Raw genomic sequence first — 57,671 nt, forward strand, 5'->3', positions numbered from 1 at the left:
TGTGGATCACCAATTCACCCATCGCCGATCTCGCGGTCGTCTGGGCAAAGTCCGCCGCGCATGGAGATGCTATTCGCGGCTTTATCGTCGAACGCGGAACCAAGGGTTTCTCGACCCCGAAAATCGAGGGCAAGCTCAGCCTGCGCGCCTCGATCACCGGCGAAATCGTTCTCGATGATTGCGACGTTCCCGAATCGGCGTTGCTGCCAAACGTGGAAGGGCTCAAAGGGCCGTTTGGCTGCCTCAACCGCGCACGTTACGGAATTGCCTGGGGCGCGATGGGAGCCGCCGAGGCGTGCTACGCCGCCGCCCGGAACTATACCCTCGAGCGCAAGCAATTTGGCGTGCCGCTCGCAAGCAAGCAGATCGTCCAGCTCAAGCTCGCCGACATGGCGACCGAAATCGCGCTCGGCCTCCGCGGCGCGTTGGCTGTCGGCCGCGCAATGGAAGCAGGTATCCTGCAGCCGGATGCGATCTCGCTCATCAAGCGCAACAACTGCGGCAAGGCGCTCCACGTTTCGCGGACCGCGCGCGACATGCTCGGTGGCAATGGCATTTCAGCGGAATTCCAGGTCATTCGGCATTCCCAGAATCTCGAAACAGTGAACACATATGAAGGTACGCACGACATTCACGGCTTGATCCTCGGCCGTGCGATCACCGGCATCCCGGCTTTTTGATCGTGCGCCGCCCGTTGGAAGGAGTTCGCGTCGTCGAACTCGCCCGTATCCTCGCCGGTCCCTGGGCAGGACAGCTGCTCGCGGATCTCGGCGCGGAAGTCATAAAGGTCGAACGTCCCGGTTGCGGCGACGACACGCGTGGCTGGGGGCCGCCCTTCATTACGGACTCCGAGGGTGCCCCGCGGGGAGCGGCCTATTTTCATGCCTGCAATCGCGGCAAGCGTAGCGTAGCGATCGACTTCACGAATGCCGACGGCCAGGCGGAAGTACGCGAACTGGTTCGCAACGCGGATATTGTGATCGAGAATTTCAAGGTCGGCTCGCTCACCCGCTATGGCCTCGATCACGCAAGCCTTCTCGCGGTGAACCCGCGCCTGATCACCTGTTCGGTTACCGGCTTTGGGCAGACCGGCCCCTACGCGCCGCGAGCAGGCTATGACTTCATTATCCAGGCGATGGGCGGAGCGATGTCGCTCACCGGGGAACCGGATGGTGAACCCCAGAAGGCTGGGGTGGCTTATGCCGATATCTTCACGGGCATGTATGCGACCGTTGCCATTCTCGCCGCGCTGCGTGAGCGGGATCTGCGCGGTGTAGGCGCTCACCTCGATCTCGCGCTGCTCGACTGTCAGGTGGCGGTGCTCGCCAACCAGGCACTGAACTATTTTGCGAGCGGCACTGCACCACGCCGGCTCGGCAACGGGCACCCAAACCTGGTCCCATATCAGCTGTTCAAGACATCGGACGGAGAGTTAATCATCGCCGTCGGCAATGATCGGCAATTCGAGCAGCTTTGCCACACGTTAGGCCTCGCCGCGCTATCGCGAGACCCACGATTTTCGACGAATGCCGGGCGTGTGGAACATCGTACGGAGGTCGTTTCGGCCATTGAGGCAGCGACGCGGGGCTGGACGATGCACGATCTCGCAGAAGCGCTTGAGGTCCTTCATATCCCCTGCGGACCGGTCAACGACCTTGCCGACGTCTTCGCAGATCCGCAAGTGATCGCCCGCGGACTTGCGATCGAGCAAGCCGGCGTACCCGGCCTTGCTTCACCGATCGTGGTCGATGGCGAACGCATGATCGCTCAGGCCGGCGCACCCAAACTGCCTTGAGCGCCAGTTAACACCTCGCGCCGCCGACGGTCTCTCGTAGCATAACGGGCGGGAACGGTCCCTCACGACGCCCATAACAATGCCAGCGCGGGCGCCCCCAATGCGTTCGCCGGCGGAGCGGCGGTCCCCCGCAAGCATCAGCCGGCTTTTTTCGTCACCCGCAAGCTGTTCATTCCACGAAGGGCCGGCAATCCGGTATCGACGTCACGACCATCGTCGAGCATCCGCATATCGGGATAGGCTGCCACCAGCGCCGAAATGGCGACGGGCCCCACCATGCGTGCCATCATGTTCCCGACGCACACATGAACGCCACCGCCAAAGGCGATATGGGGATTCGGGCTGCGCCGGATGTTGAACCAGAGAGGATCCGGAAATTTGGCCGGATCGACATTGGCAGCCGCGATGACGGGCACGACGATCTCGCCCGCTGCGATGCGATGGCCCTGCAGGTCGACGTCTTCGACGGCCCGGCGCAGATTTCCGAGAACCACCGATCCGCCAAGTCGCAGAACTTCTTCGAATGCCGGACGCGCTGCAGCAGGGTCAGCAAGATAGTCGGCAAGCTGGTCCGGATTCTCCAACAAAAGCCGTGTTCCGATGACGATGGCCGTCTTCGTCGTGTCGCTTCCGCCGGCAAGCAAGACAGAAGTGGTGACTGTCATCTCGCGCACGGACATCGGCTCTTCAGCGTCGCGCTGGGCAGCAATGAGCTCGCTGATGATGTCAGCGCGCGGGTCGCGGCGCCGCTCCTCGATCAAGGCACCCATATAGTCCAGGAGCGAAGCCGTCGAAACGTCGACTTCGTCGAGCAACTCGTCAGAAGGCGGGACCGGCCCTAGCAGACGAAACTGGTCTGCGAGCCAGCCGGCAAAACGCACATGATCGTCGCGCGGGACGCCAAGCAACTCGCAGATGACGGTGTTCGGAATGGTGAGCGCATAATCCCCGAGAACATCAAAGTCCGTGCGATCACGAAGCGCTTCGACGCGTTCTGCCACAACCTCAGCGAGCAGCGCCTCGCTGCGCTTGAGCACGGGAACGGAAAAGCTCTTCTGGATGCCCGAACGGAGCCGCGTGTGATGGGGCGGATCGATGTTCGAGAGCGTGTCGGCCAGGAACTGCAACGAAGGGCTGCGGTCGAATCGCGGTTCCTGCTGCAACAGTCCCGCCGCGCCGAAACTCCGGGACCGGAGAATCTGGTCACAGGCTGCGTAGCTCGAGACGTAGATGAACCCGGTGTCCTCATCGCGCCATATGGGCGCGGCCTCGCGCAGTGCGTCGTAAGCGAGGTGCGGATCGCGCTTGCCTTCGGCGCTCTGCGCGTACCGTAAGATGTCCTGCGGAGACTGTTGGACTTTGGTCATGATGTTAGCTCTATTTCTATGAGGCACGCTTTTGACGGCTTATCTGTCGTCCAGGATCATTTGCGACGCCTTGTCGCCGAGCATCACAGCCGTGGCATTGGGATTGCCTGAACTCTGGACCGGCACCACCGAGAGGTCGATGACGCGCAGGCCATCGATCCCCCGCACGCGGCAGGCAGGATCAACGACGGCCAGATCGTCCAATCCCATCTTGCAGGTTCCCATCGGATGCTGCGTCGTTTGGGCCGCGCGCCGGTGAAAAGCGTCGATGGCTTCGTCGGTGTCGAGCCGGACGGGCGGCAGGGTGATGTCGCCGACGACAGTCGACAGCGCCGGCTGGCCGAGGAACTCGCGCATCAGGCGATGACCACGCCGCAATTCGGACAGGTCATGCTCGTCCGTGAGCAGATTGTAGAGGATGCGCGGCGGGGCCAGCGGATCGGCCGAATGCAGGGTCACCGAGCCCCGACTGCGCGGATGCGGGACACCATAGAGGGCCATCATATAATGCCCCGCCCCCTTTCGGATAAGCGGAAACCAGACTGAATTCCTGATCGACAGCGCGCTGATCATGAAGCGCATATCGGGGGCGCTGCTACTCTGGCTGGTACGCATGTTGGCAGCCGCGATGACGGGCATCGTCGCGAGTTCGTTCTTAAGACCCAAGCTCCAGCGAACGATCTGCGCGGCAAAGCGATCCGCGCGGAACGTGCGGTGGAAAGCCCGAGGTTCTTTGGTCAGCGCCTCGAATATGCAGGCTGGCTGATCGTGAAGATTGCGCCCAACACCCGGGAGATCGTGAACCACGTCAACGCCATGCGCCCGCAATTCGTCCGCCGGCCCGATCCCCGACAGAAGCAACAAATGGGGTGAGCCGAAAGTGCCGCTCGAGATGATGATCTCGCTCGACGCGCGCGCGATCACAGGCGCGCCATTCTTGATATACTCGACGCCGGTAGCGCGGCCATTCTCCACGATGATGCGCGTGACCTGGGCACCGGTTTCGATGGTGAGTTGCTTCCGCCCTCGGATGGGATCGAGAAACGCACGCGCCGTCGTCATCCGGCGGCCGCGATCATCGACATTGAAGTCGGGGATGTGGAAGCCCTCGGGATCATCAGCGGCGATGTCGTCGGTTACCGAAAAACCCATTTGCCGAGCGGCCTCGAACGCGCGGCCGGTGAAGGGATTTGGAACTTGGGGTTGCCGGACGGCCATCTCACCCTGGCTGCCATGAACGGCATTGTCCCCCTTCCAATGATTTTCGACCCGCCTGAAATAGGGCAGGACGGAATTATAGTCCCAGCCCGGCGATCCGAGCGCCGCCCAGCGATCGAAGTCGCTGGGATTGCCTCGGTTATAGACCGCCCCGTTGATCAGCGAGCTACCGCCCAGGCCCTTGCCCCTCGGGATTTCCAATCGTCGACCATCCAGCGCAGGCTCGGGTTCGGACTCAAAGCGCCACGAGGACTTGGGATGCATGCGCATCGAAAAGCCCGCGAGTGGAACGGTGAAGCGCAAATCGCGATGCCGCCGCCCTGCTTCGAGCAGAAGGACGCGCCCGCCCCCCTTGCCGCTCAATCGGTTGGCGACGACGGCTCCGCTCGAGCCCGATCCAATGACAATATAATCCCAACTCATCGATGGCAAACCTCAGAGAATGTCAGAAACGTGATGGAGGGTCGAGAATGCGGCCCGCGATTCCGGGAGGCCCCGCACCCCAAGTCCGTCGATCACGAAGAGCGCGCCGCACAAGGCGTCGCCCCTTCCGCCCACCACCGCAGGATCGAGCGTGCTGACATAGAGGCGATCGAGACCCTGGCCACCGAACGTGACGCTTGCCGACCATTTGGTCGGCAGCTCCAGCGTCCGATCAACGGATCCATCTGGAGCGAAGCGGACGATGGTCCCTTCGCCGCACATCGCCATCCAGAGATATCCTTCGGCATCGACGGTGGCACCGTCCGGCATGCCCAGATCAGAGGTATCGGCAAAGACGCGCTTGTCGCTGAGCCGACCGTCCGAACCATAGTCGTAGCAGAAGATTTTCCGCTTTATGCTATCGGCCAAATAGAAGAATTTTCCATCGGGGCTCCAGCACGGGCCATTGGAAAGGATAAAGCCCTCGTCGCGCTGTTCTACTGCGCCATCGTAACCCAGCGAATAAATGCCTCCGAGCGGATCCTTCATTCCTCGATCGGCGCTGACGGCAATGAGCCGCCCCGCGCGGTCGACCTTGCCATCGTTCAAGGTGCCACCCGCAGGAACACGAAAGTCGCTCAACGGCAAACACGTCCCACTCTGTTCGTCGAGGCGATAATATCCATCGGCAAGCAGGACGAGAAGCGCGCCGTCAACCGCACGGGTAGCGGCGACGACAGGCTGCGGCACTTTGTAATTCGCAACGATACGATGGGCGCCATCGTAAATGGTGATGCTCTGGCCGACGATATCCACGAGCAGCAGTTCGCCGCGGTCCACATCCCAAAGCGGCCCCTCGCCGACCGTATAGCGTTCCGTTCCGACTCGATTGATCTGCATGCGGCTCTCCTCGCCGCCCTATTGCCTTCCTCCTGACCGCTATGCTTGTTTGGTCGCGCCAGAAACTTGGCATCGCCTCATGATGATGTTTGACGTGAAAGCCTTATCCTGGCTCCATCGAGTAGCATTTCGAGGGCGTTTTCGAAGGCCTGGTCCGGGTCCATTCGCTCGACGATGAACTCCCTGATCTGTTCGTTCTGTTCGTTCAGCACCCAGCCGATCGTGAAGCTGGCAATGGAAAAGCTGACTTCCCTCGCCACCTGCTCCGGGAACCCCGCGCCAAGCATCGGCGCTTCAAGGCGTGGAATGGTTCGACGTCGCATGGTGTCCGTGGGCCACGCCTTGATGAGCAAGAGCGCGCCATCGCGATAGCTTAGCATCGCGTTGCGGTTACGTTTTGCAAAGGACGCATTCCACACTGCCCAATCGAGTCCCGAGGGCATGCTGTCGATGGTCGATTCGATGATGCGATTGGCCATATCACCGAGCAATTGCTCCTTGCTCCGGTAGTGATGGTACAAGGCGGGACCCTGGACCTGAAGCGCATCGGCAAGCCGCCGGGTCGTGAATTTCCCTAGGCCTTCCTCGCGCACAAGCCGCAATCCAGCCTCGATGATGTCGTTACGGTTCACTCAAACCCTCTCTTGATCATGATCCTCAAAGCCGCTACCTTAGCATTGCTAAGTTCGGAAGCGCATATCGAACGACCGGGCAGGTCAGACCCAAGATCCGATCGGAGAGGAGATAGCATGTACTTCGCTGCGAGCGACTTTACGCTGCCCAATCGCCAAAATGCCTGGCGTGATATCGTGCACGCCACGTGCGGGCAATTTACGACTCATTTCGGTTCGAACGCACCGAATGGCACTATCGAGACCGCGCGGATCGGAGCACTGGCGTGCGCGAAGATTTCGCAGAGCGTCGAACGCGTGTGTCGCGCGCGCACTGAAGTCATGGCGGACGAGACCGGTCATTGTTACCTCGTACTGCAGACGGCGGGACGCTCGAAGCTCATCCATGACGACAACTCTGTGGATCTCGCGCCTGGCGACGCCGTGCTGATTGATTCGGCAGCCCCTTTCGAGATGAGCATGGCGGGTCATACTTCGCAGATCTGCGTCCATGTCCCCAAAGACCGGCTGTCTGCCGAGATGTCTGGATGGGAAAAGCGGGTTGGCCGGAAGCTGCCGACGCCTAACGATTTTCTGCTTCAGTCGATCATCACCGCGGCATTCACGCCAGGCGATGGCGTGGACGAGGGTTCGGGCGAGGTCCTTGCCAATGCCGTGATAGGCTTGCTGTCGCAAGGCTGGCGCAATGTCGACGACCCCAAGCCGGCATCTCAGCGCTATGCTTCCCGGCGGTTGCGCCATGTCCGAAACTTCATTCTTAACAATCTGAGCGAAGGGGACCTCTCTCCGAAAATGATCGCCCGCGCGACTGCCATCTCCGAACGTCAGCTTCATCGCCTCTTTTCTTCTGGTCCCTCGCTTTCGCAGTGGATCAGGCAGGCCCGCGTGGAGCGGTGTGCGGCCGATTTCCGCGATCCCTCCTTGTATGACAGGTCGATCACGGAAATCGCCTATGCGCGCGGATTCAACGACTCTGCACATTTCAGCCGCGTATTCCGGGATGCTTTTGGGGTCCCGCCTCGCGAGTACCGCAAGCAAGTCACATACAAGAGCTAACCCCTCCAAGATCAAATCGGAGCTTGGGCGCGGGCGAGCACGCGCCGCGCAAGACCCAGCGTAACGGGATCAATGAATTCTCCGTCGAGCGATGTCGCACCCTGTCCTTCCGCTGCCGCCCGCTCATAGGCCGCGATGAGGCGCTTGAAACGCTCCACTTCCTCGACCGGCGGCGCATAGGCCTGGTGGATCACCGGGACTTGCTGCGCCGCCAGAGCCAGCTTGCCGTCCATCCCCAGCATCATGCCACGCCGTGCTTCATCCTCAAGCGTCGCAAGATCGGGCACAATTGGCCACGGAAAATCCAGCGTCTTTAGGCCGTGCGTCTTCGCCGACAGGACGAGACGCGAGCGATGAAAGTGATACATGTCGCCGGGATATGCATTTCGATCGCGTAGATAGGCGCCCAGCCCCATGCCAAGCGAGATGCTGAGATCTCCGACAGCAAGGCCAAGTGTCGAGACATTGGGCGACGCCGTCGCCAGCTCATCAACCCGGGTCATCGCGCCCGCGCTTTCAATTCCGACGACATAGCCGATCGGCTGAAGAGTCGCGCTCGTTCCACGGGCGCGCTCGATCATGACATCAAGCTCGCGCAGCTCGTCGACGGTCTCCGCCTTCGACAGGAACAGTGAATCGACACCATTGGGAACGTGCCCGATCACATATTCGACATCGAGAGCCGCCGCGGCCTCACTGAGCGGATTGATCCGAAGCGCCCGCCGCGATCGACCCCAGATGTCCTCCGACAGCAGCCCGACAATAGCCTCGCGCGCCGCCTGCTTCTCGCTGGCGACAACCGTGTCTTCCAGATCGAGGCAGATCATGTCGGCGTTCGTGTCGCGAATGGTGGCCCGCGTCTCGTCGAGGCCAAGCGTGCCCGGCAGGAGGAGGACGGACCGTTGAAGCTGTTCCATAAGTAATTCTCCAAGATCGGAATATCAGGGGCGTGAACCATATCCGGCCTGCTCCCCGCGCTTAGCGAGGTTGGGCAGGAATAGGGCAACGCCGGCGCACCAAAGACTGGGCCACAAGAGCAGCTGAAGTATCTCGGACGGGTGGAGATGCGCATTGAGGGCGAGGGTTACGAGCAAGGGACCGAGAACGGCTCCGATGCGACCGATCCCGCTTGCCCAGCCCGTGCCGGTGGACCTCGAGGCATCGGCGTAAAGCTGAGGCGTGACGGACCCGAGCATCAAGGATCCACCATAAGATGTGAAGCCGATGACGAGAATTGCCAGCAACCAGTGATTGCTCCCGCCGAGGCCGATCCATGCGAACGCCGCGGCCGCGACAAAATGTGCGCTCACGAACGCCAACTTCATCAATCCCCTGTCGGCAAGGGCGCCAAGTACAATGCCGCCAGCGATGCCCGCGAGTGCAAGGAGGCCGGCAACCCGCTGGGCCTGGGCGCTTTCCCAGCCCGCACCGATCAGTAGCGTTGGGAGCCAAGCGGTCAGCGCGTAGGTCACGATCAGATTGGCAGGCATGATCAGCCACAGCAGGAGGGACGTACGGCGGTGATCCTGGTCGAAGAGCGCCCTCACCGCCGACAAGGGCGTAGCCGATCGCGATCTTGCCGCGCCGCTGGGTTTGGGCGCAGCAAGAGACAGCCAAAGCATGAGCGCGCACAACGCCGGCATGACCGCGCCCACGAGGAAAATCGATCGCCAGCCCCCCAATCCAATGATCGTCGGGGCCGCCATGCCCGCCAAGAAGGATCCCAGCCCGGTGGAAACCACAACTGCTGTCACGATAAGAGTGCGATGCTTGGGCGCAACATTATTGGAAACGAGGGACACGGAAACCGGTACGGCGCATCCTATTCCGCAACCCACCAGCACACGCGTCGCAGTCAGTGCGGGAATCGATTCAACCACGGCGGTGAGCAGTGAACCCGCGGAGACGAGCAGCATGGACGCGATCAGCATGCGCTGCGGCCCGAGACGGTCGCCGAGTGGCGTCAGGCCCAGTGCGCCGATGATCATGCCAATCACCGTGGCTGTCAACGCCGGGCCATATTGCGCCGGAGCCACGCCATGTTCCTGCGCCATCAGCGGGACCGCAAGCCCCAGGGACTGCAGATCATAGCCGTCGACGAGACAGCATAATGCGGCCAACGCCACGATGAACTTTGAGGACGAGGGTTCCGAGGACATTTCGCCTGAATGCCGAAGCGCGCCGGATGCGTCTTGATAACCCCTGCCAAAAATCGGTGTGGGATTCAGCGCGCCTCGGGGAGCGGCCCCACGGCGGCCATCAACTTACCCGAATTCCCTCCCGTCATGAGCAATTTAAACGCTGCCGGGATGGCTTCAATTCCATCGAGGATATGCGATGGTTTGACCTTCAGCCGGCCTTGTGAATAGAGGCCGCGCAACTCGGCGAAATAGCTTGTCCGATGCGCCTCGAAATCGCTGAGCCAGAACGGAATCAACTGCACGTTCCGCTGAAGAAGGGTGGAGATGTTCTCGAAGCGGTACGATTTCTCTGCCGCGTTGCCGTAGTCCGACAGGGCACCGCAAATTATAACGCGGCTGCGAAACTTCATCTGCGGCAGCACTGTATCGAGCAACGCGCCGCCGACATTATCGAAGAAGGTATCCACGCCCTCCGGTGCGACCGCGGTAAGCTGGGCCGCCACATCCTCCCGGTGATCAACCGCTCCATCCAGACCGTAATAATCTTCGAGAAGAGCGCATTTTTCAGCGCCGCCGGCGATACCAATCACGCGTGCGCCCATCACCTTCGCAAGCTGCGCCGCAACCGAGCCCGTCGCGCCTGCGGCCGCGGAGACCAGCACCGTTTGGCCAAGCTGGACGTTCGCGACGTGTTTGATGCCGCAACTCGCCGCCATGCCGGTGTGCGACAACAGACTGAGGTACAGATCCGGGGTAATGCCGTCTGCGGTGTCCACCTTCTGCACTGACAGGATTCCACCTCTGCCGGCACCGTTTCCGATCCCGTCTTTGTGCACGACGGAATATTCCGACATCTCGGCGCTCACGAGAACGAGGTCACCGGGCTCGATTCCATCGGCTCGTGAATGCATGACCTCGCCGACGACCTGGCCTGTCATCGCGTCGCCGGGTCCGATTGGAATATAGGGCGCCATCATTCGCACCCACATGACATGCGCGGGATCAAGCGACACGTAGATCGCTCGCAAGAGCACCTCATCCAGCCCTACCTCTCGGACAGGCCGTTCCTCGATCGCGAGCGCGCCAACAATGTCATCCAGATCTTTGGCCGCACGCTTAAGGATCACGGAACGCGTGGTTGTGGGGAGGTGCGAGGGAGAGGATTTAGAGGTCATATTGACTGAATGCTCCCACGCCGACGGCGCGTCTTGACCCTTACTGCCAAAAATCCCTGCCTCGCAGAGGCCTTGCCGGACCAGCAAGCGGCTTAAACGCGCCATTCTGGTCATTTCGAAACCGCGCCGGTGGCGCTCTCGCGCAAATGATTGGCTCACACTTTCAATTAGGCGGACCCAACACGCGCTACAGCAGCGCAATGGAGCGCCTTGGCGCGCGTATAACTAATAACGGAGGGAGAGACTGATGCGATTTGCACTTTCGAAGGCCGCACTAACAATCGGCGTGAGTGCCCTGTCCATTGCGACGGCGGCCGCTCAGGAGTCGCAGCCCGCCAGTCAGGAATCTACGGATACGGCAGCTTCGGGAACGACCGAAGGCGACATCATCGTCACCGCCCAACGCCGCAGCCAGCGGCTCCAGGACGTTCCGGTCGCCGTATCGGTAGTCAGCGGCGATGCGCTTAACAACCAGAACCTCAAAACGCTCGAAGATGTCGGAACGCGCCTTCCGAACGTGAAGATCACGACGGGCTCTCTCGTCAACCAGATCAACGTCCGTGGTGTTGGCTCGGGGCAGAATGCCGGTTTCGAGCAGTCGGTGGCCACCTTCGTCGACGGCGTCTATCGCAGCCGTTCGCTCTCGTCGCGCGCCGCGCTGTTCGACATCGAGCAGGTCGAGGTCCTCAAGGGGCCGCAAACAACCTTCTTCGGCGCAAACGCGATCGCCGGCGCGCTCAACATCACGACGCGCAAGCCGAAATTCGAGTTCGGCTATGATGCGAGCGCGTTGTATGCCTTCGAGGACGGGGAATATAATGTCGAGGCGGGCGTAAACATCCCCTTGGCGCCGACCTTCGCGATCCGGGCCGCCGGCCGACTCGCCGGAATGGACGGATATATCGATAATAACTATCTCAACGAAAAGGGTCCGCGCGATCGGACTCAGCAGGCTCGAATCTCGGCCGCGTGGGAACCGTCCGATGCGTTTCGCTCCGATCTGCGCTTCGACTATTTCCGGTCGCGCACCAAGAACATCTATTCCGCCGTTCTCGAAACCTGCCCCGCTCCTGCGCCGATCGTAGAAGGTCCCGGGGGCAGTTGTTCGCAATATCTGGCTGCCGGCGGCACGCCACGCCGATCGCTAGGCTATGACAGCGTGTCGCCCGACACCTTCGCGAATGTCAATTTCAAGGAAGTCGCCTGGACGAACTCGCTGGACGTCGGTGCGGGATCGATCACGGCAATTACGGCCTATATCGACCAGACCGTCAACGCCAAGACGCAACCGATCCCGGTCCCCTTGGCAAGTGCCGTCGGCGGCGTCGAAGGTCTGCCCATCTGGCTCGGCGAACGCTACCATCAGTTCAGCCAGGAACTGCGCTACCAGTCGGACACGGACGGGCCCGTCGACTATATGTTCGGTGGCTATTATTCGGGTGGTCGCCTCGAAAATTACAACTATGTCGGCTTCCTCTTCCTGCCGTTCGGCGCGTTCAATCCGCTCGGCACGACGAATGCGACAACGCCCGTCACCGGCCGACCGAACCTGACGCAGGAAGACCGGACCTTGTCGGCTTTCGCGTCGTTGACCTGGCGGCCCGTCGAGCATCTGCGCATCAACCTGGGTGCCCGTTACTCCAACATCCGTAAAACGGCTGTCCGCGATGTCCAATTTGGTGCGTCGCCCGGCGCGAACCCGGCGACTTACGTGCCGTTCGATGCGGCAACCCAGAATGTCTACGCCGCCATTCTCGGCGCGGATCTGGGACAATTCGCAAAGCCGCGTCGTGTCGATGACAAGTTCATGCCATCGGTCGGCATCCAATATGATGTGGCGCCCGACGTCATGGTCTATGCGACCTACAGCAAGGGGTTCAAGGCAGGCGGATATAGCGCGGCCTCGCTTGCAAACGCCTTCGAGCCTGAGACGGTCGATGCCTATGAAGTCGGCCTCAAGGGGCAGTTCCTCGATCGACGGCTGACCTTCAACACCGCCCTTTTCCGCAGCGACTATAAGAATCTGCAGGAATCGACGATCGTTATCAGCACCGCGGGTACGATCATCTCGCTCGTTCAGAATGCGGCCAGCTCGCGCTCGCAGGGCATCGAAATGAGCGGCCAGTACCGCGCCAATGATTGGCTCACCCTGAATGCCGACGTCGCCTATCTCGATGCGAAATATCGCAGCTATCCGGCGGGCGCCTGTACGGTCCTTGGCAATTTCCAGTCGACGACTTGCACGCAGAATCTGTCGGGCAAGCGCCGTCCCTATGCCCCTGAATGGAGCGGTAACGTCGGCGTCACCGCAGCCGTGCCGATCGGCGACTATCAGCTCAGGATCGCGCCGTCGCTCTACTTCAGCTCGAAATTCTTCGAGTCCGCGACCGCCGACCCGCTGCTTCAGCAGGACGGCTTTGCCAAGGTCGATCTGCAGATCGCTTTCGGCCCGCAGGACGAGCGTTGGCAGATCGCCCTCATCGGCAAGAATTTGACCGACAAGGCGACCGCTGGCTTCCGTCAGCAGATGACCAACTCGTCGGCCGTTTATGCCTTTCCGGACCGTCCGCGGTCGATCGCGGTCCAGTTCCGCATCAAGGGTTGAGTGGGGGGTGGAGGCGTTTCGTCAGGAACGCCTCCAATTCCCGTGCAGGTTCGGATTGTGGTCGTATGGCCGATTTATACAGAGCGACGCGCCTGACCGCAGACGGCCCCTCAACTGGGCGTGCAATGACACCAAGCTTGCTGCCAAGTGGTTCGACATATTTGGGCGAAAAGGTCACGCCCAGACCCGCCGCGGCCATGCCCAGCGCCGTCACGAGGCTTTCGACGACCTCGACTTCCGGCATCTCTTCATCGCCAAAGACCATACTGATCTGGGGCTTGATGCTGTCTTCATGGTCGCGGCCTGCCGCAAAGACACGCCGCCCCGACAAATCCCCCCAACCGAGTTGCGGCATCCCGATAAGCGGATCGTCAGGCGCAAGCCAAAGCACCCATTCGCTTTCGAACAGCAGGACATGTTCGACATCGGAATGGCTGTGCCGGACCGGACCGATCGCGAGATCGGCTTCCCCGATTGATACACGATCACCCAGCCATTCGACCGCCGCGTCAACGATGCGAACCGATGTACGAGGCTGCACAGCGCAATATTCGGCGAGGAGTGGCGGAAGGAGCGTCGCCGCGATCGCCATCGGAGCCGCGACCCTGACAATGTCGGTCGCGTGGTTGCGAATTTCGATCGCCGCGGCCTGTGCCCGCGAAATTTGGCGCTGCACGGCCAGCGCCGCAGGCAAGAACTCGCGACCTGCCGCCGTCAAGACAACCTTTCGCGTTGTGCGCTCGAAAAGCGCGAAGCCCAAGGAAAGCTCGAGATCCGTGATGAGGTTGCTGATCGCCGAGGGCGAAAGATGCAGCCGTTTTGCCGCCTGGCTGAAGCTGTTGAGCTCAGCCGCAGCGATGCAAGCGTCGAGTTGGCGCGGGGTAAATCGGGGCAATGCCATAGGTGATTATTATACACAGAATGTGAAAAGTCTTCCAGAACTATTCACTTAATCTGACCACCGAATTCCCATAAGAGCCAACGAAAGGAGCAATTCATGGGCCATCATCTGACCGTCAGCGGCGTCGCTGTCGACACGCGACATTATATTGACGGCGAGCGTGTATCCGGGCGCGAGACATTCGGCATTTTTTCGCCGATCGATCAGCGCGATCTGGGCGAAATATCGCAGGGCGATGCCGCCGATTGCGATCGCGCCGTGACCGCGGCCACGCGCGCATTTCCGAGCTGGGCGGCTCTCGGCGCCGAGGGCCGTCTTCCCTATCTTCGTCGTTTCGCCGAAGAAATCGGCAAGCGTGCAGACGACTTTTGCCTAGCCGAATCCAACGATGCGGGCGTTCTCCTGTCCCGCATGCAGCACGGCGTTGTGCCGCGGGCGATGCAGAACATTCTTTTCTTCGCCGAAGCGGCGCTGACGCTGCAAGATAAGACCATCAATACCAAGCAGGCCGTCCACTACGTTCGCCACGATCCAGCCGGGGTCGCGGTGATCATCACGCCGTGGAATGCCCCGCTGATGCTTTCGACGTGGAAGATCGGACCGGCTCTTGCCGCCGGCAACACGGTGATCGTCAAGCCGCCAGAATGGGCTCCGCTCACCTGTTCGCTTCTCGCCGACGCCGCCGAGGCTGCTGGGTTGCCGCCGGGCGTCTTCAATCTGGTCCAGGGTAGCGGTGCTGTTACCGGTGCCTCCTTGGTGTCTGATCCCCGCGTTCGCCGAATTTCCTTCACGGGCTCCGTTCCGACCGCGAAGATCATCGCCGAAGTTGCCGCGCGCAATCTCGTGCCGTGCAGCCTCGAGCTGGGGGGCAAATCCCCGTTCATCGTGCTCGAGGATGCCGATCTCGATGCCGCAGCCGCCACCGGGGCGCTGATGTATCGGAATGCAACGCAGGTTTGCCTAGCAGGCACGCGATTCCTTGTTCACGAACGGGTTCGCGACGCCTTCATCGAGAAGATGCGCGCAATCGTCGGCGAACTTTCGATCGGCGATCCTCGCGAGGCGGCCACGGAAGTGGGACCGATTATCCATCCCCGGCAGCTGGAACGCGTCAAGGGCTATGTCGACCGGGCCGTAGCGGCCGGTGCCACGGTCCTGTGGGGCGGGCAAGCAGCTCCCCAGGGTGGATTGTTCTTCCTGCCGACGATGCTCACCGATGTCGGCGAGGATGCCGAGATCGTCCGCGAAGAAGTGTTCGGTCCGGTACTGGTTCTCCAGACCTTCTCGGACGACGAAGATGCGATCCGGATGGCGAATGACTCGGTTTATGGGCTGGGGGGCGTCTGCTTCGGCGAAACGGAACATGCGAAGTCGGTTGCTGAACATGTTCGCACCGGTTTCATCTGGGTGAACAGCTTCGGCATTCGCGATCTTGAAGCGCCGTTCGGCGGCTGTCGCAACTCGGGCATCGGCCGCGAAGGCGGCGACTGGAGCTTCGAGTTTTTCAGCGACATCAAGGACGTCATTCTACCGACGGCGCCCTTCAAACCCAGCTTCAGTCACCGATAAGGAAGGACGCAAATATGGGCGAAATCGTCGGGGCGGCACTTGTCTCCCATCACCCGGGTCTGATGCAGACCGAAGACTTCCGCAAGAAAGTCGGCGCCGGATCGGACTCCGACCTTATTGCGGGGTATGAGAGGCTGAAAGCCCACATCGATGCCGTGAAGCCGGATGTGCTCGTCATATTCGACACGCACTGGTTCACGACGGGCTTTCATCTCGTCGATGCCGGCGCCCACTACGCCGGCGACTATATTTCCGACGAGATGCCCTGGTATCTTCATGGGCAGAAATATGACTATCGCGGCGCCCCCGAACTGGCGAAGCTTGTCCAGGTGGTCGCCGAAGAGTCCAAGGTTCCGGCCCTCGCGATCGACGCGCCTGATCTGCCGCGCCACTATGCTACGATCAATGTGGTCAATCTGCTCAAGGCGAAAGAGCGGATCGTGACCGTGAGCAATTGCCAGAATTGCAGCTCCGATGACTTCCTCGAAATGGGGAAGGTTGTGGGCGAAGCGATCCGCCGCTCGAACAGCCGCGTCGTCCTCCTCGCAAGCGGCGCACTGAGCCACAAGTTCACCGATATCTCGTTCGAGCAGAAGCATGAGCGGATTTTCCACCCTGATAATCTGTCCAGCGAAGCCAATCACAAGAGCGATCTCGAAGCGATCGCGCTTCTGGAGCAGGGGCGTCACGACGAGATCATCGCTCGCTTCCCGAACGAATACCGCAAGATTCCGTGGGAAGGACTCGGCGGGCACTATTTGCAGATGATCGGCGCGCTGGGCGGAGCCGCCTGCCAATCGAAGGGTGAAACCCTGTCGGAATATGAGAACGCCCGGGGCACGGGCAACATCCACATCTGGTTCGACGTCGAACCCCAGCATCAAGCGGAGGCAGCAGAATGAGTGTATTGGACGGACCACGCATCGAGCGCCGCCGTGTCATCGTCGAAGGCACCGCCTATTGGGGGACGATGGAGGATGCCACGACGCTTCTCCTCGACGATGGCCGACGGGTCGACCCGACGGAGCTGGTGCATCTGCCGCCGTGCGCCATTCCCCCCTCCAAGATCATCGCGGTGCACATCAGCTATTCGTCGCGTAGCATCGAGACCCGCAATAAGCCCGCGCCGACCGAAACGCCGACCTACTTCACCAAGCCGTTCACATCGCTGAACGGGCACAACGGCCAGCTGATCAAGCCCGAAGGCATCAAATATCTCAACTATGAAGGCGAGTATGCGGCCGTCATCGGCAAGGTGACGCGCAACATCCTTCCCGAAGAGGCTTGGGATTGCATCGCCGGCTTCGTCCCCCTCCTCGACATGGGCGCCCAGGATTTTCGCGATACCGATCAGGGCTCCATGTTGCGCGTCAAGGGCATGGACGGCTTCTGTCCGATCGGCCCCGGGATCGTAACGGGTGTTGATCCGCGCAAGGAGACCTTGCGGACCTATCGCAACGGGCTGCTGGTCCAGGAAGCGGATATCGGCGAAGAGACCATCTGGGGCGTCGACTATCTGATCGCAGACCTCGCCCGCTACATCACCCTGCTTCCGGGCGACATCATCAGCACGGGAACGCCGGCACATTCGCGATCGATCGATCCTGGCGACACCATCGAGGTCGAAATCTCCAATATCGGCAGGCTTAAGAGCACGGTTTCCGCAGGGCCTGCGCCGCGCGCGATCGGAATTGGCCATCCGCCGATGGACACCCCCGAAGTTCGCCGCGTCGCTCTTGGGTTCGACGAACGCGTTCGCGAGGATCTGAAGGCCAATTACAGGGCCGCAGCCAAGGGTTGACCGATGGACGCGCTGACCGAACTATCCTCAAGCTTTGCCGGACGGATTCTCACGGATCCGTCCGACATGGAGCCGTTCCTGCGGGATTGGCGCGGGCAATGGACCGGCGCTGCGCGGGCCGTCCTGCAACCGGAGAATGTCGAAGACGTGGCCGCCGCGGTGCGCTGGTGTTCGGCTAATGGGGTGTCGATCGTGCCCCAAGGCGGGAACACCGGCCTTTCCGGCGGTGCGACGCCCGACGCCAGCGGCAACTCCATCGTGCTGTCCTTGGCGCGCATGAAACGCGTGCGCTCGGTTGATCTTGCCAACGATACCATCACCGTCGACGCCGGCTGCATCCTTGCCGAGATCCAGACCGCGGCCTCGGAAGCCGGCCGCTTCTTTCCGCTGAGCCTCGCGGCCGAAGGAAGCTGCACAATCGGTGGGAATCTCGCGACGAATGCCGGTGGCACGGCCGTCCTGCGCTACGGGAATATCCGAGAACTGTGCCTCGGACTGGAGGTCGTGACCGCCCAGGGCGAAATCTGGGACGGTCTGCGCGGGCTGCGCAAGGACAATAGCGGCTATGATCTGCGAGATCTCTTCATCGCCTCCGAAGGAACGCTGGGGATCATTACCGGCGCGGTGCTTCGACTTTTTCCCCAGCCTTCGGCTCGCGTCGCAGCTTTTGCCGCGTTGGGTAGCCCGGCCGACGCCGTTGCACTGCTCAAAGACGCCCGCAACGCTCTAGGGAGCATGCTTACCGCGTTTGAGCTGGTATCGTCGACATCGCTCGACATGGTCGTGGAGCATCTACCCGGTCGCCGTTCGCCCTTCGAGGGCGAAAGTCCCTGGTACGTGCTGCTCGAAATCAGCGACCTCGGCCCGGAGGAACGCGCCCGTGAGTTGCTTGAAACCATTCTAGCAAATGCATTTGAAAAATCGTGGGTCAGCGATGCCGTCGTTGCGTCCAGCGTCGCGCAAAGCCGCGCGCTCTGGGAACTTCGCGAAGCAATTTCCGAAGCCCAGGCGGCCGCTGGCAAGGCGATAAAGCATGACGTTGCTTTGCCTATTTCCGCGATCCCGTCCTTTCTCGACGCTGCCGACAAAGCGGTGCACGCCCTCGACCCAACCGCTCGCCTCGTGACCTTCGGTCATCTTGGTGACGGCAACCTTCATTATAATCTTTCGCCGCCTCATGGCGATGATGGAACCGCACTGGCCGGCTTGCTCAGCGCCATGAACCAAGCCGTTCACGACATTGTCGTGGACCTCGGCGGAACTTTCTCGGCCGAACATGGGCTGGGTCAGCTGCGCGCCGGCGAGGCCGCCCGCTACAAATCTCCCGTCGAACTTGACCTGATGCGGCGCATCAAAAGCGCGCTCGACCCCGAAAATCTGATGAATCCTGGAAAGGTCTTTGTATGAGACGCCACGCCAACCTGATCGGCGGCTCCTGGGCTTCCGGTGAGCCGGTCCCCAATGTCAACCCGTCCGACATTAGCGACGTCATCGGCGAATTCGACCGCGCGTCGCGTGCCCAGGCGGAAGAAGCCGTCGCTGCCGCTCGCGCCGCTCAACCTGCTTGGGCAGAGACGCCTGTCCAGACGCGCGCGGACATTCTGCAGCGCGCGTCGATCGAAATTCTCGCTCGTGCCGACGAACTCGCCGAGCTTCTCGCCCGCGAGGAAGGTAAGACGCTTCGCGAAGCGCGGGGCGAAGTCACCCGCGCTGGGCATATCTTCAATTTCTTTGCCGGCGAATGCGTCCGTATTCGGGGCGATGCGTTGCCATCGGTGCGCGATAAGGTCGATGTCATGGTCACGCGCGACCCGGTTGGCGTGGTATCCCTTATCACGCCTTGGAATTTCCCGATCGCGATTCCCGCGTGGAAGACGGCTCCTGCGCTGGCGTTCGGCAACAGCGTCATCCTCAAGCCGGCGGAGTTGACCTGCGCGAGTGCGTGGCATCTTGCCGATATTCTCGTCCGCGCCGGGGTGCCTGCAGGCGTCTTCAATCTCGTAAACGGCAGAGGATCCGAACTCGGTGACGTGCTCATCGGCGATGGGGTCGATGCCATCAGCTTCACCGGCTCCACGGGCGTCGGACGCAATATCGCCCGGCAAGCGATCGACAGGAACGCCAAAATCCAGATGGAAATGGGGGGCAAGAACGCCCTGGTCGTCCTGGATGACGCCGATCTCGACGTCGCGATCCAATGCGCGCTCGATGGGGCGTTTTTCGCCACCGGACAGCGTTGTACGGCATCGTCGCGGTTGATCGTTACCGACGCGATCCACGATCGCTTCGTCGCTGGCCTTGTCGCGGCCATGGAGCGGCAGGTCGTTGGCGACGCGCGTGCGCCGGATACGACGATCGGCCCCGTCGTGGATGCAAAGCAGCTGGCGACGGACACCGACTATATCGACATAGCAAGCAAAGAAGGCGCGACGCTTCGCGCCGGCGGTCGCACGGTGACGCGCGACCGAGAGGGCTTCTATCTGGAGCCGACCCTTTTCACGGACACCAATTCCGCGATGAGGATCAATCAGGAAGAGGTGTTCGGGCCGGTCGCATCGGTCATCCGCGTTCGCGACTATGGTGAGGCCTTGGCCGTCGCGAATGATGTTCCGTTCGGCCTGACCGCGGGCATCTGCACAACTTCGCTGAAACACGCGAGCGATTTCCGCCGCAAGGCTCAGGCCGGGATGGTGATGGTCAATCTGCCGACGGCGGGGGTCGACTACCATGTGCCCTTCGGTGGCCGGAAGGCTTCATCTTACGGCCCGCGCGAGCAGGGCTTCGCCGCCATCGAGTTCTACACCAGCATGAAGACCGCTTATGTCAACGCAGGATAATACCGCACTCCGTTCGATCGACGACGCGAAAGCGGCGCAGCTTGCCTCGCGGCTTGACGAGTCCGAACGCTCTCGCGTCCAGATCGGCCACTTCAGCGCTGAGCATCCCGATATGACCATCGAGGATGCCTATGCGATCCAAAAAGCCTGGGTCGACATGAAACTGGCGCGTGGTCGGAAGATCATCGGGCACAAGATCGGGCTCACCAGCCGCGCGATGCAGCGGGCAGCAAACATCACCGAACCCGATTATGGAACGCTGCTCGACGACATGCAGCTTGCCGAAGGTTCGGACCTGCCGTTCGGCCGGCTGATCGAGCCCAAGGTGGAAGTCGAACTTGCGTTCATTCTCAAGCATCGACTTGAAGGCAATGTGTCGCTCGGCGACGTGCTCGCCGCCGTCGATTATGTGACCCCCGCGCTCGAGATTATCGATGCGCGGATCAAGCGAACCGACGAAACCGGCAGAACCCGCAAGGTCTTCGACACGATTTCCGATAATGCCGCAAATGCGGCCATCATCCTCGGTGGCAGGCCTGTAAAGGTCGATGCAATCGATCTGCGCTGGGTCTCTGCACTGCTCTATCGAAACGCGTTGATCGAGGATTCGGGTGTCGCCGCCGCCGTGCTCAATCACCCGGCCATGGGTGTCGTCTGGCTCGCCCAGAAGCTCGCGCGGTTCGGCGTTGCTCTCGAGCCCGGCGAAATCATCCTCAGCGGCTCGTTCACGTCGCCCATTCCTATCGCCGCCGGCGACACCTTTCACGCGGACTATGGTCCCCTCGGCTCGATCGCGGCGCGGTTCACATGACAGCGCTCGTTCCAAATCGTTTCAAGGCGGCTCTCGCCGGCCCCAATGTGCAACTCGGCCTCTGGCAAGCACTCGCTTCGCCCGTGACGGCCGAAATCTGCGCGACGGCGGGCTTCGACTGGCTTCTCTTCGATGGCGAGCACGGCCTCAACACCATGCCCGGGTTGCAGGCGCAACTCCAGGCAGTGGCCCCCTATCCTGCTCACGCCGTGGCGCGTGTTCCCGTCGGTGAAGCTTGGGTTATCAAGCAATATCTCGACGTCGGCTTTCAGACGCTCTTGATCCCCTTTGTCGAAAGTGCGGAACAAGCAAAAGCCCTGGTTCGCGCGATAAAATATGGCCCCGAGGGCATTCGCGGCGTCGCCGCTGGCCTCACACGCGCCGGCCGATGGGGGACGATCCCGGACTATCTCGCCAATGGCGAGAAGGAACTCTGTCTGATCGTCCAGATCGAAAGCGTAGCCGGGCTTGAGGCGCTCAACGAAATTCTGACCGTCGATGGCATTGACGCCGTCTTCATTGGCCCTGCGGATCTGTCCGCCGCTTATGGCCATCTGGGCAATACCGATCACCCGGAAATGGCTGCTCGCATCCGCGATGGACTGACGCGCATTGCCGAATCCGGGAAAGCGGCCGGCACGCTCGCGCTTACCAGCCTGGCTTTCGACGCCGCTGTGGAATGCGGTGCGCGCTTCATTGCCGTGGGCACCGATGTCGGACTGCTTGCGCGCGGTTCGGCCGATTTACGTGACCGATTCGGTGGGTCCGTGCCGCAAGTCGGCGCAGCGAAGCCCGCAGGCTATTGAGAGGAATATTGATGCGTATCGGGATCATCGGCGCGGGCGCCATAGGAGGCTGGCTGGGCGTGAGACTTGCCGCAGCAGGGCATGAGGTGTCCGTTTTGGCCCGTGGCGAAACGCTCAGCGCGCTGTCGCAGTCACCGTGGCGCCTTAAGGACAGCAGCGGCACCCTCGATGCCAAAGTTGAAGCGAGCGACGACCCAGTCAAGCTCGGGCGTCAGGATCTCTTGATTCTGGCCGTCAAAGGCCCCGCACTCGCCGCGGTGCTGCCTGCTATCCGAGCCATGTGCGATTCCGACACAATCGTCCTTCCCGCGATGAATGGCGTGCCTTGGTGGTTTCTTCTCGACAGCGCCGAGCCTGCGCTCGCAAGGCCCCTAGAGTCGATCGACCCATTCGGCGCGTTGCAACAAGCCATTCCATTGAATCAGGTCCTGGGTGCGGTCGTCTACACCTCTGCGGTGATCGACGCACCGGGCAGCGTGCGTATCGTGACCGGGAACAAACTGATCCTGGGCGAACCTGGTGGCGTCATGACGGAGCGCGTGACGGCGTTAGCGAAGCTGCTGCAAGATGCGGGCATCGACGCCGTTCCAAGCGAACGCATCCGATATGAGCTTTGGTACAAGCTCTGGGGTAATATGACCGTCAACCCGATCTCGGCGATCACCGGATCAACCTCCGACCGCATCATCAACGATGAGCTGGCGAACCGCTTCATTCTCTCGGTGATGAGCGAGGCGCAGCGGATCGGAGAGCGCATCGGGCTGGTCATTGAAGAGCGCGGTGAGGACCGGAATGTCGTGACCCGAAGCTGGGGCGCTTTCAAGACCTCCATGCTCCAGGACGCCGAAGCTGGGCGCCCGATGGAGATCGATGCGCTCATCGGGGCTCCGCGCGAAATCGCGCAGCGTCTCGGCCTTGAGACGCCCGCGCTCGATGCCCTCTTAGGGCTGACCCGATTATTCGCCCGCCAAAAGGGCCTTTATCCCGACGCGCCGCTCGCAGCGGCTGATGCAGCATGACGATTTAGACGGAGGACCGACATGACTTTACCTTCCGCAGACACGATCCGCCGGGCCCAAACCGCGGGTGCCCAAATGGCCAGCTTCGAAACACCTTTCGTATTCAACTGCTGGTATGTGGCGGCCTTGGCATCCGAGCTGAAGAACGAACTACTGGAGCGGATGATCCTTGGCCGACGGCTGGTGCTTTACCGCACCTCCGATGGCGTTCCCGTCGCGCTCGATGACCGCTGCGCGCACCGCTCCTTCCCTTTGTCGAAGAGCAAGCTCGTCGATGATACGATCGTCTGCGGCTATCACGGTTTTCGTTACGATCGCACCGGCGATTGTGTCGAAGTTCCCTCCCTCACGAAGTGCCCGGCGACCATAGGCGTTCGCGCTTATCCGATGGTTGAGCGCGGACCGGTGGTGTGGATTTGGATGGGTGCGGCGGAGGAAGCCGATCCCTCCACGATTCCTCCCTTGTCCTGGATGGAATCCTCTGAATGGACGCTCAACATCGGATATCTCGACCTTCCGGCGAGCTACATTGGACTTCACGAGAATCTGCTCGATCTCACGCACATCGAGTTTCTCCATGCCGACACACTCGGCGCAGGCGCACCGGGCTACTCCATGGCCCCCTATAACACGGAAATCGGCGAGGGCGTGTTCGCGCTGTCGCGCACGGTCGAGCCGGCGAGTATTCCCGGTCCCTTTGCCGGGCCGATGGCCTTCGGAGATATCACGACGGGCGGCAGATCGATCCGATCGGAATTCGTGACCCCTGCCCTGCACCAGCTCGTCGCGCGCTATTACGACACGGCCGAACCGGCCGAGCAGCGGCGCATATGCTTCATCAGTACGGCCCATCTCCCAACACCGCGCGATCATGTCTCGACGCACTATTTTATCGTCAACGGCCGAAACTTCGCGCTTGGCGACGCCGAGGTCACCGAGGATCTTCACCGGGGGATGTTCGAAGCTTTTGCGGAGGATGTCTGGGGCTTGGGCAACGTCCAGAGCGTGCTTTCGGCAACGCCGGCGGAGGAACTCTATGAGATCTCGGTGAAGAGCGACACGGCGGCCGTAGCGATGCGACGGCACATCCGTAATCTCGCCCTGGCTGAAGCCGCAGAACGCGCAGCCTGAAGATCAGCGCGCACGGCCGAGGATGCGGGTTAGCGGCTCGCGGCCTTGTTGAATGAAGCAATGCGCGGGCGACGCGTGGCCCTCAAGGACTGCATTTTCGAACTCGCGCTTCAGAAGAAATTGGGGAGAATAGGATGGTACAGATCGTTGTTGTGGACCGCGCTGGAGGCGAACGGTCGATAGAAGCCGAGGCAGGCCTGTCGCTCATGGAAGCGATCCGCGACAATGGCTTCGATGAACTGCTCGCGCTTTGCGGAGGTTGCTGCTCCTGTGCAACCTGCCACGTTTATGTCGACTCCACGGCCGGAATGGCCTTGCCGCCAATCAGCGGTGATGAAGATGACCTTCTCGACAGCAGCAGCAGTCGGTCATCGAATTCGCGCTTGTCATGCCAGATACCGCTTGGCCCCGAGCTCAATGGCCTGAGGATCGTCATCGCTCCGGAAGACTGATCCCGCACACCGTCGGATGCCGCCAACACCCTCGGTTTTGTGCCGGTTCCAAGAAAAGGAAGGCTGCGACGTGACGGGGCGCGAACAGGAGAATTTCGAAATAGTCCCGCGTGCCCGCACCGGCGACGAGACGCACCATGTTGTGATCGTCGGCGCCGGATTTGCGGGCGTCGAGACCGCCCGGCGCCTAGCTCATGCGCGGGTTCGGGTTACGCTGCTTGACAGACGGAACTATCATTTGTTCCAGCCGCTCCTCTATCAGGTTGCCGAGACGGCCCTTGCCCCTTCCAACATAGCCTGGCCAACACGATCGCTTATCCGTGGCGCAGAAAATGTTACGACACTCTTGGGCGAGGTGGTGCTCGTCCACAGCCGCCATAAGTGGGTCCTCACCAGCTATGGGGCGACGATCCACTACGACACACTCGTGATCGCAACCGGCGCGCGGCACGCTTATTTCGGACACGATGATTGGGAGCCTTTCGCTCCCGGTCTCAAGACGATCGAAGACGCGACTCACATCCGCCGCAATATCCTTTATGCCTTCGAGGAAGCCGAGCGAATGGCGCAGCCGGATGAGCGGCGGAAATATCTGACCTTCGCGATTGTCGGTGGTGGACCGACAGGCGTCGAGCTAGCCGGAACCATTGCGGAACTCGCGCACGACACGCTGCGCGGCGAGTTCCGTAATTTCAGCATGCAGGATGTCCGCGTCGTGCTGATCGAGGCGGGGCCGCGCATTCTCCCAACCTTCAAGGAGCATCTCTCGGAGTATGCCAGGCAGGCGCTTGAGAGGTTGAACGTCGAGGTGTGGCTGGGTCGGCCGGTGTCATCATGCGATGAGCACGGCATCGCTGTTGGAGATGAGCGTCTCGCCACAAAAACAGTGGTGTGGGCGGCGGGCGTACAGGCCTCACCTGCCGCCGAGTGGCTTCAGGTGCCCTCGGATCGCGTCGGTCGTGTGCTGGTCGAACCTGATCTGACCGCGCCGGGCTTACCCGATGTGTTCGTCATTGGCGACACGGCGCATGTCGAGCAAGACGGTCGCATGGTGCCGGGTGTCGCGCCAGCCGCAAAGCAGGAAGGGCGCTATGTGGCGGACGTGATCCGCGCGCGGCTCGAAGGTAAAACCGCGCCAGCCCCATTCCTCTACAATGACGCCGGCAGTCTTGCGACGATCGGCAAGCGTGCCGCCGTTGTCGACTTCGGCTGGGTGAGGCTGCGGGGGCGCTTAGCGTGGTGGCTATGGGGTGTCGTGCACATCTTCTTCCTCATTGGCGTGCGGAACCGCCTGATGGTCGCGTTGAGCTGGATCTGGATCGCTTGGACCGGCCAACGGAGCGCGCGTCTCATCACTCGATCCGGCTCCGAGGAGCATGAGAGCCCGGATTGACGGTGGAATGGTGGCACTCCAAGGCGTACAGATGCGAGGTCGAACAACATCGCCTTCGCCACGGCTGGGCGCGATCCGCAAAATCAAATCGGCGCCGCCGACAGACCTTTGAGAGCGCCGAGCAGGAGCCCCGACACATCGTCCTCGGACAATGCCACCGCCGCGACAAACTGATGGATCCGTGCCTCTGGATCAAAGTCTGATGATCATGATCACGAGGCGACTTGGAACGAAGTGCACATGACTGAGAAAAATCCGCGTTACAAGAACTACGACCATCCCGCCGGTGGATGGGGCGCAGCCGCTGCAACGGCAAAAGTTCTGTTGGAACAGAGCGTCGTCACCAAGGGGTCGCGCGCGCTGCTCGCGATGAATCAGCCTGGCGGCTTCAAATGCCCGAGTTGCGCGTTTCCAGACGCTGACTGCAAGAAGACGCTCGAATTTTGCGAGAATGGCGCGAAAGCACTGGCGCACGAGGCGACAAAGTTTCGGGTGACCCGCGACTTCTTCGCGCAGCACACCGTCGCTGAGCTCATGGAAAAATCGGACTATTGGCTTGAGATGCAGGGCCGGTTGACCGAGCCGATGCGCTACGACGCTGCAACCGACAAATATGTCCCGTGCTCCTGGGATGACGCTTTCGCTCTGATCGGTCGGCACTTGCGCGCCCTCGACAACCCGAATGAGGCAGAATTCTATACCTCGGGGCGGACCCCTAACGAGGCAGCGTTCCTCTATTCCATCTTCGTGCGCCAGTTCGGCACCAACAATTTTCCCGACTGTTCCAACATGTGCCACGAACCGACGAGCCGCGGCCTCCCGCCAGCGATCGGCATCGGCAAAGGCACGGTCGTCCTGGAGGATTTCGAGCACACCGAAGCGATCTTCGTTATCGGGCAGAACCCCGGGACCAATGCCCCGCGCATGATGACCCATCTGGTCGAGGCGCGAAAGCGCGGGGTGCCGATCGTCGCCGTCAATCCGATGCCGGAGCGAGCCTTGATCCGCTTCACCGAGCCGCAGGACGTCGTTCAGATGGCGACGTTCGGTTCGACGGTGATCGCCAGCGAGTTCGTCCACATCAAGATCGGCGGCGACCTTGCGCTCCTGAAGGGGATGATGAAGGTCATCTTCGAGCGGGAAGCCGTCGGCGAGACCATCCTCGACCACGAATTCATCGCGACGCATACCGTCGGCATGGAGCAGGTGCGCGACGAGGTCATGTCCCTTCAATGGGCCGACCTGACCGAGCATTCGGGGCTGGAAGAAGCGCAGATCCGCCGCTGCGCCGAGATCTACATCCGATCGCGCGCGACGATCATCTGCTATGGCATGGGCCTGACGCAACACCAGCTTGGGTCGCAATTGGTCCAGCAGGTCGCGAACATCCTGTTGCTCAAAGGGAATTATGGGAAACCGGGGGCCGGCATCTCGCCGATCCGCGGACATTCCAATGTCCAGGGCGACCGCACCGTCGGCATCGACGAGAAGCCGTCTCAATCCTATCTCGACCGCGTCCGCGACGTGTTCGGCTTCGAACCGCCGCGCGAACATGGACATCATACGGTCGAGTCCGTGGAAGCCATGGAAAACGGCACGGCCAAGGTGTTCATCGGTATGGGTGGTAACTTTGTCCGCGCCATTCCCGATACCGATCGTTCCTACGTGGCGATGCGCAAGCTGGAGCTGACTGTCGGGATCGCCACGAAACTCAACCGCGGCCATCTCGTTCACGGCAAGGACGCGCTTATCCTCCCCGTCATAGCGCGTTCGGAGCGGATCGAAACCTCGGCGGGCGAACAGTTCGTGACGATTGAGGATTCGATGTCGAACGTCACCGCCTCGCGCGGCGTGATCGAGCCGGCGAGCGCTGATCTCAGAACCGAGGTGGAGATCGTGTGTCGGATGGCGATGGCAGCGCTTCCCGACAGCAAGATCCCCTGGGAAAGCTATATCCACAAATACGGATTGATCCGGGACAAAATCGCCGAGGTTTATCCTGAGATCTACGCGGATTTCTCCGAGAAAATTAAGGAGCCTATGGGTTTCCACTTGGACATTCCGCCGCGCCGCCGGGTCTGGTGTACCCCGAACGGGAAAGCCAATTTCCTGCTCCTACCTGGCCTGGAAGTGAATTCGCCAGTAGATGACCCGACGATGCTGCGGCTGGCGACGGTGCGCTCCCACGATCAGTTCAACACGACGATCTACAGCTACAACGACCGTTATCGCGGCGTGTATAATGACCGGATGATCCTCTTCATGAACAAGGAGGATCGCATCGCGCGCGGAATCGAGGAGCGCGCACACGTCAGCCTGGAGACGATCAGCAATGACGGGCTGAAACGGCGGGTCGATGCGCTCACGGTTATCGATTATCCGATGCCGCGCGGCGCTATCGCGGGCTATTATCCGGAACTCAATCCGTTGCTGCCGCTCGATTATTATGACCGGGTCAGCGGCACTCCTGCCGCCAAGTCCATCCCGGTTCGCGTCGTCGCCCCATGACGCATCGCGGTTGGGACGTTTTGAATCGCGTGAGGAGGCGTCAGGCTTTTTCAGTCCCGGCTATCCATGCATCACGGTAATCACTTGGCGATTGTCCAAATTGCTCTCGAAACGCTCGGCTAAAATGGGCGAGCTCATTGAACCCCACACCGAATGCGACATCGGTAATGGATCGATCGGCCCCCAGGCTTCTCAGTTGCGCGGCGGCTCCATCAAGCCTCTGCCGCTTGATCGTTCGTGACACGCTCGTGTCACTGCCTTTGAATGCTCGATGAACCTGCCGCTCAGATATACCGATAGCTTCCGCAATGCTTGCGGGAGACAGGTCCGGATTCGAGAGATTGGCGACGATAAATTCGCGAATGGAAGGCAAAATCTCCCGCTTACGTGTTACCTGTGGGCGGGCCTCGTCATCCACAAGCGGCATTTATGAGCGCCAGGACGGAATGAACTGATGCCGTGGATGCCCCCTTTGGGGACGTCGTAAGATGCCGACCAGCGCCATGTGGGCGCCGTGGAAGGAGATGGCATATGGCAGACGTTCATATCCTGGCGATCGACCTGGCGAAGCGGAGCTTCCAGGTGTGCGCGACAGATCCGGGCGGGACGGTTCTATTCAACCGAACGGTATCACGATCGAAGCTCGAGCAGATGCTCGGTGCGCAGCAACCATGCATCGTTGCCATGGAGGCCTGCGCCACGAGCCATTTTTGGGGAAGGTTTGCCCAGAGTCTTGGGCACGACGTGAGGCTGATCCCGCCGATCTACGTGAAGCCGTTCGTCAAACGGCAAAAGAATGACGCGGCCGACGCTGCAGCGATCGCCGAGGCGGCTCTGCGCCCGAACATTCACCACGTAGCCGTGAAGAGCGCCGAGCATCAGGCAAGGGCCGTGTCGTTCCGGACCCATCAATGTTTCGTCCGGCAGCGCACGCAGCTGATCAACGCATTGCGTGGCCATCTGGCGGAGTTCGGCCTAGTCTTCCCGCAAGGCCCGGCACACCTGAAGGCTGTTACCGGGACGCTCGTCGAGGCGGGCGACGCAGTGCCGGCCAGCGTGACGGACATCGCCCGGCTCTACCTTGACCAGATCGAGCTGCTCACCGAGAAGATCGATCAACTGACACGTGCGCTTCACGACACGTCGCGGGTCAGCGAGGAGATGCGTCGCCTCTGTGGCGTGCCAGGTGTTGGCCCGGTCACCGCAGGCGCGATCATGGCATTTGTCCCCGACCTCCGAACGTTCAGCAGCGGGCGAAATTTCGCCGCGTGGCTAGGGCTGGTGCCTCGGCAGCGGTCCACCGGCGGCAAGACCCGCCTCGGCGCGGTTTGCAAGATGGGTCAAAGCGACGTCCGTAAGCTGCTCATCGTCGGGGCCATGAGCCGGATACGGTGGATCGTGCGCAAGGGCGTATTCCCCGACACCTGGCTGGGGCGGGTTGTCGGGCGCAAACCTCGCATGGTAGCGGCGGTCGCGCTGGCGAACAAAATGGCCCGGATCATCTGGGCCATGATGACGAAGGAGCAGAACTACCGGATGGCGTGACCTGCGGCTTGCTCTGGCAAGGCACGGAAAACGCCTGAGGGCGACAAGCCCTCGCGAGGAGATCGACCGACGAGATATGCGGCAAGGACTTCAATGTTCGGAATGGGGTAAACCAGTCCCGGGGCTCGAGCCAACCAAGCTCTCTGAACCGATGTGGCCTCCATTCTTCGAACTGCATACCGGCCCCGTGGTGTTCAGACCGCGATCAGAGGCCTGACACACGACCGATTGAAGCGCCACACCGTTACATCGTCTGAAAATCCCCTTGCAAAACCGGGGGCATCCACACACGTCCCGCCCGGATCTGTCGCGCACACCTGGAAGCTCCGCTTCGCCAGGTCGATCGCCAGGATATGAACGTCTGCCATATGCCATCTCCTTCCACGGCGCCCACATGGCGCTGGTCGGCATCTTACGACGTCCCCAAAGGGGGCATCCACGGCATCAGTTCACTTCGCACAAACTCGGCGCGCCAAACTATCTGGCAGGTGGGCGCAAGAACCTTGCTGGTTGCGCGGATATGCTGGCGCAGACCGATAATCGGAGATCCCAGACAACGGCGATAGCGCTTGCGAAAGCCGCGCCGCCGTCTTTGGATCAACCACCGAACTGGAGGACTCGAAGATGGAATATGTCAAGCTCGGGCGCAGCGGCCTCAGCGTGTCTCGTCTTTGCCTCGGCTGCATGAGCTATGGTGAGCCTGGGCGCGGTTTCCAGCCTTGGTCTTTGGGCGAGGAGGAAAGCCGCCCTTTTTTTGCTCAAGCGCTCGATGCCGGGATCAATTTCTTTGACACGGCGAACGTCTATTCAGGCGGCAGCTCTGAAGAGATCACGGGCCGAGCCCTGCGAGCGATGGCGCGCAGAGACGAAATCGTCGTCGCCACCAAGGCCTTCTTTCCCTGGCGCAATGCGCCCAATACCGGCTTCCTTTCGCGCAAAGCGCTCATGCAATCGATCGACGACTCCCTGATGCGGCTGGGCATGGACTATGTCGATCTCTATCAGATTCATCGCCTCGACCATAATACGCCCCCTGAGGAGGTGATGGAAGCGCTGCACGATATCGTTAAAGCCGGAAAGGCGCGGTATATTGGCGCTTCTTCGATGGAGGCATGGCGTTTCGCCAAGCTGCAGCACATCGCGGACCTCAACGGCTGGACCCGGTTCATCTCGATGCAACCGCAATATAACCTCCTCTACCGTGAGGAAGAGCGCGAGATGTTGCCGCAATGCCTGGACCAGGGTGTCGGCGTCATCCCCTGGAGTCCCCTTGCACGCGGGCGACTGACGCGGGACTGGAACGAGCAAACCAACCGCTCGCAAAATGACGCCTTCGCGCAACAGATGTATCTGGACGCGGAACAGCAAGACCGGGCGATCGTCGATGCGGTTGCTCAAGTGGCGGAGAGGCATGGCGTTCCCCGTGGTCAAGTCGCAATCGCCTGGCTCCTGTCGAAGCCCGTGATCACGGCGCCGATTATCGGAGCAACCAAGGCGGCCCATTTGGCAGAGGCTATCGCCTCGCTTAAGGTCCGTCTCAGCGTTGAGGATATCGCGATGTTGGAAGCGCCATATTTGCCTCATGCTGTGAACGGCGTCGAACCGCCTCCCCACAGCGCGCCGGTCAAACTAACCCGCGTCGATATCGCCGAAGCCCAGTAGCGAAGGGTTGGGCCGCGACGGCCTTTACGATCGGTCGACGGGATTGCTGCGAACTTTCGATGCAGCTGAAGGCAGATCGATGCCGTGGGCGGCGGCGAACAGATGATCGCATGGCGCGACACAATCAGCTTCCGCCGTCTAGCGCAATGAACACCCCGTAAAAATATCTGGCACGCGCGCACAAGAATCACGTCGGCCGTGGCGGTATCCAAGGGTCAAACAATTATCGGAGAGCCCAGGTGACCTACAACGGTTCCTTCAAGATTGCCGATGCCAATCGAGCATTCCTACAGCGCGCGCATGGTCACTTTATCGAAGGGGAACTAACCCCGGGCGAAGGGACTCGGAGCGGGTGCGTGCGCGATCCGTCGACCGAAGACGTGATTGCAGAGGTTCCCTTGGCTAGCCGAGCGGATGTGGAGCTTGCGGTGCGTTCCGCGCGCCAGGCGTTCGACGACGGACGCTGGCGTTATATGGCACCAACGTCGCGGGAGCGCATCTTGCTGAAGTTCGCGGACTTGATCGAGCGGGATGCGGACAACCTGGCAGAGCTTGAAACGCTGGAGCAGGGCAAGTCCCTCGCCATCGCCCGCTACGTAGAGGTAGCTGGTGGGGTCGATTTCGCGCGCTACGCGGCAGGTCTTGCGACGAAGATTACGGGAATGACCTTCGACGTCTCGATACCGACACCCCCGGGTCTTCGTTCCACCGCCTATACCCGCCGCGAGCCGGTGGGCGTCGTCGCCGGCATCGTGCCCTGGAACTTCCCCTTTGCCATCGCGATCTGGAAGATCTTTCCAGCGCTAGCCGCAGGTTGCAGTGTTGTTCTGAAACCTACGGAATTGACCCCGCTTACCGCAATCCGATTGGCCGAGCTTGCGTTCGAGGCTGGCGTTCCAGCCGGCATCCTCAATGTTATCATCGGCGATGGTGAGGCGGGGAGCGCGCTGGTTGCGTCAAATGATGTAGCCAAGATCAGCTTCACCGGCTCCACCGCAACGGGTAAGGCGATCGCCAAAGTCGCGGCTGACCGAATGGCTCGCGTGTCGCTTGAACTCGGCGGCAAGAATCCGGCGGTCGTTCTTGACGATGCCGACCTTGAGCAGACGGTGGGCGGTCTGATGCTCGGCGCATTCCTCAATCAGGGACAGGTATGCTGCTCGGCGTCGCGTGTTTACGTTACAGCGGGTCTGTTCGATCGGGTTGTCACCGGACTCGAAGGCGCGGTGAAGACTTTGACGCTGGGCGCCGGGTTGGATCCCAACGCGCAGGTCAACCCGCTCGTGTCGGCCCAGCACCGCGACCGCGTGCTGCAGTTCCTTTCGGAGGCTGATGGTAAAGCGGAACTGCTGCATGGGGCTCAGGTGCCTGACCGCGGATATTTCGTCGCTCCGACGGTCGTCGTAAACGCTGAAGCCTCGCTCCGCTTGACGCATGAAGAGGTGTTCGGCCCGGTGCTGACGGTAACGCGCGTCGCAGACGCCGAAGAAGCAATCCGCCGCGCCAATGATAATAGCTACGGCTTGGCGGCAAGCCTGTGGACACGTGATCTCAAGGCGTGCCTTGACATTGTGCCGCAGCTTCACGCCGGGACTGTGTGGGTCAACACGCACATCCCGCTCGATCCCGCATTGCCGTTTGGCGGGTTCAAGCAGTCCGGGAACGCGAGGGAATTCGGCCCCCGCTGGGCGGAAGCGTATACCGAAGAGAAGTCGGTATGCATCGTTCATTGAGATTTTCGAGCGTCGGCCCTGTTTCGGCGGATCCAACAAAGCCCAGCGATTTGGCCCAGCCATGGGCTCAATCTCGCTCAAACTAGGTCGATCGCCTGGAAGGACAAACCCTCATGCAACCAGACGAAAAAAGAGTCAGCAACCCGACGTTGAACTATGTGGCTAACGCTTGGTTCGTTGCCGCGTGGAGCCACGATCTGGAGAAAGAAAAGCCGTTCGGGACCACGATCCTTAACGAGCCAGTGGTGATATGGCGCACGGCGGCAGGTACGCTGCATGCACTTCAAGATCGCTGCGTCCATCGTTTCGCACCGTTATCCCTTGGCCGCTGCGAAGGGGAGCGGCTGCGGTGCATGTATCATGGCCTGCTGTTCGATCATGAAGGCTCAGTCGTCGAGATACCTGGCCAGGAATTGATTCCGTCCAGCGCCAAAGTGCGGTCCTTCCCCGTGATCGAAAGACATAGCTGGATATGGGTCTGGATGGGTGATCCTGCTCTGGCCGATGCACAGCTGATACCCCCGGCAGTCGGTCTGGATGACCCGGATTACATTCTCGGCCATGGCCAGCTCGACTATGCTGCTGCAGCGAGACTGATCAACGACAATCTGCTCGATTTCAGCCACCTATCTTTCGTCCATGCCGAAAGCTTCGGATCGGGGCCTCAATTTGCAACCTCGCAGGCAAACATCACGCCGCTCGAGCGCGGCATCCGATATCAGCGCTGGATCGAGGGTTCGAGCGGAACAGCCGCCCGCAAGAACGACGAGCCGGTGGACAGCTACATGTCCTACGACTTCCTAATTCCTGGGGTGCTGCTGATGGTAGGGGGCAATTTCCCGCTCGGCACTGCCAAGCAGTGTGAGGGTGGCGTCCCTGATCTCGCACTAGCGATAAATGGGGTCACTTTCACCAGCCAGGCCGTGACACCTCTCACCGGAAATACGGCTCGGTACTTCTTTTCTTGGGGTCCGCATCGCGAGCATGGCGACGAGGCGCAACGCGACATGCTGATGGGCATTGCGGCGAAAGCGTTCCACGAAGACAAGGTGATGATCGAAGCCCAACAGCGCGTTATCGACATTACCCCCGTGCCTCAGGTGATGCCGACCGCGCACGACCGCGGCGTGACCCTTTTCAATCGCTTGGTCGACAAAATGGTTCGGGCGGAACGCAAGGCGCCGGAAGCCGAGCCTGCCGCCGAGTCCACCAATGTCTAGCGCCGCGCTCATGGCTAGCCGACATCACCTGAGATTGCCGAATTCTACCGGATGAGCGGGGAACCGGATTACGCCGCCAGCCGCTCCACTGCTTCGGGGGGATGGGCCGAGTCCGGTTGAGGCGACAAGAATCGCGCCAACGCGGCCTTTCGGGAACCGCGATCCAGTGCATAGTGGCTGTGCGACAGCACCGCACCATCCAGAAGCGCCTGGATGTATCCCGATACCGTGTCGGCCGCCATGACGAGCGCGGCATCGAGCGTATGCACATAGCGGCTTGTGATCGAACCCGACGCGTGGCCGAGCAGCGCCGCGATCGTGATCTCGGTGAAGCCAAGATCGTTGGCGATGCTGGCGAAGCTGTGACGCAGCACATGGGCGGTGAGGTCGGCCAGCTCGGTCTCGGCGAAGATCTTCTCCCAATGCCTGGGGAAGCTGCCAAACGGCCCGTCCGGGTTTCTTTCGCCGGGGAACACATAGGGGCTGTCGCCGTCCATGTCCCGTTCGTCGAAATACTCGGCGATGGGTAGGCCCATCGGACGAACGGACTGGCCTTCCTTCGTGTCCTCGAATCGAAAGGCGCTTTCGATCGTGTCGATTTCGGCCTTTCGCACCTCGATGATCTCACCGCGGCGGCAGCCCGACATGGCGAGTAGCCGGATGATGTCGACAGTGCGCGCATAACGCTCGTCCTCGGCCGCCTTGGCAAGGATGCGGCCGAGCGTCCGATACTCCTCCTCGTTCAGCCGACGCTTCCGGACGGCATCCTTGGGCTTGCGAACCCCATGCGCGGGATTGATTTCGATGATGCCCAGTTCGTCGCGCGCATAGCTGAAGATGCCACCGAGCAGCCCGACCGTGCGGCTTGCTGCGCCGAGACCGCCGCGGACGATCGATTTTCCACGCAGCTTTTTCGTCTTCTCGTTGGTGCGCGTCTTGCCGGCCATGATGTCCTTCATCATCGCCGTCACATCCGCCTTGGTGACGTGGGTGGCGCGTTTCCTGCCGAGCAACGGGATGATGTGACGGTTGATCCGGCCAAGATCGGTGATCTTGGTGCTGGCCTTCTTGGGCCGGCCGCCCTTGCCGAGAATCCGGCCGGCTTCGAGTTCGGCGATATACAGTTCGCAAAGCTCTTTCACCGAGATCGCTTTGCGAACGCTGTTCCGAGCTTCGAGCGGATCATTGCCCTTGGTGACTTCCGCCAGCGCCTGGATCGCCAGCGTGCGCGCCTGCTCGGCGGTGATGGTCCCATATCGGCCCAGCTTCATTCGGCGCCGGACATTGTTTGCGTTGCGATAGTCGACGAAATAGGTTCGCGTGCCGGTAGGCAGCACGAACACGCCGAACCCCTTCAAATCGCTGCACCAGACGGTATACTGCCGGTCTCGCGGCTCGGCCTTGTCGACAATGATCTTCGTTAGTTTTGGCATATGCACCTCGCTAGAGCGGGCTCAAAAAACTCACCAAAATCTCACCAAAAAATCGAAAACTTTAAGGTGGTTGCGCGTAGTCCAGAAAGCCCGTATCGTCAACAAAATACTGTTAAAACAGTAAGTTAGAGTGCTATAGCGTTGAACGAAAAAGCCTGGAAAAGCCTAGCGTAGCGTTGTAGTTCTTGCTCCGAAGGCAAAGGCCAGAGGTTCGAATCCTCTTGGGTGCGCCAAATTCCGCATCGCGGTTTCTTCAGACTTGAGAGCGCTGTTTGGATCGTCTGCCTTCACGCGGGTGCAGGACTTCCGAATTTATGCTGCGCCGATGACATCGGGTCTTCGTTTCCTATATAAGCGGGATGTCCGACCTGATCATATGGCATGATGGCGACTGCCCCTTGTGCCGCAAGGAAATTGCCCTCATGCGCCGCCTTGATCGCCGCGGGGCGATTATGTTTGTCGATGCGACGAGCGCGGATAGTGCGGCATGCCCGATTGATCGCGCAGACCTGCTGGAGCGTTTTCATGCCATGGAAAATGGCACGCTGCTGTCCGGCGCGGCGGCTTTCGCAGCCATGTGGCGGGCAATTCCCCTGTTACGACCATTGGGGCTGGCCGCGCGAAATCAGGCGGTTCTGGCCGTGCTGGAACGTTGCTATCGTGTCTTTCTGAGGATCCGCCCTCGCCTACAAAGGCTGGCGGGCGCAAGGCGGCAGTGCGCATGAGGCCCTGGCGCGACCCTGTGCAGCCGGGGCAGCAAAGCGTCTGGGACTTTCCGCGTCCCGCAATCGCCCTCCCTTCGACTGCGCATATCGGTATCGACCATGCCGGCACCATCGTCGCGGATAGCCGCCGGTCCATCCGCACGCTCGAAACCAGCCATCCGCCCAGCTACTATATCCCCCCCGATGACATCGCGCCGGGCATCCTGCGTCGCGCGGGCGGCGGCTCTTTTTGCGAGTGGAAAGGCGCGGCTATCTATTGGGACGTGGTGATCGGCGACGTCGTGCTTCCCCGCGTTGGCTGGAGCTATCCCGATCCCAGCCGCGCCTTCGCCATGCTGCGTGATCATGTCGCCTTCTACGCGAGGCCATTCGACCGCTGTGCCGTCGATGGCGAAACAGTTACGCCACAGCCAGGCGATTTCTATGGTGGCTGGATCACCAGTCATGTCGCCGGGCCGTTCAAGGGCATTCCAGGCAGCCAGGGATGGTGATCGCATGAGCGATGACAAGGGCAAGGGTTCCGGCCGGTCCGTGCCCAGCGGCAGGCTGCAACGCCTGGGACAATTCGGGCAGCTGGCGGGTGGCCTTGCCGGCGGGATCATCGGCGAAGGCGCACGGCGGCTGGCCGATGGCGAACGTCCGCGCCTGCGCGACATGTTGCTGACGCCGGCCAATGTCGGAAAGGTGGCTGACCGGCTGGCGCATCTGCGCGGCGCGGCCATGAAGCTGGGCCAGATGATATCCATGGACGCGGGCGACTTCTTGCCGCCCGAGCTTGCCGATATCATGGCGCGCCTGCGCGACAATGCCCAGCATATGCCTCCGCCGCAGCTGCAACGGGTGCTGGCGCGCGAATGGGGCGCCGATTGGCGCACCCGGTTCCGTCAATTCGAACCACGGCCGATCGCCGCCGCTTCAATCGGACAAGTGCACCGCGCGGTTACGCAGGACGGGCGCGAATTGGCGATCAAGGTGCAATATCCCGGTGTTCGCGAGAGCATTGACGCTGATGTGGACAATGTCGCCACGCTCTTGCGCCTGTCAGGCTTGCTTCCGCGCGCACTCGACATCACCCCTCTGCTTGCCGAAGCCAAGCGCCAATTGGCCGAGGAAGCAGACTATGAACGCGAAGCGCGGCAGATGACCCGGTTCGGGGAATTGCTTGCGGACGTGGATGACGTGGTCGCGCCGCACGTCGATCCAGAGTTCAGCACCGACAGGGTGCTGGCCATGACATTTCTGGCCGGCACGCCGATCGAAACATTGCAGTCCGCGCCGCAGGCCACGCGCGACAAGGTCATGACCATATTGATCACGCTGGTCTTGCGCGAGCTGTTCGAATTTGGCGTCATGCAGACTGATCCGAACTTCGCCAATTATCGCTATCAGCCCGAAAGCGGACGCTTGATCCTGCTCGACTTCGGCGCCGCGCGGCCGGTCGCACCCGAAACCATGCTTGCCTACCGGACCTTGCTGAAAGCTGGCCTGGCCGGCGATCGTGCCGCCGCCCGCGATGCGCTGGTCAAAGCAGGCTTCATCGGCGCTGGCGTCGTCACCCGTCATCGCGCCCGGCTGGATGCGATGATCAACGTCATCATTGGGGAAATGGGCAAGGCGGGACCGTTCGATTTTGGCGACCGCGCGTTCGTCAGCCTTCTGCGCGAACAGGGCGTCGAGATTGCGGCCGATCGGTCCACCTGGCATGTGCCGCCGGCTGACACATTATTCGTCCAGCGCAAGATAAGCGGCACTGCTTTGCTGGCGGCCAGGCTGAACGCGCGGGTGGACGTCCGTGCGATGGTCCTGCCGTGGCTGGACCTTTCTTAACGGCGATAGCAATCCGCCCGTCGGAACATGCCGCCCTTTCAATCGAACAGCGTGAGCGGCACCGCCTCACCCATGGCACGATAGCCAGCGGGCGATGGATGCAGGGCATCGCCATCATCATAGGCCGGCCGCAACCGATCCGGCCTGGCGGGGTCCCGCATGACCCGGTCAAAGTCGACCACCGCATCGAAATGGCCCGGCGTCCTGATCCAGGCATTGACCCCCTGCCTGTCGGCTTCATTGTCGCGGTCAGCATGATAATAGCCATTGCCGACGAACGGCATGATGGTTCCACCGATCACCTTTATGCCCTTCGCATGGGCGCGCGCGATGATCTGGCGGTAAGCACCGATGATCCGGGCGACATGCGCGGCATGGTCCGCCTTGCTGACGGGCGCCTCGCGCGTCAGCGTTCCTAAATCGTTGATTCCTTCCAGCACGATCAGATGCGTGACCCCCGGTTGCGACAGCACATCACGGTCCAGCCGTGCCAGCGCATTGGGGCCAAGCCCGTCATTGAGCAGTCGATTGCCGCCAATCCCTTCATTGACGATGGCGATGCCGCGCCGCTGCGGGTCGGCCTGTAGCCGCCCCGCCAACACATCGGTCCAGCGATCGTTACCGTTGGTCGTCGACCCCTTGCCGTCGGTGATGGAATCCCCAAGCGCCACGACCAATCGCGCCGGCGCGCAGCGTTCGACCTCCAGCGCGGCCAGGTTGAACCAGTGATCGAAATGCGCAGCGCCTTCCATCCTTTCGTCGCGCAAATGATCGCCCGCCATATGCCAGGATGTCGCGCGCGAACCGGGATGCGATGTCTGCTCGGGCTCTCCGTCATAACGGAGCGAGACGGCGACCGTCTCCAGCGCCTTGGCAGGCATCTCCACCGGGTCGGACAGATAGTCCGAACCGGCGGGGATGATTACGGCCGCCTGACCATCAAACAGCAGCGGCGTCGATGTCGCCGCGTCAATGGTCGGCGATTGCGACGACTGCACCCGCGCGATGCTCGCACCGGCAATGCGCAAGGACTGCGTCCCGGCCACATTGGAAAATCGCACCCGCATCCGATCGCCAGCGACGGAAGGTCGTACGATCTGACGCAAAGTCTGGTCGCGCAAGGTGCCTGCCGGCAATTCCGCGTCACCAGTCGGACGGAATTGCGACGACGCCCAAGCAGATACCCAGTTTGGCGAACAATCCCTGGCATGCGCCATCGACGTCGCCGACAGTGCAATTGGCAGCAGCAGGGCGGACCAGCGTTTCATCATCGACCTTTCAGCATCATCATCAGGTGGCGAAGGCGGGCGACATGCACCTCATCCGGCAAATCTGGCCAAGGCGGCGCGCGCGCCATGGGTTTCGAGGACGCTCAACCATTGGGTCAACGTCTCTTTCCACGCATCATGCTGTGCCAGCGGCGACGGAACGATCGCGCCAAGCCCCAGAATGGCATCGACCCGTGCACGGCTATCATGTGCATCGGACAACGCCTCGGCGATAGGATGGGCCAATGGATCATCCACTTCATGCCCCAAACCCCGATCATCCACGCCGGCCTGCCAACGTATCCACGCCGCGACCGCGAGTGACAGGGCATCCACCCCCTGCCCCGCCTCCAAACGGTGCGCTATCGTCGCGAGCAGCCGTTGCGGCAGTTTCTGGCTGCCATCCATCGCGATCTGTCGGGTTCGATGGCGCAGCGTCGGATTGTCAAACCGCGCCATCAGCGCGCGGCGATAGGCCGCCACATCCAGTTCCGGCGGCTGCGTCAGTGTCGTTTCCGCCTCATCCCACAGGGCTTCGACAAAAAAGCGGGCTTCGGGCAGCGCCAGCACGTCATGGACATATTCGATGCCCGCCAATCCACCCAGGTAGGCGATACCGCTATGCGCCCCGTTCAACAGGCGCAGCTTGGCCTCTTCCCACGGCGCAACCGCAGCCGTTACCTGAACGCCCGCCCCGAAGGCTGGACGCGGACCGCAAAACCAGTCCTGGATCACCCATTGCAGAAACGGCTCCGTCTTGACCATCGCCTGATCCTCGACACCCAGACGTTCGGCTAACCCGGCGATATCGTCGGCGGTCGTGGCGGGCACAATCCTGTCCACCATCGTTTCGGGAAAAGCGCCCTGCGCCTCGATCCATTCCGCTAGCGCGGGGTCATGCCGTCGCGCCAGCGCAAGGACCGCACCGCGCAGGCGCTGCCCATTATGCGGCAAATTGTCGCAGCTGATCGCGGTGAAGGGCGCGAGCCCGGCCTCCTTGCGTAATGCCAGGGCCGCGACGAGATAGCCCGGCGCGGTCTGTGGCGCGTGCAAGGAAAGCAGGTCGGCGGCGACCTGCGGGTCATCTTCCATCAGGGCGCCAGTGGCCGGGTCGAGCTTGTACCCCTTCTCGGTTACGGTCAGCGTGACGATATGCGTATCGGGCGAGGCCAGCGCCGCCAACAGCGCCTGAGGCTCCTCCGGTGCGACGATCACCTGACGGACCGCGCCGATCACCTGTGCACGATCCGCCCGGCCATCCCGCACCAGCATGGTGTAAAGGCCATCCTGCGGCTGCATCTGGTCGCGCACGCCGGGCGACCGCAAGGATGCGGCGATGACACCCCACCGCAAGTCGCCGGCATTGAGTGCATCTTCGAATATGGCAGCCTGATGCGCGCGATGGAATGCGCCGATGCCCAGATGGACCACGCCCGCCCGAACCGCCGCCCGGTCATAGGCCGGCCGTTGCACATCGTCGGGCAGCGATGCCAGACTGTCAGACGACAGCCGCATCATAATTTGTACGCCTTTTTCGCCAGATCATAGGCCAGGGCGTGCGCAACCTCGAAGGCTTCATCCTCCTCCAGACGATGTTCGGCGACCAATTGCGCCAGCCAGCCGCAATCCATCCGCCGGGCAACGTCGTGGCGCGCCGGGATCGACAAAAAGGCGCGTGTGTCGTCGTTGAAGCCAACGCTATTGTAAAATCCCGCTGTTTCAGTCATCCGTTCGCGAAAGCGGCGCATGCCTTCGGGACTGTCATGGAACCACCATGGCGGCCCCAGACGCAGCGCGGGATAATGCCCAGCCAAGGGAGCCAACTCGCGCGAGTAGACGTCCTCGTCGAGTGTGAAGAGGATGAGCGTCAAGCGCGGATCATTGCCATATAGGTCCAGCAGCGGTTTGAGAGCGGCGACAAATTCACCGGCGGTGGGAATGTCCGCCCCCTTGTCCCGGCCAAATCGCGCGCGCACGGCGTCGTTATGATTGCGATGCACGCCGGGATGCAATTGCATCACCATGCCATCCTCAATCGACATGCGCGCCATCTGGACCAGCATATGCCCGCGAAACAGTTCCGCCTCCCGCGCGCTCACGGGCCCGCCGGTCACCTTGGCGAACAGGGCTTCGGCATCTTGCGCAGACAGGTGCACGGTGAAGGCGCTGGGATGACCATGGTCGGTCGATGTCGCGCCCGCCGCGCGGAAATCGGCGCGGCGTTTTTCATGCGCGCGCAGGTAGCCGGCATAGCTGACATCCTCGCCCGTCATCGCGCAAAAGCGGCGCACATTGTCGTTGAACTTCGGATCATCGGGATCGAGAACGGGATCGGGGCGGTAGGCGGTCACGACCTTGCCGCGCCAACCGGACTCACGGATGGCGCGATGATGGTCGAGCGGATCGAGCGGCCCCTCGGTCGTCGCGATCACTTCAATATTATAGCGTTCAAACAACGCGCGCGGCCGGAAGGCATCGGTCGCAAGCGCGGCGTCGATCACGTCATAATAATGATCCGCCGTCGCCGCCTCCAGCCGCACGTCAATGCCGAATGCCTCGGCGAACACCCAGTCGAGCCACAAGCGCGACGGGGTCCCGCGAAACAGGGGGTAGCGCTCGGCAAAGCGACGCCAGATCGCGCGTGGATCACTCGCAGTCGGACTACCATCAATCGTTGGTACGCCTAGGTCCTCCAGCGGCACCCCCTGGCTGTAGAGCATACGAAATACATAATGGTCAGGTATGATCAGCAATTCAGCCGGATTGGCGAAGGGCTGATCATAAGCGAACCAGCGCGGATCGGTGTGGCCGTGCGGGCTGATGATCGGCAGGTCCTTGACCGACGCATAAAGCCGCCGCGCAATGTCCCGCATGGCAGGATCGGACGGGAACAGGCGATCGGGATGTAGACGCAGGGTTTTGGTCAAGATGAAGCTCCTTGGCCAGGCGTGATACCGGCGACAATGACCTGATAGCGCGGGATGATGAGGTGAATGGTCAGCAGGGCGACCAAATAGGCGCAGGAGGCAACCAGGAAGATCGGGCCGTAACTGCCAACCGTCTCCAAAATGACGCCGGCGAATTTCGCCATCAGCATGCCGCCGATCGCACCGGACAATCCGCCAAGGCCCACCACGGACCCCGCCATCCACCGCGGAAAGACATCTCCTGGAAGAGCATAGAGATTGGCCGAAAAGCCCTGATGCCCGGCACAGGCGAGGCCGATCAACCCGACCGCCACCCACATGCTGGGCGCGTGCGCGGCGAAGGCGATCGGCACGGCGCACAGCGCGGCGAGGAACATGGCCGTCTTGCGCGACCGATTGACGCTCCAGCCCCGGCCCATGAATCGTGATGAGGCCCAGCCGCCCGCGACCGATCCCACATCCGCCAGCAGGTAGACGGCGATCAAGGGCGGGCCGAAGTCCAGCATCTTGACGCCATATTGCTTGTTGAAGAAGTCCGGCAGCCAGAACAGGAACGTCCACCAGACTGGGTCGATGAGGAAGCGGCCTGCCATATAGGCCCAGGTCTGACGGTGCCGGAACAGGGTCGCCCATTTGACCGGGCGCTGTTCCTCGACCGGATCGGTTTCGATCCAGGCCAGCTCTTGTGCGCTCAGGCCCTTCTTCTCGCGCGGCCGACGGTAAAATCCGAGCCACGCCGCCAACCAGATGACCGTCAGTAATCCTGTCAGGATAAAGGCCCAGCGCCACCCCAAGGTCACGGCAATGACCGGCACCACCAGAGGGGTCAGGATCGCGCCGACATTGGACCCGGCGTTGAAGATGCCGATCGCGAGCGCGCGCTCCCTCTTGGGGAACCATTCATTGGTCGCGGCGATCGCGGCGGGAAAGGTGCCCGCCTCACCGATCGCCAACGGAATACGCGCCAGCAACATGCCAGCAGTCGACGTGAAAAAGACATGCGCGACATGGCCGATGGTCCAGAGCGAAACGGCCAGCGCATAGCCGGCGCGCGCGCCGATGCGATCGATCAATCGCCCGAACGCGACATAGGCGATGCCATAGCCCGCCTGAAACCAGATGGCCAAGTCGGCATAGCCACTTTCGCTCCAGCCATAGCGCGCCTGTAAATCGGGCTTGAGCGTCGGCAGCACCAGCCGATCGATATAGCTGAGCACCACCGCTGCAAAAAGCAGCGCGCAGACGATCCAGCGGACTTTCCCCGATGGCTTGGGAATGGTGGCCATCTCATTCTCCTAGAGTGACGCGATCATGACAGGAGCGATGGACGCGGGCGGCGTGCAGGCCGCCCGCATCGGCGCCGCCTTGGCGCATCACCAATTAAACATGGTTCCGTCTTCCAGCCGGTTTACCGGCAGAAACGCGCGCTTATATTCATATCCGGCCGCCAGTTCCTCGTCGATGTCGACGCCCAGACCCGGCTGATCGCCCGGATGCATCATGCCGTCCGCGAACGTATATGCGTGGGGGAAGACCGCGTCGGTTTCCGGGGTATGGCGCATATATTCCTGGATGCCGAAGTTCGGCACGCTGAGGTCAAAATGCAGCGCTGCGGCCATGCACACCGGCGACAGGTCCGTCGCGCCATGGCAACCGGTGCGGATTTGGTACAGGTCCGCCAATGCCGCGATGCGCCGCAGATGCGTGATGCCGCCGGCATGGACCACGGTGGCGCGGATATAGTCGATCAACTGGTTCTGGATCAGGTCCTTGGCGTCCCAGATCGAATTGAAGATTTCCCCGACTGCCAGCGGCGCGGTCGTATGCTGGCGAATCAGGCGGAACGCTTCCTGATTTTCGGCCGGGGTCGCGTCCTCCAGCCAGAAGGGACGGTAAGGCTCCAGGTCCCTGCCCAGCCGCCCGGCTTCGATCGGGGTCAGGCGGTGGTGGATGTCGTGCAGCAAATGCACGTCCCAGCCCAGCGCGTCGCGCGCCGCCTTGAACAGTTCCGGCACGACCCGCATATATTTGCTGGTGTTCCACACATTTTCGGTCGGCAGGTCGGCGTCGGCCGGCTCATAGAAATATTTGTCCTTCGACACGCCATAGGTCGACGCCATGCCCGGCACGCCGCATTGCAGACGGATCGCCTTATAGCCTTGCGCCTGATATTCCAGCGCGACCTTGACGGTATCCTCGACCGTCGTGCCGTTGGCATGGCCATAGACCATCACGCCTTCGCGGCTCGCGCCGCCCAGCAATTGATAGACCGGCAAGCCCGCAATCTTGCCCTTGATATCCCACAAGGCCATGTCGACCGCCGCGATCGCCGTCATGGTTACGGGGCCGCGCCGCCAATAGGCGCCCTTGTACAGATATTGCCATATATCCTCGATCCTGTGGGCATCGCGCCCGATCAGGCAGGGAATGACATGATCGGTCAGATAGCTGGCAACCGCCAGTTCACGGCCGTTGAGAGTCGCGTCGCCAAGGCCGTAGATGCCTTCATCCGTGATGATCTTGAGCGTGACGAAGTTGCGACCAGGGCAGGTAATGATAACCTTGGCATCGATAATCTTGGGCATGCGGGCAATCCTGTTCAGATGATTTCGAGCGTGACGGATTGAAGGGTTTCGCTGTCAGGTCCGACCATGATGTCGAAAAGGCCGGGTTCGACCACTTCCTCCATGTCGAGATTCCAAAGCGCGAAGGCGTCGGGGCCTAGGGGGATACGCACCGTCCTGCTTTCGCCCGGCGCGAGCGTGACGCGCTCAAATCCCTTCAATTCCTTGATCGGGCGCGTCACGCTGGCGGTCTGGTCATGGACATAGACCTGGACGACCTCGTCGCCCTTTCGATCGCCGACATTCTGCACATCGACCTCGACCACCACGCTTCCCCCCGTGCCGATCCGCTCCGACGAAAGCCTGGGCTTTCCAATGGTGAAGCGGGTATAGCTCAGTCCGAAACCGAAGGGGAAAAGCGGTGAGATATCTTCGAACACATAGCCGCGCCGGGCACTTGGCTTGCGGTTGTAGAAAATGGGCACCTGTCCCGCATCGCGCGCCACTGTCACGGGCAGCTTCGCGCCGGGATTGACGTCCCCGAACAGGATGTCCGCCATCGCGGTGCCGCCCTCCTGTCCCGGATACCAGCATTCCAGCAAGGCATTGCAGCCATCCACGACTGCCGGGTAGCTTGGCGGGCGGCCATTGATCGCGCAGACGATCACGGGTTTGCCGGTGGCCTTCATGGCGGCGAACAGGTCATTCTGCTCGCCCACCAGGTCCAGGCTGGTGCGATCACCCAGATGGTTCTTCGCAAACCCTTCGCGGCTGGTCTGTTCGGTGTCGCCGATCGCCAGGATGATGACATCCGAGCTCTTGGCGACCTCGACCGCCTCGGTAATCAGATCGCGGTTTTTCTGCGGATCCGCCAGCAGCACCTCGTCCACGGACCGGTCCTCGCTTTGCGTGATGAAAACGCCCTGGGCGTGGACCACCTCTGCCCTGCCAGAGAGCTTGGCTCTCACGCCATCCAGCAGCGACACCGTTTGCCGCGGGATGGAGGAATAGCCGCCCAGACGGGCAATGGCCGCATTCGGCCCGATGACGGCAACCCGCCGATGCGCTCCGGCGGTCAGCGGCAATGTCCTGTCATTCTTGAGCAGCGCAATGGACCGATGTGCGGCCTTCAGCGCCAGCGCGCGCGCTTCTGCGTTGCCGGTCAATGCGTCCCAGTCCCGCCGCGGCCAGGGATTTTCGAACAGGCCTGCGCGCACCTTGAGCGTCAACATGCGCCGCGCGGCAAGATCGACGGCCTCAAGCGGCACTTTACCGCTGCGAACCTGCTCGACCAGTGTGCGAAAACCGATGCCGTCGGGCAATTCGCAATCGACGCCTGCGCGCAGCGCAGCCCGCGCCGCTGCTTCCAGATCAGGCTGGACATGATGGATGGTGTCGAGTTCCGGCACGGCGCCATAGTCGCTCACCACGGCCCCGTCGAAATGCCATTCGCCGCGTAATATGTCGCCTAGCAACCACCTGTTCTGGTGCGAGGGCACACCGTCTATCTCGTTATAGCTGGGCATCACCGCGGCAATGCCGGTGCGCTTCACGACCGCGCGGAAAGGTGGGAAGAAATTTTCTCGCAACTCGCGCTGGCTGATCGGCGCCGGCGCGATATTCTCGCCACTTTGCGGCTGGCCATGGCCTGTCATATGCTTGAGCGTGGCCATCACCTTGTCGGGCCCGATCTGCTTGCTTTCGCCTTGCAGGCCCAGCACCGCGGCCACGCCCATCTCGCCGCACAGATAGGGGTCCTCGCCAAATGTCTCCTCGATCCGCCCCCAACGCGGATCACGCGCAATGTCCACCACTGGCGACAGCGCCAGATGGACACCGCGCGCCCGCACTTCGCGCGCAATCACGGATTGGACGTCCCGCATCAGCTCGCGGTCAAAGCTGCCCGCCATGCCAATGGCCATGGGGAACATGGTGGCGTCGGTCGCCATATAGCCATGCAGCGATTCTTCGTGAAACAGCACCGGGATGCCCAGCCGGGTTTCCCTAATCGCCCAGGTCTGGACCGCTTCGATGAAATCGACCGTATCCTTCGGCGTGCGCCAGCGCGCGCCGACGCCCCCGGCCTGCGTCGATCCGTTGGGCGCGCCGCGCCGGTCGGACGGTCGCGTGATCTGGCCAAAGCTTGCGGGATAGGCGGCACTTGCTTTCGCCGGTGAGAAGGTCAGATCATCCATGATCTCGGCCTTCGTCGCCCAGAGCGCGATGATCTGGCCGACCTTCTCCTCCAGCGTCATCCGGCTCAAAAGATCATTCACGCGCAGGTCGACCGGTGCGCTTGCGTCCTTGTACAGCGGCCCGGACTTTTTGTCCGCCGCCGGGACCGCCGCTGCCAGCGATGTCGACGCCATCAGCCCCAGCGCCTGTCGGCGCGCAAAACCGACGCTCATGGCGTCACCGTCAGCATCGTCGACTGCAACGCGACCGAACTGTTGCCAGTCATGATTTCAAACTCGCCCGGTTCGACGACGCGGTGCATCTTGTCATTCCACATTTGCAGGCTTTCGGGCGTGATGGTGAACTGGACCGCACGGGTTTCGCCGGGCTTGAGCGACACGCGCTCAAACCCTTTCAATTCCTTGATCGGCCGAGTGACTGAACTCACCTTGTCATGAATATAGAGCTGAACGACCTCGTCGCCTTCGCGTGCGCCATCGTTGCGGACATTGACGGTCACGCTGGTCGTGCCGCCCGGCCCGATCCTGGCCTGCGCCAGACGCGGCGGGGACAAGGTGAATTTTGTATAGCTCAGGCCATAACCAAAGGGATAGAGCGGCGCATTCGTATCGAACAGATAGCCGCGATGCGCGCTGGGCTTCACATTGTAGAAGGCCGGCAATTGCCCGACCGATCGCGGCACGGTGACTGGCAACTTGCCGCCCGGGTTGACGTCGCCAAACAGCACGTCGGCAACGGCATGGCCGCCTTGCTCGCCCAGATACCAGCCCTCCAGCAAGGCATTGGCCTCTTCGCTCACCTTGACGGTCGAGGCGGGCCGGCCATTGATGAGGACGACGGTGATCGGCTTGCCCAGCGCCTTGAGGGCGTCGAAAAGCTCCTGTTGTTCGCCGACCAGGTCCAAGCTTGGCCGGTCGCCCAGATGGTTGGCCGCCCAGCCCTCCCGGCTCGATTGTTCGGTATCGCCCAACGTCAGCACGATGCGATCCACGTTCCGGGCCGCCTCCACCGCCTGCGCAATCAAGCGGCGATTTTCCGCCGGATCAGCCTTGTCGACCTTGTCCGCCCACCAGTCGTCATCTTCCGTGATCTTCACGCCCTGCGCAAAGACGATTCGTGCGCGGTCGCCGACCTTGGCCTTGATACCATCCAGAATGGAAACGACGTGCGGCGGCTGGCCATAATAGCCGCCGAGACGCGCCACCGCCGCACTTGGCCCGATGACCGCGATCGATCCTTCGGGCTTCAACGGCAGCATGCCGTCATTTTTCAGCAGCGTGATCGACCGCTGCGCCGCCCGTCGCGCGAGCGCGCGCGCCTCCGCATCATTGGTCAGCGCCGCCGCCTGCGCGGCATCGGCATAGGGATGTTCGAAAAGCCCAGCGCGAAATTTCAGGGCCAGCATGCGTCGCACCGCCTGATCGACCTCGGCCTCGCTCACCTTGCCCGCGCGTACTTGTTCCCCCAAAGTGGCATAGGACAGGCCATCGGGCAGATCCGCGTCCACGCCTGCGTCCAAAGCCCGCCGCGCGGCCTCATCCAGGCTGCCGGCGACATGATGAATGCTCATAAGCTGATCCACGCCGGAATAGTCGGACACGACCGCACCGCGAAATCCCCACTCCCCGCGCAACACGTCACCCAGCAGCCAGCTGTTCATATGGCTGGGCACGCCGTCAATTTCGTTATAGCTGGCCATGACCGCGTTTATGCCAGTACGCTTCACGACCTGCTCGAACGGCGGAAAGAAATTCTCGCGCAGTTCGCGCTCCGAAATCGGCGCAGGCCCGACATTGGTGCCGCTTTCGGGCTGGCCGTGGCCGGTAAGATGCTTGAGCGTCGCAAACACTTTGCCGGGGCGCAGGTCATGCGATCGCCCCTCGCCCTGCAAGCCTTCCACTGCGGCGACGCCCATTTCGCTCACCAGATAGGGGTCCTCCCCATAGGTTTCCTCGATCCGCCCCCAGCGCGGGTCGCGGGCGATATCGACCACAGGGGAAAGGACCATCGGCACACCGCGCGCGCGTATCTCGCGTGCGATCACGCTGTTCACCTGCCTGACGAGGTCAAGGTCCCAGGAAGATGCCAGCGCGATCGACTGCGGAAAGCTCGTGGCGCCGACCGCCGCGTAACCATGCAGGCCCTCTTCATGAAACAGGATCGGAATGCCAAGGCGCGTCTGCGTCATCGCCCATTTCTGCAAGGCATTGACCAGCGCGACGGTCTGGCGAGGGTCGCGCCCGCGAGCGAGGCGAGGGCTGACCGCGCCTTTGGCGTCGGACGGACGCGTAAAATGGCCCAGACCATGTGGGTAGCGCGCCGCTAACTTCGCCGGGTCGAGCTCAAGCCGATCATCAAAAATCTGGATCTTGCCTTCCCAAACGGTCGTGATCTGAGCGATCTTTTCATCCAGCGTCATCCGACCGATCAAATCGTCGACCCGCGCCTCAATCGGTTGGGAAGCATCCTTGTATATTGGACGCTGATCCTGCGCCGCGCGCGCGATAGCCATCGGCGTGAGCGGTGATACTATCGGGATTGCCAACAAGGATGCTGCGCCCAAAATCTTGCAGCTACGGATCACCCTGGCCCCTCCCCTTTTTCCCGCCCGGAGCGGTTTTCGCTTGCAGCAAGTTATTTGATAACGCTACCATCGCGGGAGAAGACGGGCTTGTCAATGCAGTACCTGCCAATGGCATGCCAACGATCATAGGAAGAGGATAAACTGATGGCGCGCCTGTTCTGCTATCTGACGGCCATGGCCCTGACGATACTGGCCCTGCCCGTTCGGGCGGAAGACGGCTATGATCTTTGGCTGCGCTATGCGCCAGCAGGCCAGGCCCGTGGGACGGACATCAGCGCGCACGCCCGCGCCATTTCCGCACAAGGCGACAGCGCGACGATGGCATCCGCAAAGCAGGAATTGCAGCGTGCGGTGACGAGCATGACGGGCCACGCGCCAGCCCTCACCACCGAACCGACCGCAGGATCGCTCTGGCTCGCAACGCCCGGATCCGCGCCCGCTATCCCCGTATCGCTAAAGGGACTTGGCGCGGAGGGCTATGCGATCCGCTCCATCGACCACGCGGGGCAGCCAATCACGCTGATCGCTGCCAACAGCGACATCGGTATCCTGCACGGTATCTTCCATTGGCTTCGCCTTGCGCAAACCGGCGCGTCGCTTGACGGGCTCGACATTCGCAGCGCGCCGCGCATCGGCCTGCGCCTGCTCAACCATTGGGACAATCTGGATGGCACCGTCGAGCGGGGCTATGCAGGCCAGTCGATCTGGGACTGGTGGCGACTGCCCGATTATAAAGGCCCGCGCTATACCGACTATGCGCGCGCCAACGCCTCCATCGGCATCAATGGCACGGTGCTCAACAATGTGAATGCGAAGGCGGAGAGCCTGAGCGCCCCCTACATCGCCAAGGCGGCGGCACTGGCTGACATATTCCGGCCCTATGGGATCAAGGTCTATCTGTCGGTCAAATGGACGGCGCCGATGGAACTGGACGGTCTCAAGACGGCTGATCCCCTGGATCCAAAGGTCGCCGCCTGGTGGAAGGCCAAGACCGACGAAATATATCGCGCTATACCCGATTTCGGCGGCTTCCTCGTCAAGGCAAACAGCGAAGGCCAGCCTGGCCCGCAGGATTATCAACGCACCCATGCAGACGGGGCCAATATGCTGGCGGCCGCCGTGAAGCTCCACGGCGGTATCGTGATGTGGCGCGCCTTCGTCTACGCGCATGACAATCCGGACGATCGCGCCAAACAAGCCTATGATGATTTCAAGCCGCTCGACGGCAAGTTCGCCGACAATGTGATGGTGCAGGTCAAGAATGGCGCGATCGACTTTCAGCCGCGCGAGCCATTCCACCCGCTGTTCGGCGCCATGACCAAGACCCCGCTGATGATGGAATTTCAGATCACCAAGGAATATCTGGGCCAATCGACGCATCTTACCTATCTCGGCCCCCTTTTTAAAGAAACGCTCGACGCTGACACCTATGCCAAGGGGAAAGGATCGACCATCGCCAAAATAATCGATGGCTCGCTGGATGGGCACAGGCTGACCGGCATCGCCGGCGTCGCCAATATCGGGATCGATCGCGACTGGAGCGGGTCGATCTTCAATCAGGCGGACTGGTATGCCTTTGGCCGCCTAGCATGGAACCCGGACCTGTCGGCAGAAGCCATCGCTCGCGAATGGACGGCCATGACATTCAGTCCCGATCCCCGCCTAATCGATCCCGTCGTCGCCATGATGATGGGTTCGCGCGAGGCCGCGGTCGACTATATGACGCCGCTCGGCCTGGCCCACCTTATGGCGACCGGCCATCATTATGGCCCGGCGCCCTGGGTTTCGGAATTGGCCCGACCTGAGTGGAACCCCGTCTATTACCACAAGGCGGACGCGGACGGAATCGGCTTTGACCGGACCAAAAGCGGCAGCAATGCGATTTCTCAATATGCGCCCGCCATCGCGCGACGGCTCGCGGACCCAGCTACTACGCCGGAAAGCGAATTGCTCTGGTTTCACCATTTGCCCTGGGACTATCGCCTGAAATCCGGCGAGACGCTTTGGGACGGGCTGGTCCATCGCTATGATCGTGGCGTCGCCTATGTCGCGGGCATGCAGCGGACCTGGGAAAGCCTTCGCCCGCTTGTCGATCCGGAACGCTTTGCCCAGACCGAAGCCTTCCTGGCGATCCAGCATCGCGAAGCCCAGTGGTGGCGTGACGCGAGCATCGCCTATTTCCAGTCGATCAATCATCTGCCACTGCCGGAGGGTGCCCAGGCCCCCGCGCATGACCTGAACTGGTACAAGGCACGCAGTTTCCCCTACGCGCCGGGCCACAACTGAATTTTCGATTCTACAAAGGGAGCGGTTGTCGCTACCTAGGCTCACCATAGCGTTTCACGAAAGCCGCCGCCGTTGACCGACACCCGTTCCTCCCGCCGCCAGCGCAATGCCCCTACGATCAATGATGTCGCGCGCCAGGCGGGCGTTTCCCCCATGACGGTATCGCGCGTCATCAACAGCGAGCAGGTGGTTCGGCCCGAAACGCGCGCAAAGGTGGAAGCGGCCATCGCCGCGCTGAATTATGCCCCGAGCGCTGCGGCAAGGACGTTGGCGGGGGGAGACGAAACCCGGGTCGGACTGCTCTATTCCAACCCGTCATCATCCTATCTGAGCGAATTTCTGGTCGGCAGCCTCGACCAGGCGAGCCGCAGCGGCGTCGACCTGGTGGTGGAGAAATGGGACGAGGAAACGACCATTGCTTCGGTCGTCGCCCATCTGGAGCGCGGCCGCATCGACGGCGTCGTCCTGCCGCCTCCCTTGTGCGATCATGAAGAATTGGTGCAGGCGCTGGGTCGTGCCGGCATTCCGGCGATCGCGGTCGCCACGGGTCGACCGCCCTCGGACCTTGCGGCTGTCAGCATCGATGATCGTCAGGCCGCTTATGAAATGACCTGCCATCTCATTGCCCTAGGTCATGCGCGGATCGGGTTTGTCAAAGGCAATCCCAATCAAAGCGCCAGCGCACGTCGTTTCGAAGGCTATGTCCAGGCGCTGGAAGAAGCCGGCCTGCCGATCGAGGACGAATTGATCGCGCAGGGCTATTTCACCTACCGGTCCGGCCTCGATGCAGCCGAACATATCCTGTCGCTGGCCGAGCCGCCGACCGCCATTTTTGCCAGCAACGACGATATGGCTGCCGCGACGGTGGCGATCGCGCATCGATCAGGCCTAGACGTGCCCGGCGATCTGACTGTCTGCGGGTTCGACGATACGTCGCTTGCGACCACCATCTGGCCAGAATTGACGACGATCCGCCAGCCGATCAGCGCCATGGCGCGGGCGGCGGTGGAAGTGCTGGTCAAGCAGCTTAAAACCAGGCGGAGCCAGCAGGTGGAGAAGGCCACGCATCTGGTATGCGATCATGCGCTGATCCGCCGCCAGTCGGACGCCGCGCCCCGTTCACGTCCGCGTCAACGCTTGGCCCCCTGAAGCGGCGCGGCAGCTGACGCGTCACCACAGGGGCTGGTAGATTGAAGCAGCCTCAGAGCGTTGCTTCGATCGCGCGCGCGGCAAGATCGGGATCGTCGGCAAGGCTAATCGGACGACCGACGACCAGGATCGACGCGCCATTGTCCAACGCCTGGCGCGGGGTCACGGCGCGCTTCTGGTCGCCCATCGCGCCGCCAGCAGGTCGCACGCCCGGCACGACAAAGAAGCCATCCGTCCAGCCCTTCTTCGCCATCGCCACTTCCTCGCCCGAACAGACGATGCCGTCCAGCCCGGCGTCCTGCGCCAGATCAGCCAATCGCCGAACCTGATCGGACGCTTTGGCAGCCACGCCGATATCAGTCAGGTCGCCATCATCCAGGCTGGTCAGCACGGTCACGGCAACGACCTTGGTATGAATGCCTGCCGCCGCCTTGGCATCTTCCAGCATGGCACGGCCGCCTGCGGCATGGACAGTCAGGATCGCCGGCTCCAGCAGGTGCAGCGCCTGAACCGCCTTGGCGACGGTATTGGGAATGTCATGCAACTTAAGGTCGAGGAAGATCGGCAGGCCGAACTTCGTCATTTCGTGAACGCCATGGTGGCCGTTGGCACAGAAAAATTCGAGGCCGAGCTTCAATCCGCCCACATGGTGCCGCACCTGCCCCGCCAGATGCTGCGCCTTGGCAAGATCGGGCGTGTCGATGGCAACGTAAATGGGACTGGTCATGCAGGGCCTGTCGAATTGGAGGTGGAGGGCAAGGGATCGGCTTGCGCTGCCGTCGGCGCAGGCGCATCGGGTTCGAGAGAAACTGGAGCCATGCCGGGCGCTGGCGTGATGCTCGGCGGAGCGGAAGGCGCGGTCGCCGCGGCCAGTGCCCGTTCGGTATTATCAAGGCGCCGTTTCAACCGCCAGCGGGTCGCCCGCGCCATCACCCAGAAGGGCAAGGCGCCAAGCAGAAACGCGCCGATCAGCAGCACCGGCAGCTTGGTTTCCATCACCAGATCGCCCCATAGCCGCACAGTGACCGGGACATAATTCGCCATGCAGAAGAAGGCGAGCGCCACGGCGATGACGACCCAGAAAGCGGTCCGCAAAAATTGCATTGGCGTTTACCCTCACTGCCCGTTTGGGGCAGCTTAGGCGATCCTGCCCGATTTCGGAAGCGCCTGATCGCGTCTGTCGATCGCGATGGTCATATGCAGCCTAGCTGTCTCGCCCGGTTGCAGCACCGCCATCCCGCCGCGATTGATCGCGTCGGGCATGTGGCTCACAGGCTCCAGGCAAAAATAGGCTTCACCCGGCGGCCGATAGACATGCAGCCATTGGGCACCGGCAGCGGTGACGGTCAACCACACGCCATCCCCACGCTCGACGGTCGCGGCGCCATCCCATCCGCCATAGACATTGTCGATCAGGCTGTCGCCAACCACCGGGCTTGGCCTGGACCAATCGCCAAGACTGTCTGCCGCCACCTCTTGCTGTGGCAGCATGTCCGGAGACGAAAGCCACAGCGTCTGCGTAGCAAAGCTGAGCCTCGTCTGTTCGTCGGCCACAAAATAGGGATGAAAGCCAAGGCCGGCAGGCATCGGGCGGTCGCTCGCGTTGAAGAGCGATAGCGAAAGCGACAGTTGCGCGGGGGTGAGCCGCACATCCTGTTGCGCCCGATAACGCCAGGGCCAGCCGGCGTCTCCGCCATGCTCATGCTCCAACAGGATATGGTCGACAGCTGTCGTCTTCACTGTCCAATTGGTCTGCCAGCCCAAGCCATGGATGCTGTGCGGATGGTCGCCAAAGTTCAGGGGAAGCCGATGCTCCTCCCCGTCAAAGGTGAAGCGTCCCTCCGCAATCCGGTTCGCATAGGGCACGAGCGGGAAGCACGCCATCGCCAGCGGGTCTGTGGCCCCTTCCGGCGCCCGGCGCAGCAGGTCGACGCCATCCAGCGTCAGGCCCGTCAGCGATCCGCCGATCGCGGGCGACAGCGCTGCCTCCAGCGCCCCCGCCCGCAACGTGATAATCTGCGCGCTCAGCCGACCATGTCCTCTAGCTCACGGCCCTTGGTTTCGTTGACCATCGCCCGCACGAAGAAGAAGGAGATGAGCGCGAAGAAGGCATAGCCGACATAGGCCACGGCCAGACCCGGCCATACGACCAGCGAGGGGAAGCTGACCGACACCAGCGCATTGGCGATCCACTGCGCGAAGCCGGCGACCGCCAGTCCAGACCCGCGGATCTGGTTCGGGAACATCTCGCCCAGCATGACCCACATGATCGGACCCCAGCTCATATTGAAGAAGATCACGTAGAGATTGGCCGCGACCAGCGCCAGGACGCCATTATTGCCGGGCAGCGACACTGCGCCATCCGCGCCGGTGACGGCCGTCGAAAAGGCATAGGCGACCGTCGCGAGCGTGACCGCCATCCCGGCCGATCCGATCAGCAGCAATGGCTTGCGGCCGATGCGGTCAACCATGGCGATGGTGGCAAGGCAGGCGCCGATCGACAGCACGCCCGACAGGATGTTGGTCTGAAGCGCGTAATCTTCGGAAAAGCCGACAGCTTCCCAAAGGGTCGCGCCATAATAGAACACGACATTGATACCGACCAGCTGCTGAAAGACGGCAAGGCCGATACCGGTCCAAACGATCGGACGCACCTTGCCGCTGGTCTGGTCGATGAGGTCGCTGAGCTTGGGCCGATGATGGTCCGCGGCAAGACTGGCGCGGATGTCTGCAACCTTGCGCGTGGCTTCGGCTTCCCCGAATAGGCGGGTCAGCACGGCATGCGCGCGCTCATCCTGTCCGCGCGCGACCAGGTAGCGGGGGCTTTCGGGAATGATGAGCAGAGCCAGGAAGTAGATGGCGGCGGGAATCGCCTGCAACCAGAACATCCAGCGCCAGGCGGGAAAGCCCATCCACAGTTCGGCCGTCGATCCGCCGGCATAACGGGCGAGCACGAAATTGGCGACGAACGCGCCGGTCAGACCGGAAATGATCATGACCTGCTGGACCGAGGACAAACGACCGCGAATGGCCGCCGGCGTGACTTCGGAAATATAGACTGGCGAAATGACGCTGGCTGCGCCCACGCCCAGGCCGCCGATGATCCGCGCGATGATGAACACCGCCGAGGAGCCAGCTGCGCCGGCCAGCAGCGCGCTCGCCAGGAACAGAATGGCCGAGAGCATCATGACGCCGCGCCGACCGATGATGTCAGCCATGCGCCCAGCGCCAAAAGCACCGATCGACGACCCAACCAGGATCGCGCCGACGTTGACGCCGATGCCCAGGCTGCCCAAGTCAAAGGCGCTTTCCAGCCCCTTCTGGGTGCCGTTGATGACGCCGCTGTCATAGCCGAACATGAACCCGCCGATGGTCGCGACCGCGACAATCGCGACAATGAAGGCCATATTGACCTTCGCAGCAGTCCCCTCATGCATCATCCTGTCCTTCCCGCTCTTCTATATCGTTGCTATCTGGCCCGGCAGCCCGGCAACGCCGGGATCAAAGGCGAAGAGATCGCCCGCCAGAGGTTGCTTTGTCAACGCTGTCATGTCCAGCCCCTTGCGCGCAGTGGTCGCATAAGCGGTGCGAAGATCCTCACCGCCAAAGGCGATTTTCGTCACATTCGCGACCGGGAAGCGAACTTCGCGCATCAGCTTGCCGGCCGGGTCGTAGCGGCGCACGGCCCAACCTCCGAACAGCCCGGTCCAGAGGCAACCTTCGGCATCCACGGTGGGGCCGTCAGGATAGCCGGCATCGTCCTCGATCCTGGCAAAGAGCATGGTGTTGCCCACACTACCGTCCGGTGCGACGTCGGTGCGCCATATCCGTTTGCCCAGCGTATCGGTATGATAGAGGATGCGGCCATCGGGAGAAAAAGCAGGGCCGTTGGTGATTGAAATCGCCGGCAGGCCGCTCTCCGCCCATCCATCGCCATCGACGCGATAGAAATGCCCGCTGGCGTCCACTTCCGCATCGTCCATGGTTCCAAACCACAGCGCGCCGTCAGGCG

At 61.8% G+C, this 57,671-nt stretch carries 47 protein-coding genes (2 of these 47 cut by a window edge); 25 read left to right on the forward strand and 22 right to left on the reverse strand.

Annotated elements, in window-relative coordinates; all coding sequences use genetic code 11:
• Both RLDS_RS51025 and RLDS_RS51030 read left to right on the forward strand, forming a co-directional pair.
• Positions 1 to 680 carry the 3' portion of an acyl-CoA dehydrogenase gene (locus RLDS_RS51025; RefSeq protein ID WP_021228187.1) on the forward strand. Its footprint begins 502 nt before the window's first position, so only the last 680 of its 1,182 coding nucleotides appear in the window; its start codon lies beyond the left edge, outside the window; it ends in the stop codon at positions 678 to 680.
• A gap of 2 nt (positions 681 to 682) precedes the next feature.
• The gene (locus tag RLDS_RS51030; protein WP_031299004.1) at positions 683 to 1,795 is read left to right on the forward strand and encodes a CaiB/BaiF CoA transferase family protein; all 1,113 of its coding nucleotides are present in this window, start codon (positions 683 to 685) and stop codon (positions 1,793 to 1,795) included.
• A gap of 137 nt (positions 1,796 to 1,932) precedes the next feature.
• Here the strand turns inward: RLDS_RS51030 and RLDS_RS51035 are convergent, their stop codons facing one another.
• From RLDS_RS51035 to RLDS_RS51050, 4 genes are all read right to left on the reverse strand, one after another.
• The gene (locus RLDS_RS51035; RefSeq protein ID WP_021228189.1) at positions 1,933 to 3,162 is read right to left on the reverse strand and encodes a cytochrome P450; all 1,230 of its coding nucleotides are present in this window, start codon (positions 3,160 to 3,162) and stop codon (positions 1,933 to 1,935) included.
• A 39-nt stretch (positions 3,163 to 3,201) separates the two neighbouring features.
• Positions 3,202 to 4,803: a GMC family oxidoreductase gene (locus RLDS_RS51040; RefSeq protein WP_021228190.1), complete on the reverse strand. Its 1,602-nt coding sequence runs from the start codon at positions 4,801 to 4,803 to the stop codon at positions 3,202 to 3,204.
• A 12-nt stretch (positions 4,804 to 4,815) separates the two neighbouring features.
• Positions 4,816 to 5,703, reverse strand: coding sequence for an SMP-30/gluconolactonase/LRE family protein (locus RLDS_RS51045; protein WP_021228191.1), 888 nt, complete (start codon positions 5,701 to 5,703; stop codon positions 4,816 to 4,818).
• A 77-nt stretch (positions 5,704 to 5,780) separates the two neighbouring features.
• Positions 5,781 to 6,335 (reverse strand): TetR family transcriptional regulator, encoded by a 555-nt coding sequence (locus RLDS_RS51050; RefSeq protein ID WP_021228192.1) that lies wholly within the window; start codon positions 6,333 to 6,335, stop codon positions 5,781 to 5,783.
• Between the two features lie 117 nt (positions 6,336 to 6,452).
• Here RLDS_RS51050 and feaR point away from each other — a divergent pair, with 117 nt between their 5' ends.
• Positions 6,453 to 7,391 carry a transcriptional regulator FeaR gene (gene feaR, locus RLDS_RS54785; RefSeq protein ID WP_021228193.1) on the forward strand — a complete coding sequence of 313 codons (939 nt, stop codon included), beginning with the start codon at positions 6,453 to 6,455 and terminating at the stop codon, positions 7,389 to 7,391.
• Positions 7,392 to 7,402: 11 nt separating this feature from the next.
• On the opposite strand, the gene RLDS_RS51060 is transcribed toward feaR, so the two are convergent.
• The 3 genes from RLDS_RS51060 to RLDS_RS51070 form a co-directional block, all read right to left on the reverse strand.
• The gene (locus tag RLDS_RS51060) at positions 7,403 to 8,308 is read right to left on the reverse strand and encodes an HpcH/HpaI aldolase/citrate lyase family protein (protein WP_021228194.1); all 906 of its coding nucleotides are present in this window, start codon (positions 8,306 to 8,308) and stop codon (positions 7,403 to 7,405) included.
• A gap of 24 nt (positions 8,309 to 8,332) precedes the next feature.
• Positions 8,333 to 9,550 (reverse strand): MFS transporter, encoded by a 1,218-nt coding sequence (locus tag RLDS_RS51065; RefSeq protein WP_021228195.1) that lies wholly within the window; start codon positions 9,548 to 9,550, stop codon positions 8,333 to 8,335.
• 65 nt (positions 9,551 to 9,615) lie between these two features.
• Positions 9,616 to 10,812, reverse strand: coding sequence for a zinc-binding dehydrogenase (locus RLDS_RS51070; RefSeq protein WP_021228196.1), 1,197 nt, complete (start codon positions 10,810 to 10,812; stop codon positions 9,616 to 9,618).
• A gap of 142 nt (positions 10,813 to 10,954) precedes the next feature.
• Between RLDS_RS51070 and RLDS_RS51075 the strand changes: the two genes are divergently transcribed.
• Complete coding sequence (locus tag RLDS_RS51075; protein ID WP_021228197.1) at positions 10,955 to 13,312, forward strand: TonB-dependent receptor; 2,358 nt, start codon at positions 10,955 to 10,957, stop codon at positions 13,310 to 13,312.
• Here RLDS_RS51075 and RLDS_RS51080 read toward each other — a convergent pair.
• The gene (locus tag RLDS_RS51080) at positions 13,302 to 14,213 is read right to left on the reverse strand and encodes a LysR family transcriptional regulator (protein ID WP_021228198.1); all 912 of its coding nucleotides are present in this window, start codon (positions 14,211 to 14,213) and stop codon (positions 13,302 to 13,304) included. The genes RLDS_RS51075 and RLDS_RS51080 overlap by 11 nt on opposite strands.
• A 96-nt stretch (positions 14,214 to 14,309) precedes the next feature.
• On the opposite strand from RLDS_RS51080, the gene RLDS_RS51085 reads away from it, so the two are divergent.
• The 12 genes from RLDS_RS51085 to RLDS_RS51140 all read left to right on the forward strand — a co-directional run bounded on the left by RLDS_RS51085 (position 14,310) and on the right by RLDS_RS51140 (position 28,540).
• Positions 14,310 to 15,782, forward strand: coding sequence for an aldehyde dehydrogenase family protein (locus RLDS_RS51085; RefSeq protein ID WP_021228199.1), 1,473 nt, complete (start codon positions 14,310 to 14,312; stop codon positions 15,780 to 15,782).
• A 14-nt stretch (positions 15,783 to 15,796) separates the two neighbouring features.
• Positions 15,797 to 16,684 carry a DODA-type extradiol aromatic ring-opening family dioxygenase gene (locus tag RLDS_RS51090; protein ID WP_021228200.1) on the forward strand — a complete coding sequence of 296 codons (888 nt, stop codon included), beginning with the start codon at positions 15,797 to 15,799 and terminating at the stop codon, positions 16,682 to 16,684.
• Positions 16,681 to 17,583, forward strand: a complete 903-nt coding sequence (locus RLDS_RS51095; protein ID WP_031299009.1) for a fumarylacetoacetate hydrolase family protein — start codon at positions 16,681 to 16,683, stop codon at positions 17,581 to 17,583. The genes RLDS_RS51090 and RLDS_RS51095 overlap by 4 nt, the downstream gene beginning before the upstream one ends.
• A 3-nt stretch (positions 17,584 to 17,586) precedes the next feature.
• The gene (locus RLDS_RS51100; protein WP_021228202.1) at positions 17,587 to 18,990 is read left to right on the forward strand and encodes an FAD-binding oxidoreductase; all 1,404 of its coding nucleotides are present in this window, start codon (positions 17,587 to 17,589) and stop codon (positions 18,988 to 18,990) included.
• On the forward strand, positions 18,987 to 20,420 hold the full coding sequence (locus RLDS_RS51105; RefSeq protein ID WP_021228203.1) for an aldehyde dehydrogenase family protein: 1,434 nt from the start codon (positions 18,987 to 18,989) through the stop codon (positions 20,418 to 20,420). Before RLDS_RS51100 ends, RLDS_RS51105 begins: the two co-directional genes overlap by 4 nt.
• Complete coding sequence (gene hpaH / locus RLDS_RS51110; protein ID WP_021228204.1) at positions 20,404 to 21,231, forward strand: 2-oxo-hept-4-ene-1,7-dioate hydratase; 828 nt, start codon at positions 20,404 to 20,406, stop codon at positions 21,229 to 21,231. The genes RLDS_RS51105 and hpaH overlap by 17 nt, the downstream gene beginning before the upstream one ends.
• Entirely contained in the window at positions 21,228 to 22,037 is an 810-nt protein-coding gene (locus RLDS_RS51115; protein ID WP_021228205.1) for an HpcH/HpaI aldolase family protein, read from the forward strand. Before hpaH ends, RLDS_RS51115 begins: the two co-directional genes overlap by 4 nt.
• Positions 22,038 to 22,048: 11 nt before the next feature.
• Positions 22,049 to 23,056 (forward strand): 2-dehydropantoate 2-reductase, encoded by a 1,008-nt coding sequence (locus RLDS_RS51120; protein WP_021228206.1) that lies wholly within the window; start codon positions 22,049 to 22,051, stop codon positions 23,054 to 23,056.
• Positions 23,057 to 23,131: 75 nt separating this feature from the next.
• Positions 23,132 to 24,187 carry an aromatic ring-hydroxylating dioxygenase subunit alpha gene (locus tag RLDS_RS51125; RefSeq protein ID WP_201767511.1) on the forward strand — a complete coding sequence of 352 codons (1,056 nt, stop codon included), beginning with the start codon at positions 23,132 to 23,134 and terminating at the stop codon, positions 24,185 to 24,187.
• A gap of 134 nt (positions 24,188 to 24,321) precedes the next feature.
• Positions 24,322 to 24,639, forward strand: a complete 318-nt coding sequence (locus RLDS_RS51130; protein ID WP_021228208.1) for a 2Fe-2S iron-sulfur cluster-binding protein — start codon at positions 24,322 to 24,324, stop codon at positions 24,637 to 24,639.
• A 70-nt stretch (positions 24,640 to 24,709) separates the two neighbouring features.
• The gene (locus RLDS_RS51135) at positions 24,710 to 26,032 is read left to right on the forward strand and encodes an NAD(P)/FAD-dependent oxidoreductase (protein ID WP_021228209.1); all 1,323 of its coding nucleotides are present in this window, start codon (positions 24,710 to 24,712) and stop codon (positions 26,030 to 26,032) included.
• 240 nt (positions 26,033 to 26,272) lie between these two features.
• The gene (locus RLDS_RS51140; RefSeq protein ID WP_021228210.1) at positions 26,273 to 28,540 is read left to right on the forward strand and encodes an FdhF/YdeP family oxidoreductase; all 2,268 of its coding nucleotides are present in this window, start codon (positions 26,273 to 26,275) and stop codon (positions 28,538 to 28,540) included.
• A 40-nt stretch (positions 28,541 to 28,580) separates the two neighbouring features.
• On the opposite strand, the gene RLDS_RS55585 is transcribed toward RLDS_RS51140, so the two are convergent.
• Positions 28,581 to 28,967 (reverse strand): helix-turn-helix domain-containing protein, encoded by a 387-nt coding sequence (locus RLDS_RS55585; protein WP_084514987.1) that lies wholly within the window; start codon positions 28,965 to 28,967, stop codon positions 28,581 to 28,583.
• Positions 28,968 to 29,071: 104 nt separating this feature from the next.
• Here RLDS_RS55585 and RLDS_RS51145 point away from each other — a divergent pair, with 104 nt between their 5' ends.
• The 4 genes from RLDS_RS51145 (at position 29,072) to RLDS_RS0128985 (ending at position 34,700) form a co-directional block, all read left to right on the forward strand.
• On the forward strand, positions 29,072 to 30,085 hold the full coding sequence (locus RLDS_RS51145; protein ID WP_021228211.1) for an IS110 family RNA-guided transposase: 1,014 nt from the start codon (positions 29,072 to 29,074) through the stop codon (positions 30,083 to 30,085).
• 624 nt (positions 30,086 to 30,709) lie between these two features.
• On the forward strand, positions 30,710 to 31,747 hold the full coding sequence (locus tag RLDS_RS51150) for an aldo/keto reductase (RefSeq protein ID WP_021228213.1): 1,038 nt from the start codon (positions 30,710 to 30,712) through the stop codon (positions 31,745 to 31,747).
• A 239-nt stretch (positions 31,748 to 31,986) separates the two neighbouring features.
• Positions 31,987 to 33,480, forward strand: coding sequence for an aldehyde dehydrogenase family protein (locus RLDS_RS51155; protein ID WP_040603924.1), 1,494 nt, complete (start codon positions 31,987 to 31,989; stop codon positions 33,478 to 33,480).
• Between the two features lie 113 nt (positions 33,481 to 33,593).
• Positions 33,594 to 34,700, forward strand: a complete 1,107-nt coding sequence (locus tag RLDS_RS0128985) for an aromatic ring-hydroxylating dioxygenase subunit alpha (RefSeq protein ID WP_236616926.1) — start codon at positions 33,594 to 33,596, stop codon at positions 34,698 to 34,700.
• Positions 34,701 to 34,768: 68 nt separating this feature from the next.
• On the opposite strand, the gene RLDS_RS51160 is transcribed toward RLDS_RS0128985, so the two are convergent.
• On the reverse strand, positions 34,769 to 36,133 hold the full coding sequence (locus RLDS_RS51160) for a tyrosine-type recombinase/integrase (RefSeq protein WP_021228216.1): 1,365 nt from the start codon (positions 36,131 to 36,133) through the stop codon (positions 34,769 to 34,771).
• Between the two features lie 359 nt (positions 36,134 to 36,492).
• Here RLDS_RS51160 and RLDS_RS51165 point away from each other — a divergent pair, with 359 nt between their 5' ends.
• From RLDS_RS51165 to RLDS_RS51175, 3 genes are read left to right on the forward strand one after another with little or no spacing between them, the layout of a single operon-like run.
• The gene (locus RLDS_RS51165; protein WP_021228217.1) at positions 36,493 to 36,858 is read left to right on the forward strand and encodes a thiol-disulfide oxidoreductase DCC family protein; all 366 of its coding nucleotides are present in this window, start codon (positions 36,493 to 36,495) and stop codon (positions 36,856 to 36,858) included.
• Positions 36,855 to 37,349, forward strand: coding sequence for a DUF427 domain-containing protein (locus RLDS_RS51170; RefSeq protein WP_021228218.1), 495 nt, complete (start codon positions 36,855 to 36,857; stop codon positions 37,347 to 37,349). Before RLDS_RS51165 ends, RLDS_RS51170 begins: the two co-directional genes overlap by 4 nt.
• A gap of 4 nt (positions 37,350 to 37,353) precedes the next feature.
• A complete protein-coding gene (locus RLDS_RS51175; RefSeq protein WP_021228219.1) occupies positions 37,354 to 38,685 on the forward strand; it encodes an ABC1 kinase family protein in 1,332 nt (443 codons plus the stop codon).
• Between the two features lie 38 nt (positions 38,686 to 38,723).
• Here RLDS_RS51175 and RLDS_RS51180 read toward each other — a convergent pair whose 3' ends face one another.
• The 7 genes from RLDS_RS51180 to RLDS_RS51210 all read right to left on the reverse strand — a co-directional run bounded on the left by RLDS_RS51180 (position 38,724) and on the right by RLDS_RS51210 (position 50,152).
• Entirely contained in the window at positions 38,724 to 39,956 is a 1,233-nt protein-coding gene (locus RLDS_RS51180; protein WP_021228220.1) for an SGNH/GDSL hydrolase family protein, read from the reverse strand.
• Between the two features lie 48 nt (positions 39,957 to 40,004).
• Positions 40,005 to 41,471, reverse strand: coding sequence for a mannitol dehydrogenase family protein (locus tag RLDS_RS51185; protein ID WP_021228221.1), 1,467 nt, complete (start codon positions 41,469 to 41,471; stop codon positions 40,005 to 40,007).
• On the reverse strand, positions 41,468 to 42,880 hold the full coding sequence (gene uxaC, locus RLDS_RS51190; protein ID WP_021228222.1) for a glucuronate isomerase: 1,413 nt from the start codon (positions 42,878 to 42,880) through the stop codon (positions 41,468 to 41,470). The genes RLDS_RS51185 and uxaC overlap by 4 nt, the downstream gene beginning before the upstream one ends.
• A complete protein-coding gene (locus RLDS_RS51195) occupies positions 42,877 to 44,166 on the reverse strand; it encodes an MFS transporter (protein ID WP_021228223.1) in 1,290 nt (429 codons plus the stop codon). The genes uxaC and RLDS_RS51195 overlap by 4 nt, the downstream gene beginning before the upstream one ends.
• Before the next feature lie 87 nt (positions 44,167 to 44,253).
• On the reverse strand, positions 44,254 to 45,465 hold the full coding sequence (gene manD / locus RLDS_RS51200; protein ID WP_021228224.1) for a D-mannonate dehydratase ManD: 1,212 nt from the start codon (positions 45,463 to 45,465) through the stop codon (positions 44,254 to 44,256).
• A gap of 14 nt (positions 45,466 to 45,479) precedes the next feature.
• On the reverse strand, positions 45,480 to 47,852 hold the full coding sequence (locus RLDS_RS51205; protein ID WP_021228225.1) for a glycoside hydrolase family 3 N-terminal domain-containing protein: 2,373 nt from the start codon (positions 47,850 to 47,852) through the stop codon (positions 45,480 to 45,482).
• On the reverse strand, positions 47,849 to 50,152 hold the full coding sequence (locus tag RLDS_RS51210; protein WP_021228226.1) for a glycoside hydrolase family 3 N-terminal domain-containing protein: 2,304 nt from the start codon (positions 50,150 to 50,152) through the stop codon (positions 47,849 to 47,851). Before RLDS_RS51210 ends, RLDS_RS51205 begins: the two co-directional genes overlap by 4 nt.
• Positions 50,153 to 50,368: 216 nt before the next feature.
• Between RLDS_RS51210 and RLDS_RS51215 the strand changes: the two genes are divergently transcribed.
• A complete protein-coding gene (locus tag RLDS_RS51215) occupies positions 50,369 to 52,510 on the forward strand; it encodes an alpha-glucuronidase family glycosyl hydrolase (protein WP_021228227.1) in 2,142 nt (713 codons plus the stop codon).
• Between the two features lie 72 nt (positions 52,511 to 52,582).
• Positions 52,583 to 53,659, forward strand: a complete 1,077-nt coding sequence (locus tag RLDS_RS51220; RefSeq protein ID WP_031299023.1) for a LacI family DNA-binding transcriptional regulator — start codon at positions 52,583 to 52,585, stop codon at positions 53,657 to 53,659.
• Between the two features lie 52 nt (positions 53,660 to 53,711).
• On the opposite strand, the gene pyrF is transcribed toward RLDS_RS51220, so the two are convergent.
• The 5 genes in view from pyrF to RLDS_RS51245 are tightly spaced (at most 33 nt apart) and all read right to left on the reverse strand, a layout consistent with a single transcriptional unit that may run on beyond the window.
• A complete protein-coding gene (gene pyrF / locus RLDS_RS51225) occupies positions 53,712 to 54,386 on the reverse strand; it encodes an orotidine-5'-phosphate decarboxylase (RefSeq protein ID WP_021228229.1) in 675 nt (224 codons plus the stop codon).
• Positions 54,383 to 54,763 (reverse strand): lipopolysaccharide assembly protein LapA domain-containing protein, encoded by a 381-nt coding sequence (locus RLDS_RS51230; RefSeq protein ID WP_021228230.1) that lies wholly within the window; start codon positions 54,761 to 54,763, stop codon positions 54,383 to 54,385. The genes pyrF and RLDS_RS51230 overlap by 4 nt, the downstream gene beginning before the upstream one ends.
• 33 nt (positions 54,764 to 54,796) lie before the next feature.
• Entirely contained in the window at positions 54,797 to 55,666 is an 870-nt protein-coding gene (locus RLDS_RS51235) for an aldose 1-epimerase (protein ID WP_021228231.1), read from the reverse strand.
• A 17-nt stretch (positions 55,667 to 55,683) separates the two neighbouring features.
• Positions 55,684 to 57,096 (reverse strand): sugar porter family MFS transporter, encoded by a 1,413-nt coding sequence (locus RLDS_RS51240; protein WP_021228232.1) that lies wholly within the window; start codon positions 57,094 to 57,096, stop codon positions 55,684 to 55,686.
• A gap of 21 nt (positions 57,097 to 57,117) precedes the next feature.
• Positions 57,118 to 57,671, reverse strand: the 3' portion of a protein-coding gene (locus RLDS_RS51245) for an SMP-30/gluconolactonase/LRE family protein (protein WP_021228233.1). The gene runs 322 nt beyond the window's last position; 554 of the gene's 876 nt are visible here — the last part of the coding sequence; its start codon lies beyond the right edge, outside the window; the stop codon is at positions 57,118 to 57,120.

The organism is Sphingobium lactosutens DS20, from assembly GCF_000445105.1.
In the GTDB taxonomy this organism is placed as follows: domain Bacteria; phylum Pseudomonadota; class Alphaproteobacteria; order Sphingomonadales; family Sphingomonadaceae; genus Sphingobium; species Sphingobium lactosutens.

Bases quoted from the DNA above. Each gene is read 5' to 3' on its own strand.
- RLDS_RS51145 (WP_021228211.1), top strand. From the start codon at position 29,072: ATGGCAGACGTTCATATCCTGGCGATCGACCTGGCGAAGCGGAGCTTC.
- RLDS_RS51175 (WP_021228219.1), top strand. From the start codon at position 37,354: ATGAGCGATGACAAGGGCAAGGGTTCCGGCCGGTCCGTGCCCAGCGGC.
- RLDS_RS51060 (WP_021228194.1), bottom strand. From the start codon at position 8,308: ATGGAACAGCTTCAACGGTCCGTCCTCCTCCTGCCGGGCACGCTTGGC.
- RLDS_RS51195 (WP_021228223.1), bottom strand. From the start codon at position 44,166: ATGGCCACCATTCCCAAGCCATCGGGGAAAGTCCGCTGGATCGTCTGC.
- hpaH (WP_021228204.1), top strand. From the start codon at position 20,404: ATGTCAACGCAGGATAATACCGCACTCCGTTCGATCGACGACGCGAAA.
- RLDS_RS51040 (WP_021228190.1), bottom strand. From the start codon at position 4,803: ATGAGTTGGGATTATATTGTCATTGGATCGGGCTCGAGCGGAGCCGTC.
- RLDS_RS51100 (WP_021228202.1), top strand. From the start codon at position 17,587: ATGGACGCGCTGACCGAACTATCCTCAAGCTTTGCCGGACGGATTCTC.
- RLDS_RS51090 (WP_021228200.1), top strand. From the start codon at position 15,797: ATGGGCGAAATCGTCGGGGCGGCACTTGTCTCCCATCACCCGGGTCTG.
- RLDS_RS51160 (WP_021228216.1), bottom strand. From the start codon at position 36,133: ATGCCAAAACTAACGAAGATCATTGTCGACAAGGCCGAGCCGCGAGAC.
- RLDS_RS0128985 (WP_236616926.1), top strand. From the start codon at position 33,594: ATGCAACCAGACGAAAAAAGAGTCAGCAACCCGACGTTGAACTATGTG.
- RLDS_RS51115 (WP_021228205.1), top strand. From the start codon at position 21,228: ATGACAGCGCTCGTTCCAAATCGTTTCAAGGCGGCTCTCGCCGGCCCC.
- RLDS_RS51070 (WP_021228196.1), bottom strand. From the start codon at position 10,812: ATGGCGCGTTTAAGCCGCTTGCTGGTCCGGCAAGGCCTCTGCGAGGCA.
- RLDS_RS51125 (WP_201767511.1), top strand. From the start codon at position 23,132: ATGGCCAGCTTCGAAACACCTTTCGTATTCAACTGCTGGTATGTGGCG.
- RLDS_RS51080 (WP_021228198.1), bottom strand. From the start codon at position 14,213: ATGGCATTGCCCCGATTTACCCCGCGCCAACTCGACGCTTGCATCGCT.
- RLDS_RS51165 (WP_021228217.1), top strand. From the start codon at position 36,493: ATGTCCGACCTGATCATATGGCATGATGGCGACTGCCCCTTGTGCCGC.
- RLDS_RS55585 (WP_084514987.1), bottom strand. From the start codon at position 28,967: ATGCCGCTTGTGGATGACGAGGCCCGCCCACAGGTAACACGTAAGCGG.
- RLDS_RS51215 (WP_021228227.1), top strand. From the start codon at position 50,369: ATGGCGCGCCTGTTCTGCTATCTGACGGCCATGGCCCTGACGATACTG.
- RLDS_RS51180 (WP_021228220.1), bottom strand. From the start codon at position 39,956: ATGATGAAACGCTGGTCCGCCCTGCTGCTGCCAATTGCACTGTCGGCG.
- RLDS_RS51045 (WP_021228191.1), bottom strand. From the start codon at position 5,703: ATGCAGATCAATCGAGTCGGAACGGAACGCTATACGGTCGGCGAGGGG.
- feaR (WP_021228193.1), top strand. From the start codon at position 6,453: ATGTACTTCGCTGCGAGCGACTTTACGCTGCCCAATCGCCAAAATGCC.
- RLDS_RS51085 (WP_021228199.1), top strand. From the start codon at position 14,310: ATGGGCCATCATCTGACCGTCAGCGGCGTCGCTGTCGACACGCGACAT.
- manD (WP_021228224.1), bottom strand. From the start codon at position 45,465: ATGCCCAAGATTATCGATGCCAAGGTTATCATTACCTGCCCTGGTCGC.
- RLDS_RS51230 (WP_021228230.1), bottom strand. From the start codon at position 54,763: ATGCAATTTTTGCGGACCGCTTTCTGGGTCGTCATCGCCGTGGCGCTC.
- RLDS_RS51240 (WP_021228232.1), bottom strand. From the start codon at position 57,096: ATGCATGAGGGGACTGCTGCGAAGGTCAATATGGCCTTCATTGTCGCG.
- RLDS_RS51205 (WP_021228225.1), bottom strand. From the start codon at position 47,852: ATGAGCGTCGGTTTTGCGCGCCGACAGGCGCTGGGGCTGATGGCGTCG.
- RLDS_RS51095 (WP_031299009.1), top strand. From the start codon at position 16,681: ATGAGTGTATTGGACGGACCACGCATCGAGCGCCGCCGTGTCATCGTC.
- RLDS_RS51065 (WP_021228195.1), bottom strand. From the start codon at position 9,550: ATGTCCTCGGAACCCTCGTCCTCAAAGTTCATCGTGGCGTTGGCCGCA.
- RLDS_RS51185 (WP_021228221.1), bottom strand. From the start codon at position 41,471: ATGATGCGGCTGTCGTCTGACAGTCTGGCATCGCTGCCCGACGATGTG.
- RLDS_RS51075 (WP_021228197.1), top strand. From the start codon at position 10,955: ATGCGATTTGCACTTTCGAAGGCCGCACTAACAATCGGCGTGAGTGCC.
- RLDS_RS51210 (WP_021228226.1), bottom strand. From the start codon at position 50,152: ATGGCTATCGCGCGCGCGGCGCAGGATCAGCGTCCAATATACAAGGAT.
- RLDS_RS51150 (WP_021228213.1), top strand. From the start codon at position 30,710: ATGGAATATGTCAAGCTCGGGCGCAGCGGCCTCAGCGTGTCTCGTCTT.
- RLDS_RS51105 (WP_021228203.1), top strand. From the start codon at position 18,987: ATGAGACGCCACGCCAACCTGATCGGCGGCTCCTGGGCTTCCGGTGAG.
- pyrF (WP_021228229.1), bottom strand. From the start codon at position 54,386: ATGACCAGTCCCATTTACGTTGCCATCGACACGCCCGATCTTGCCAAG.
- RLDS_RS51035 (WP_021228189.1), bottom strand. From the start codon at position 3,162: ATGACCAAAGTCCAACAGTCTCCGCAGGACATCTTACGGTACGCGCAG.
- RLDS_RS51140 (WP_021228210.1), top strand. From the start codon at position 26,273: ATGACTGAGAAAAATCCGCGTTACAAGAACTACGACCATCCCGCCGGT.
- RLDS_RS51170 (WP_021228218.1), top strand. From the start codon at position 36,855: ATGAGGCCCTGGCGCGACCCTGTGCAGCCGGGGCAGCAAAGCGTCTGG.
- RLDS_RS51120 (WP_021228206.1), top strand. From the start codon at position 22,049: ATGCGTATCGGGATCATCGGCGCGGGCGCCATAGGAGGCTGGCTGGGC.
- RLDS_RS51130 (WP_021228208.1), top strand. From the start codon at position 24,322: ATGGTACAGATCGTTGTTGTGGACCGCGCTGGAGGCGAACGGTCGATA.